At 70.6% G+C, this 55,586-nt stretch carries 51 protein-coding genes, 1 tRNA gene and 6 pseudogenes (1 of these 58 running past the window's edge); 31 read left to right on the top strand and 27 right to left on the bottom strand.

Going from position 1 to position 55,586, the window contains the following annotated elements:
- Positions 1-230 precede the first annotated feature (230 nt).
- Positions 231-1,250 (bottom strand): LacI family DNA-binding transcriptional regulator, encoded by a 1,020-nt coding sequence (locus tag J2Z33_RS00005; protein ID WP_209836602.1) that lies wholly within the window; start codon positions 1,248-1,250, stop codon positions 231-233.
- A 306-nt stretch (positions 1,251-1,556) separates the two neighbouring features.
- On the opposite strand from J2Z33_RS00005, the gene J2Z33_RS00010 reads away from it, so the two are divergent.
- The 7 genes from J2Z33_RS00010 to iolG all read left to right on the top strand — a co-directional run bounded on the left by J2Z33_RS00010 (position 1,557) and on the right by iolG (position 8,283).
- Positions 1,557-2,585 carry a sterol desaturase family protein gene (locus tag J2Z33_RS00010; protein ID WP_245218353.1) on the top strand — a complete coding sequence of 343 codons (1,029 nt, stop codon included), beginning with the start codon at positions 1,557-1,559 and terminating at the stop codon, positions 2,583-2,585.
- 171 nt (positions 2,586-2,756) lie between these two features.
- On the top strand, positions 2,757-3,740 hold the full coding sequence (locus tag J2Z33_RS00015) for a sugar ABC transporter substrate-binding protein (RefSeq protein ID WP_209836607.1): 984 nt from the start codon (positions 2,757-2,759) through the stop codon (positions 3,738-3,740).
- A 70-nt stretch (positions 3,741-3,810) separates the two neighbouring features.
- Positions 3,811-5,046 carry a Gfo/Idh/MocA family protein gene (locus J2Z33_RS00020; protein ID WP_342454093.1) on the top strand — a complete coding sequence of 412 codons (1,236 nt, stop codon included), beginning with the start codon at positions 3,811-3,813 and terminating at the stop codon, positions 5,044-5,046.
- 194 nt (positions 5,047-5,240) lie between these two features.
- Positions 5,241-5,576 (top strand): MocE family 2Fe-2S type ferredoxin, encoded by a 336-nt coding sequence (locus J2Z33_RS00025; protein ID WP_209836609.1) that lies wholly within the window; start codon positions 5,241-5,243, stop codon positions 5,574-5,576.
- A gap of 17 nt (positions 5,577-5,593) precedes the next feature.
- A complete protein-coding gene (locus tag J2Z33_RS00030; protein WP_209836611.1) occupies positions 5,594-6,418 on the top strand; it encodes a 3-methyl-2-oxobutanoate hydroxymethyltransferase in 825 nt (274 codons plus the stop codon).
- Between the two features lie 17 nt (positions 6,419-6,435).
- Positions 6,436-7,245: a TIM barrel protein gene (locus tag J2Z33_RS00035; protein ID WP_209836613.1), complete on the top strand. Its 810-nt coding sequence runs from the start codon at positions 6,436-6,438 to the stop codon at positions 7,243-7,245.
- A gap of 12 nt (positions 7,246-7,257) precedes the next feature.
- A complete protein-coding gene (gene iolG, locus J2Z33_RS00040) occupies positions 7,258-8,283 on the top strand; it encodes an inositol 2-dehydrogenase (RefSeq protein ID WP_209836615.1) in 1,026 nt (341 codons plus the stop codon).
- Positions 8,284-8,698: 415 nt separating this feature from the next.
- On the opposite strand, the gene J2Z33_RS18605 is transcribed toward iolG, so the two are convergent.
- Complete coding sequence (locus J2Z33_RS18605) at positions 8,699-8,971, bottom strand: integrase core domain-containing protein (protein ID WP_209837513.1); 273 nt, start codon at positions 8,969-8,971, stop codon at positions 8,699-8,701.
- Between J2Z33_RS18605 and J2Z33_RS00050 the strand changes: the two are divergent.
- Positions 8,931-9,453, top strand: a pseudogene (locus J2Z33_RS00050) (integrase core domain-containing protein); the annotation flags it as partial. The gene J2Z33_RS18605 and the pseudogene J2Z33_RS00050 sit on opposite strands and share 41 nt — an antisense overlap.
- A gap of 24 nt (positions 9,454-9,477) precedes the next feature.
- Here the strand turns inward: J2Z33_RS00050 and J2Z33_RS00055 are convergent.
- Positions 9,478-10,839, bottom strand: a pseudogene (locus tag J2Z33_RS00055) (IS30 family transposase).
- 50 nt (positions 10,840-10,889) lie between these two features.
- Positions 10,890-11,421, bottom strand: a pseudogene (locus J2Z33_RS18105) (IS3 family transposase); the annotation flags it as partial.
- Between the two features lie 113 nt (positions 11,422-11,534).
- Here J2Z33_RS18105 and J2Z33_RS00065 point away from each other — a divergent pair.
- From J2Z33_RS00065 to tnpC, 3 genes and pseudogenes are all read left to right on the top strand, one after another.
- Positions 11,535-11,882 (top strand): transposase, encoded by a 348-nt coding sequence (locus tag J2Z33_RS00065; protein ID WP_245218401.1) that lies wholly within the window; start codon positions 11,535-11,537, stop codon positions 11,880-11,882.
- A gap of 73 nt (positions 11,883-11,955) precedes the next feature.
- On the top strand, positions 11,956-12,309 hold the full coding sequence (gene tnpB / locus J2Z33_RS00070) for an IS66 family insertion sequence element accessory protein TnpB (protein WP_209836621.1): 354 nt from the start codon (positions 11,956-11,958) through the stop codon (positions 12,307-12,309).
- 51 nt (positions 12,310-12,360) lie between these two features.
- A pseudogene (tnpC, locus tag J2Z33_RS00075) lies at positions 12,361-13,943 on the top strand (IS66 family transposase).
- Positions 13,944-13,961: 18 nt separating this feature from the next.
- Here the strand turns inward: tnpC and J2Z33_RS00080 are convergent.
- A pseudogene (locus J2Z33_RS00080) lies at positions 13,962-14,274 on the bottom strand (transposase); the annotation flags it as partial.
- 187 nt (positions 14,275-14,461) lie between these two features.
- On the opposite strand from J2Z33_RS00080, the gene J2Z33_RS00085 reads away from it, so the two are divergent.
- Together J2Z33_RS00085 and J2Z33_RS00090 are read left to right on the top strand one after the other, a co-directional pair.
- On the top strand, positions 14,462-15,385 hold the full coding sequence (locus J2Z33_RS00085) for a LysR family transcriptional regulator (RefSeq protein ID WP_209836626.1): 924 nt from the start codon (positions 14,462-14,464) through the stop codon (positions 15,383-15,385).
- A 90-nt stretch (positions 15,386-15,475) separates the two neighbouring features.
- On the top strand, positions 15,476-17,356 hold the full coding sequence (locus J2Z33_RS00090; RefSeq protein WP_209836628.1) for a bifunctional sugar phosphate isomerase/epimerase/4-hydroxyphenylpyruvate dioxygenase family protein: 1,881 nt from the start codon (positions 15,476-15,478) through the stop codon (positions 17,354-17,356).
- Positions 17,357-17,358: 2 nt separating this feature from the next.
- Here J2Z33_RS00090 and J2Z33_RS00095 read toward each other — a convergent pair whose 3' ends face one another.
- A complete protein-coding gene (locus J2Z33_RS00095) occupies positions 17,359-18,255 on the bottom strand; it encodes a LysR substrate-binding domain-containing protein (protein WP_209836630.1) in 897 nt (298 codons plus the stop codon).
- 84 nt (positions 18,256-18,339) lie between these two features.
- On the opposite strand from J2Z33_RS00095, the gene pcaD reads away from it, so the two are divergent.
- From pcaD to J2Z33_RS00125, 6 genes are read left to right on the top strand one after another with little or no spacing between them, the layout of a single operon-like run.
- On the top strand, positions 18,340-19,113 hold the full coding sequence (pcaD, locus tag J2Z33_RS00100; RefSeq protein ID WP_209836632.1) for a 3-oxoadipate enol-lactonase: 774 nt from the start codon (positions 18,340-18,342) through the stop codon (positions 19,111-19,113).
- Positions 19,106-19,489, top strand: coding sequence for a 4-carboxymuconolactone decarboxylase (pcaC, locus tag J2Z33_RS00105; protein WP_209836634.1), 384 nt, complete (start codon positions 19,106-19,108; stop codon positions 19,487-19,489). The genes pcaD and pcaC overlap by 8 nt, the downstream gene beginning before the upstream one ends.
- Positions 19,486-20,208, top strand: a complete 723-nt coding sequence (pcaH, locus tag J2Z33_RS00110; protein ID WP_209836636.1) for a protocatechuate 3,4-dioxygenase subunit beta — start codon at positions 19,486-19,488, stop codon at positions 20,206-20,208. The genes pcaC and pcaH overlap by 4 nt, the downstream gene beginning before the upstream one ends.
- A 1-nt stretch (position 20,209) precedes the next feature.
- Positions 20,210-20,836: a protocatechuate 3,4-dioxygenase subunit alpha gene (gene pcaG, locus J2Z33_RS00115; protein ID WP_209836638.1), complete on the top strand. Its 627-nt coding sequence runs from the start codon at positions 20,210-20,212 to the stop codon at positions 20,834-20,836.
- 3 nt (positions 20,837-20,839) lie between these two features.
- Positions 20,840-21,679: a 3-oxoadipate:acetyl-CoA acetyltransferase gene (locus J2Z33_RS00120; RefSeq protein ID WP_209836640.1), complete on the top strand. Its 840-nt coding sequence runs from the start codon at positions 20,840-20,842 to the stop codon at positions 21,677-21,679.
- On the top strand, positions 21,679-23,001 hold the full coding sequence (locus tag J2Z33_RS00125; RefSeq protein ID WP_209836643.1) for a lyase family protein: 1,323 nt from the start codon (positions 21,679-21,681) through the stop codon (positions 22,999-23,001). Before J2Z33_RS00120 ends, J2Z33_RS00125 begins: the two co-directional genes overlap by 1 nt.
- Here the strand turns inward: J2Z33_RS00125 and J2Z33_RS00130 are convergent.
- Genes J2Z33_RS00130 through J2Z33_RS00165 form a run of 8 tightly spaced genes read right to left on the bottom strand, consistent with a single transcriptional unit; the run spans position 22,995 to position 29,204 of the window.
- Entirely contained in the window at positions 22,995-23,828 is an 834-nt protein-coding gene (locus J2Z33_RS00130) for a shikimate dehydrogenase family protein (RefSeq protein WP_209836645.1), read from the bottom strand. The two genes, J2Z33_RS00125 and J2Z33_RS00130, sit on opposite strands and share 7 nt — an antisense overlap.
- Before the next feature lie 35 nt (positions 23,829-23,863).
- Positions 23,864-24,613 (bottom strand): amino acid ABC transporter ATP-binding protein, encoded by a 750-nt coding sequence (locus tag J2Z33_RS00135; protein ID WP_280922861.1) that lies wholly within the window; start codon positions 24,611-24,613, stop codon positions 23,864-23,866.
- A gap of 12 nt (positions 24,614-24,625) precedes the next feature.
- Positions 24,626-25,660 (bottom strand): Gfo/Idh/MocA family protein, encoded by a 1,035-nt coding sequence (locus J2Z33_RS00140; RefSeq protein ID WP_342454094.1) that lies wholly within the window; start codon positions 25,658-25,660, stop codon positions 24,626-24,628.
- The gene (aroQ, locus tag J2Z33_RS00145) at positions 25,657-26,097 is read right to left on the bottom strand and encodes a type II 3-dehydroquinate dehydratase (protein WP_209836647.1); all 441 of its coding nucleotides are present in this window, start codon (positions 26,095-26,097) and stop codon (positions 25,657-25,659) included. The genes J2Z33_RS00140 and aroQ overlap by 4 nt, the downstream gene beginning before the upstream one ends.
- A gap of 54 nt (positions 26,098-26,151) precedes the next feature.
- Positions 26,152-26,979: a transporter substrate-binding domain-containing protein gene (locus J2Z33_RS00150; protein WP_209836649.1), complete on the bottom strand. Its 828-nt coding sequence runs from the start codon at positions 26,977-26,979 to the stop codon at positions 26,152-26,154.
- 27 nt (positions 26,980-27,006) lie between these two features.
- Positions 27,007-27,837 (bottom strand): transporter substrate-binding domain-containing protein, encoded by an 831-nt coding sequence (locus tag J2Z33_RS00155; RefSeq protein WP_209836651.1) that lies wholly within the window; start codon positions 27,835-27,837, stop codon positions 27,007-27,009.
- 30 nt (positions 27,838-27,867) lie between these two features.
- Positions 27,868-28,524: an amino acid ABC transporter permease gene (locus J2Z33_RS00160; RefSeq protein ID WP_209836653.1), complete on the bottom strand. Its 657-nt coding sequence runs from the start codon at positions 28,522-28,524 to the stop codon at positions 27,868-27,870.
- Positions 28,525-28,535: 11 nt separating this feature from the next.
- A complete protein-coding gene (locus J2Z33_RS00165; protein ID WP_342454095.1) occupies positions 28,536-29,204 on the bottom strand; it encodes an amino acid ABC transporter permease in 669 nt (222 codons plus the stop codon).
- Between the two features lie 998 nt (positions 29,205-30,202).
- Here J2Z33_RS00165 and J2Z33_RS00170 point away from each other — a divergent pair.
- Positions 30,203-30,742 (top strand): GNAT family N-acetyltransferase, encoded by a 540-nt coding sequence (locus J2Z33_RS00170; protein ID WP_209836655.1) that lies wholly within the window; start codon positions 30,203-30,205, stop codon positions 30,740-30,742.
- Positions 30,743-30,761: 19 nt separating this feature from the next.
- Here the strand turns inward: J2Z33_RS00170 and J2Z33_RS00175 are convergent, their stop codons facing one another.
- Positions 30,762-31,520 (bottom strand): SIR2 family NAD-dependent protein deacylase, encoded by a 759-nt coding sequence (locus tag J2Z33_RS00175; protein ID WP_209836657.1) that lies wholly within the window; start codon positions 31,518-31,520, stop codon positions 30,762-30,764.
- Positions 31,521-31,717: 197 nt separating this feature from the next.
- On the opposite strand from J2Z33_RS00175, the gene J2Z33_RS00180 reads away from it, so the two are divergent.
- Entirely contained in the window at positions 31,718-32,857 is a 1,140-nt protein-coding gene (locus tag J2Z33_RS00180) for an NAD(P)/FAD-dependent oxidoreductase (RefSeq protein ID WP_209836658.1), read from the top strand.
- 10 nt (positions 32,858-32,867) lie between these two features.
- On the opposite strand, the gene J2Z33_RS00185 is transcribed toward J2Z33_RS00180, so the two are convergent.
- On the bottom strand, positions 32,868-34,178 hold the full coding sequence (locus J2Z33_RS00185) for an MFS transporter (RefSeq protein ID WP_209836660.1): 1,311 nt from the start codon (positions 34,176-34,178) through the stop codon (positions 32,868-32,870).
- Positions 34,179-34,379: 201 nt separating this feature from the next.
- On the bottom strand, positions 34,380-34,859 hold the full coding sequence (locus J2Z33_RS00190) for a hypothetical protein (protein WP_209836662.1): 480 nt from the start codon (positions 34,857-34,859) through the stop codon (positions 34,380-34,382).
- A gap of 943 nt (positions 34,860-35,802) precedes the next feature.
- On the opposite strand from J2Z33_RS00190, the gene J2Z33_RS00195 reads away from it, so the two are divergent.
- Together J2Z33_RS00195 and J2Z33_RS00200 are read left to right on the top strand one after the other, a co-directional pair.
- Positions 35,803-36,018: a hypothetical protein gene (locus tag J2Z33_RS00195; protein ID WP_209836664.1), complete on the top strand. Its 216-nt coding sequence runs from the start codon at positions 35,803-35,805 to the stop codon at positions 36,016-36,018.
- A 90-nt stretch (positions 36,019-36,108) separates the two neighbouring features.
- Entirely contained in the window at positions 36,109-36,597 is a 489-nt protein-coding gene (locus J2Z33_RS00200; RefSeq protein ID WP_209836666.1) for a hypothetical protein, read from the top strand.
- A gap of 211 nt (positions 36,598-36,808) precedes the next feature.
- On the opposite strand, the gene J2Z33_RS00205 is transcribed toward J2Z33_RS00200, so the two are convergent.
- The 4 genes and pseudogenes from J2Z33_RS00205 to J2Z33_RS00215 all read right to left on the bottom strand — a co-directional run bounded on the left by J2Z33_RS00205 (position 36,809) and on the right by J2Z33_RS00215 (position 40,141).
- Positions 36,809-37,924: a site-specific integrase gene (locus J2Z33_RS00205; RefSeq protein ID WP_209836668.1), complete on the bottom strand. Its 1,116-nt coding sequence runs from the start codon at positions 37,922-37,924 to the stop codon at positions 36,809-36,811.
- Positions 37,925-38,829: 905 nt separating this feature from the next.
- A pseudogene (locus tag J2Z33_RS18795) lies at positions 38,830-39,039 on the bottom strand (DUF6538 domain-containing protein); the annotation flags it as partial.
- A 107-nt stretch (positions 39,040-39,146) separates the two neighbouring features.
- Positions 39,147-39,221, bottom strand: a tRNA-Asn gene (locus J2Z33_RS00210).
- A gap of 59 nt (positions 39,222-39,280) precedes the next feature.
- Positions 39,281-40,141, bottom strand: coding sequence for an MBL fold metallo-hydrolase (locus tag J2Z33_RS00215; RefSeq protein WP_209836670.1), 861 nt, complete (start codon positions 40,139-40,141; stop codon positions 39,281-39,283).
- 94 nt (positions 40,142-40,235) lie between these two features.
- On the opposite strand from J2Z33_RS00215, the gene J2Z33_RS00220 reads away from it, so the two are divergent.
- From J2Z33_RS00220 to J2Z33_RS00240, 5 genes are all read left to right on the top strand, one after another.
- Positions 40,236-41,552 (top strand): ATP-binding protein, encoded by a 1,317-nt coding sequence (locus tag J2Z33_RS00220; RefSeq protein ID WP_209836672.1) that lies wholly within the window; start codon positions 40,236-40,238, stop codon positions 41,550-41,552.
- Positions 41,553-41,714: 162 nt separating this feature from the next.
- The gene (gene recA / locus J2Z33_RS00225; RefSeq protein ID WP_209836674.1) at positions 41,715-42,794 is read left to right on the top strand and encodes a recombinase RecA; all 1,080 of its coding nucleotides are present in this window, start codon (positions 41,715-41,717) and stop codon (positions 42,792-42,794) included.
- A gap of 278 nt (positions 42,795-43,072) precedes the next feature.
- Positions 43,073-45,754, top strand: coding sequence for an alanine--tRNA ligase (gene alaS, locus J2Z33_RS00230; RefSeq protein ID WP_209836676.1), 2,682 nt, complete (start codon positions 43,073-43,075; stop codon positions 45,752-45,754).
- Positions 45,751-46,038 carry a DUF1330 domain-containing protein gene (locus J2Z33_RS00235; RefSeq protein WP_209836678.1) on the top strand — a complete coding sequence of 96 codons (288 nt, stop codon included), beginning with the start codon at positions 45,751-45,753 and terminating at the stop codon, positions 46,036-46,038. The genes alaS and J2Z33_RS00235 overlap by 4 nt, the downstream gene beginning before the upstream one ends.
- A 35-nt stretch (positions 46,039-46,073) precedes the next feature.
- Complete coding sequence (locus J2Z33_RS00240) at positions 46,074-46,838, top strand: endonuclease III domain-containing protein (RefSeq protein ID WP_209836680.1); 765 nt, start codon at positions 46,074-46,076, stop codon at positions 46,836-46,838.
- Between the two features lie 7 nt (positions 46,839-46,845).
- Here the strand turns inward: J2Z33_RS00240 and typA are convergent, their stop codons facing one another.
- The 6 genes from typA to J2Z33_RS00270 form a co-directional block, all read right to left on the bottom strand.
- The gene (gene typA, locus J2Z33_RS00245; RefSeq protein WP_209836682.1) at positions 46,846-48,663 is read right to left on the bottom strand and encodes a translational GTPase TypA; all 1,818 of its coding nucleotides are present in this window, start codon (positions 48,661-48,663) and stop codon (positions 46,846-46,848) included.
- Between the two features lie 107 nt (positions 48,664-48,770).
- Positions 48,771-49,742, bottom strand: coding sequence for a hypothetical protein (locus tag J2Z33_RS00250; protein ID WP_209836684.1), 972 nt, complete (start codon positions 49,740-49,742; stop codon positions 48,771-48,773).
- 168 nt (positions 49,743-49,910) lie between these two features.
- Positions 49,911-50,537 (bottom strand): YitT family protein, encoded by a 627-nt coding sequence (locus tag J2Z33_RS00255; RefSeq protein WP_245218355.1) that lies wholly within the window; start codon positions 50,535-50,537, stop codon positions 49,911-49,913.
- Positions 50,527-51,741 carry an NADP-dependent isocitrate dehydrogenase gene (locus J2Z33_RS00260; protein WP_209836686.1) on the bottom strand — a complete coding sequence of 405 codons (1,215 nt, stop codon included), beginning with the start codon at positions 51,739-51,741 and terminating at the stop codon, positions 50,527-50,529. The genes J2Z33_RS00255 and J2Z33_RS00260 overlap by 11 nt, the downstream gene beginning before the upstream one ends.
- 112 nt (positions 51,742-51,853) lie before the next feature.
- Positions 51,854-52,423 (bottom strand): HD domain-containing protein, encoded by a 570-nt coding sequence (locus tag J2Z33_RS00265; protein ID WP_209836688.1) that lies wholly within the window; start codon positions 52,421-52,423, stop codon positions 51,854-51,856.
- Positions 52,424-52,464: 41 nt separating this feature from the next.
- Positions 52,465-53,118: an alpha/beta hydrolase gene (locus tag J2Z33_RS00270; protein WP_209836690.1), complete on the bottom strand. Its 654-nt coding sequence runs from the start codon at positions 53,116-53,118 to the stop codon at positions 52,465-52,467.
- A 148-nt stretch (positions 53,119-53,266) separates the two neighbouring features.
- Here J2Z33_RS00270 and iscR point away from each other — a divergent pair, with 148 nt between their 5' ends.
- The 3 genes in view from iscR to sufB are tightly spaced (at most 60 nt apart) and all read left to right on the top strand, a layout consistent with a single transcriptional unit that may run on beyond the window.
- Positions 53,267-53,725, top strand: a complete 459-nt coding sequence (iscR, locus tag J2Z33_RS00275; protein ID WP_209836692.1) for a Fe-S cluster assembly transcriptional regulator IscR — start codon at positions 53,267-53,269, stop codon at positions 53,723-53,725.
- Entirely contained in the window at positions 53,722-54,768 is a 1,047-nt protein-coding gene (locus J2Z33_RS00280; protein ID WP_209836695.1) for a cysteine desulfurase family protein, read from the top strand. Before iscR ends, J2Z33_RS00280 begins: the two co-directional genes overlap by 4 nt.
- A gap of 60 nt (positions 54,769-54,828) precedes the next feature.
- Positions 54,829-55,586: the 5' portion of a Fe-S cluster assembly protein SufB gene (sufB, locus tag J2Z33_RS00285; RefSeq protein ID WP_209837450.1), read on the top strand. It continues 781 nt past the right edge of the window; the window shows 758 of its 1,539 coding nt (coding positions 1-758); it begins with the start codon at positions 54,829-54,831; the stop codon falls past the right edge of the window.

Genomic DNA, 55,586 nt, shown 5'->3' on the forward strand with positions numbered 1-55,586 from the left:
CCGCCAGTGGCGCTTCCAGAACGACCCCGATCACGACTGGATCGCAAAGCGCGACGCAGGGTGAGGACCGCCGGGCTCTCCCTGCGGGCCACCCGTCTCGCGCCGTTCAGGATCAGTCCTGTCCGCCGCAGCTGACCCGTCTGGAAGGCCATGCCGTCAGGCGCCGTGAAGCCTCGCCTTCATCGTCCGGCGTCCCCCACGCGTCCTCGTGCCTCGTTCTCGGTGCTCGCCTACAGGTTCTCGGCCGTTATGATGTCAAAGGGGATGAGGCGATCTGGCGGCCGCCGTGAAGGGTCCTCCATGCACTCCGAAAGGGCGCCGAGGCACTCCGATGCGAGCCGCTGGAGCGGGTGCGCGATCACGAGCGTGAGGGCCCCATCGATAAGGCCGTTCACCGTCGGCTCGATTCGGTCGTAGCCCACGACGACGATGTCCCGCCGGCTCGCCTCCTGGAGAGCCACGAGCACCCCGCTGATCCCGCCTCCCGAGACGAAAAGCCCCGCAAGGTCAGGCTCGCGGGCGAGGAGCTGTGCGGTCATTTCGCGGGCGACCACTTTATCCTCGAACGTGGGGATGGGCTCGAGCACGATGAAATCCGACGCATGCTCGCGCAGGTAGCTGCGAAAGCCCGACTCGTTCATCTCCTGGTTCCGGTAGCGCGGGCTGCCCACGAGGACGCCGATGCGGCCGGGCTTGCGGCAGATGTGGGCAAAAGCCCATCCCGCAGTGCGCCCCACCTTTCGATGGTCGAGCCCGACATAGGTCACACCCGAAGGCGCGGTGAGGGTGGAGATGAGCGCCACCGTCCGAACCCCTCGTTCGGCAAGTCTCTCCACGGCGTCGGTTACGCGTGGATGCTCGGCCGAGACCACTGCCAACGCCTCGACGCGCTGGCCCATCTCGGTCATGCGTGCGGCGACCGCCTCGGGTGAGAGGTCATCGAGATGCTCCACCTCAAGCGCCACGCCCGGATCGGCCGCCGCGGCGTCCCGCAGCGCCTGAGCGACCAGCCGATAGAAGGTGCGGTTCGACTGAAGGAGCAGCACGCCCAGACGCCGGACCGGACGACCCACGCCCAGGCGATCGCGCAGGACAGGCGTGGCGTAGAAGCCGATGGCCTCTGCGGCGGCCAGCACCTTCTCGGCGGTCGCCGGGCGCACCTTGGCGCGGCCGTTCAGCACCCGGTCGATGGTGGAGATGCTGACCCCGGCGGCCTCGGCCAAGTCGTCAATCGTGGCGCGGCGGACCATCCGGGCGCTCCCTGAAAGAACCCTTCAGGCCGGCTTTGGCCCTATGAAGGGAATGCAATAAAAGAAGGCCTTCTCAATCCTTCGTCTTCGCAGGCGCGCCTGTCAACGCTAACACAGGCAAAGACTGATGCCGGACAAAGACGCGGCCCGCGCACGAGAGATTGCCGATAGCATCGCATGGGGATGACGGCCTTGCGCCGTCGACAGAAGGAACGTTTGGCCATGTCACGGCCGAGACGTTCCCTTGGGCGCCACTGGCGACAACGACCCCCACGTGAACCGACCGGCGTTGAGGGAGGCTCGACCATGAACGATCTGGACTACGGCAAGCGCAACAAGCGGGGCGACTTCACCCCGCACGATCCCATCGCGCTGCCGCCGTTCTGGCGGGGCGCCTGGACCTTGCGCGACCTCGGGCGCTTCGTGTTGGATTATGTCTGGCCCTGGAACGCCTTCCACATGGCGACGGCGCTGGCATACTGGTACCTCGTCATCCCCGATGTCGCGACCATGCAGACCCTGTCCTGGGGCTGGGCGCTCTGGCTCTACGCGGTGAACGCGGCGGCGATCTTCGTCTTCTACGGGATCTTCGAGCTGCGCTTCTACGTGAAGCGCGCGCAGGAGACGCGGTTCAAGTACAATGGCAAGTTCCCGGCCGATCAGCCCTCGGACGTGTTCTGGTTCCAGAGCCAGAACATCGACAATTTCCTGCGCAGCTTCTTCATATCGATCCCGCTCTGGACGGCGGTGGAGGTGCTGTTCCTCTGGTGCTTCGCCAACGGCTACGTCCCGTGGCTGAGCTGGGCCGACCACCCCGTCTACCTCGCGCTCCTGGTGCTTGTTGCCCCCGCGATTCACGAGGTGCACTTTTTCTGCATCCACCGGCTGATCCACTGGGGCCCGCTCTACCGCTGGATCCATTCGGTCCACCACAACTCGGTGAACCCCTCGCCCTGGTCGTCGCTGTCGATGCACCCCGTGGAGGCGTTCCTCTACCACGCCGTCGCGCTCTGGCACCTCGTGATTCCCTCGAACCCGATCGTGGCTCTGTTCCAGCTCCACATGGCCGGTTTCGGGGCGGTGAACGGCCATCTGGGCTTCCACCGGCTCGAGATCACCGAGGACACGCTCCTCGATGGCCACGCCTACGCCCATTACCTCCACCACAAGCATTTCGAGGTGAACTACGGCGGCGACGGGCTCATCCCGCTCGATCAGTGGTTCGGCACTTGGCACGACGGCTCCAAGGAAGCCGAGGCCCGCATGGACGCCCGTTTCCAGCGCAAGGTCGAGCGGATGAACCGCAAGAAGAACACGCCGACCCCGGCCGAATAGGTCGGAAACGGGCCGAAGGGACGCGAGGAGGCACCCTCCGGCCCGGCGCGCCCCAGGGGAAGGGGACGCAAGGATCCGCCGGACGCGCCCTGCGGCGCGCCGGCCCAAGGAAGGCCCGCAAAGGGCTGCAAAGCGCCGTCGTACCGACGGCAACAGGGAGGAAGGACTGACATGACCACCAACAAGGGCCTTTGGGCCGCGCTTCTCGCCGGGGCGGCGCTCGTGGGGGCCACGGTTCCCGCCATCGCGCAGGACGGCGCGGACATCTTCGTCATCGGCGGCAAGTCCGACGACCCGTTCTGGTCCATCGTCAAGCGCGGCGCCGAGGATGCGGGCCAGGTCGTGACGGCGCAGGGTGGCACCGTCACCTGGCTCGGGCCACAGAACTACGACAACCTCGGCGCCGACGCGGCCGACCTCATCCGCACCGCCATCAGCCAGAACCCCGATGCCATCGTCGCCCCGAACTGGGTGCCAGAGGCGATGGACGAGGCCTTCAAGGCCGCGGTCGAGGCGGGCGTGCCGGTGATCGTCTACAACGCCGGCGGCATGGCGGCGTCCGACCGCCTGGGCGCCATGAACTACATCGGCAGCGACGACACCGAGGCCGGGCGCGCGGGCGGCGCCTACTTCGCCGAACACGGCGCCACGAACGTCGTCTGCGTCAACACCATCCCCGGTGCCGCGAGCCTCGAAGCCCGCTGTGCCGGCATCGCCGAGGGGATGGCCGCGAACGGCGGCGCGTCCACCCAGCTCCCCCTCCCCGCGAGCAGCTTCGGCAACCCCACCGCCGTCGCCCAGGCGATCAAGGCCGCGCTTCTTGAGGACACGACCATCGACGGCCTGATCACCATCAGCGCGGGCGACGCCGACAGCGCCGCCATCGCGGTCAGCCAGGCCGGCGTGGGCGAGACGGTCGCGCTCGGCACCTTCGACATGAACAAGGGCACGCTCGACCGCATCGCCGCGGGCGACCAGCTCTTCGCCATCGACCAGCAGCCCTACCTCCAGGGCTATCTCGCGGTGTCGCTCCTGAACGGCTACGTCAACTATGGCCTCGACGTGCCCACCGCGCCGATCCTGACCGGGCCCGGCATCGTGGACAGCACCAACATCGCGGCGACCCTTGCCGGCGTGGCGGCCGGCGCCCGCTGACAGGCCGACCGCCGGCCTCGGGTCTTCCCCGGGGCCGGCTTCTCCCTCTCGTCCAGCCCAGGATGCGTCCGTGACCTCTCAATCCTTCATGCCGTTCCCACCGCCATCCCGGCTCATGCGGCTGGGCTTCGTGGGCGGCGGCGCCGGTGCCTTCATCGGGACCATCCACGCCCAGGCCGCGCGCCTCTCGGGCCGGTGGGAGGTCGTGGCCGGCGCCCTGTCCTCCGACCCCGACCGGGCGCGGCAATCCGGCCGGGACTGGCTGCTGCCCCCTGACCGGACCTACGACGACTTCCGCGCCATGGCCCGCGCCGAAGCGGCGCACCCGCAGGGCATCGACGCCGTCGCCATCGTGACGCCCAACCACCTGCACGCGCCCGTGGCCGAGGCCTTCCTGGCCCAGGGCATCGACGTCATCTGCGACAAGCCCCTCGCGCCCAGCCTGGACGACGCGCTGCGGCTCGTGGAGGCGCAGCGGACCTCCGGCCTCGTCTTCGGCGTGACCTACGCCTACGCGGCCTATTCCATGGTCCGGCAGGCCCGCGCCATGATCCGCGCCGGCGAGCTGGGCGATCTGCGGCAGATCCACGTCGAATACTTCCAGGAGTTCGCGGCGACCCTCATCGCCGATGCCGGGGGCCGGCAGCCCTGGCGGGTCGATCCGGCCCGCTCGGGAGGCAGCTTCACCACCGGCGACATCGGGACCCATGCGGTCCACCTCGCGAGCTTCGTCACCGGTCGGCCAGCAACACGCGTGCGCGCCGACTTCCACGTCTCCGGCGAGCCGAAGGACCTGGAGGATACCGCCTTCTGCCAGATGCGCTTCGGATCCGTGCCGGGGACCCTGATGGTGAGCCAGGCCGCCGTGGGCAACCAGTGCGGGCTGCGGCTGCGGGTCTTCGGCACCAAGGCCGCCCTCGACTGGAACCAGGAGCGGGGCGACGAGCTGACCGTGACGCCTTTCGATGCCCCGGCGCAGCGCTACCAGTCCGGCTTTGCTGGCGGCCTGCACCCGGAGGCCCGCCGCCTCGCCCGGATGCCGCGCGGCTGCCCCGAGGGCATCCTCGAAGCCTGGGCCAACCTTTACACAGAGCTCGGCCTCGCGGTGGAGGCCCGCCGGACCGGCCGCGCGCTTCCCGACGGGATGCTCGCCTATCCGACCGTCCGGGACGCCGCCGCCGGCGTCGCCTTCGTCGCGGCGGCGGTGCGCTCCAACGGCTCGGGCCGCTGGGAGGACTGCGGGCTGCACGTCCCGGACCAGCCGGGCCAGGCTCCGGGGCCGAGCGCCGAGCCCGTGCCGGCCTGATGCAGGACGCGATCCCATCGCCTGCGGCCGACCGCGCCGGGTCTGGCCCACAGGTCGCCGGAGCTGTCAAGAGTGTTGCGCGAAGTGCCCCCCGAGCGTTCGTTGCCGACACCCGCCGTCAACCCTTTCCTGCGAATCTGTCCGCACGGGCCGAGAGAAGCCCGCGTGACACCAACCCGAAGGAGACCCGCCCCATGCCCGCCACCGCCGCCCTTGAAGCCCTGACCTGGGTGGACGCCTGCGCCACCGCCGACATCGACGAGGAGGACGTGATCCGCTGGGATCACGACGGCCGCACCTTCGCGATCTACCGCTCGCCCGAGGGCGACTTCTTCTGCACCGACGGGATGTGCACCCACGAGAACGTCCACCTCGCCGGTGGCCTCGTGATGGACCACGTCATCGAATGCCCCAAGCACAACGCGACCTTCGACTACCGCACCGGCCAGGCCAAGCGCGCGCCCGCCTGCGTGAACCTCCGCACCCACCCCGTCCGCGTCGAGGGCGGGCGGGTGCTGGTCGGCCTCTGACCTCCAAGGACCCCGTCATGACCCGCAAGCGCCCCACCGTCGCCGACCTCCGCGCCCTGAAGGCCCAAGGCCGCAAGCTGTCGATGCTCTACGTCACCACCCCCGAGGAGGCCGCCGCCGCCGATGCGGCCGGCATCGACCTGCTGTCCATCGAGGGCCGCTTCTTCTCGCCCGAGATGCGCGAGGCGGCGGGCGGCTGCTTCGTGCAGGTGGGCCTGCCCTACGGCCCCTTCGGGACGCTGGCCACCGCCGAGGACCACCTCCGCGCCGCCTTCCGCTTCGCGGCCATGGGCGGGGACTGCTTCTACTGCGCGGCCTCCCATGACATCCAGAAGGCGCTCTGCGACAACCACCTGCCCGTCGTCGGCCACGTGGGCCTGATCCCGTCGTGTGTCACCTGGACCGGCTACCGCGCCGTCGGCAAGACCGCCGCCGAGGCCCGCCACGTCTGGAACGAGGTCAAGCGGCTGGAGTCCATCGGCGCCTTCGGGGCCGAGCTGGAGGTCGTCCCTGACCGCGTCGCCGCCGTCCTCGCCCGGTCCACGCCGCTTCTCCTCCTCGGCATGGGCGCCGGCCCGCACGCCGACGCGCAGTATCTCTTCGCCGAGGACGTGCTGGGCCACACGGTGGGCCACAAGCCCCGCCATGCCAAGACCTACCGCGACTTCCGCGCCGACTACGACCGTCTCCAGCAGGAGCGCATCGCCGCGTTCCGCGAATTCATCGCCGACGTGGACTCTGGGGCCTACCCCGATCCCCGCCACGCCGTCCCCATCGACGACGCCGAGTTCGCCCGCTTCGTGGCGGGTCTCGACGCCGCCCCGGCGCTCGCCGCCGAATGACCCCCGGAGGAGCCCCCATGACCTTCCCCCTTGCCGCCTGCGCAGAGATGCTCTGGCGCGACCGCCCCATCGACTGGCGCGCGTCGCGCCTCCACGAGATGGGCTTCGGCGTCGGCCTCTGGAACTGGCCCGAGCACGACCTCGCCGCGCTCGAACGCACCGGCGCGACCTTCACCATCATGAACGGCTACCTGCGCGGCCGCCTCACCGACGACGAGGGCGCGGCCGAGCTGCTGGCGACCGCGCGCGAGACGGCGCAGGTCGGCAAGCGCCTGGGCGTCCAGCGCCTGAACCTCCACGGCACCGGGCTCGGCGAGGGCGGCCTGCCCGTCCGGCCCGTCGAGACCGTCACCGGGGCGATGTGGCTCAAGGCGCGCGACACGCTCTGCCGGGTCGTGGACCTCGCCGAGGCCGAGGGCGTGACCTTCACGCTGGAGAACCTGAACCTCCCCGTGGACCACCCCGGCGTGCCCTTCGCCCGCGCCGAGGATACGCTGGCGCTGGTGTCGTCCATCGACCACCCGCGCCTGCGCCTGAACCTGGATCTCTACCACGCCCAGATCGGCGAGGGGAACCTGATCGAGCTGTGCCGCACGTGCCTCCCCTGGATCGGCGAGATCCAGGTCGCGGACGTGCCGGGCCGCCAGGAGCCCGGCACCGGCGAGGTGAACTGGCCCGGCATCGCCCGCGCCCTCGTCGCCATGGGCTACACCGGCCCCGTGGGCCTCGAGTCCTGGGCCTCCGGCGACCCTCAGGCCGCCCTCGAATCCTTCCGCGCGGCCTTCACGGTCGCGGCCCCCCAACGCTCCGCCCAAGCGGCGGAATAAGGAGACACCACCATGATCCGCATCGCCGTCCTGGGCGTCGGCCGCATCGGCCGCATGCACGCCGAGAACATCGCCGCCCACCCCCGCGCCACCCTCGCCGGGGTCTATGACGTGATCGACGCCGCAGCAGCGGACGTGAGCGCCCGGCTCAGCGTCCCCGCCTTCGGCAGCGTCGAGGAGGTCCTCGCCTCCCCCGAGGTGGACGCCATCCTGATCGCCACCTCCACCCCCACCCACGCCGACCTGATCGAGAAGGCGGTCGCGGCCGGCAAGCCCATGCTCTGCGAGAAGCCCATCGACCTGAGCCTCGCCCGCGTGGACGCCTGCGCCCGCCGCATCGCCGGAACGGCCGTCCCGATCATGCTGGGCTTCGTGCGCCGCTTCGACCCCTCGCACCGCGCCGTCCGCGACGCCGTGCGGGCGGGCCGGATCGGCGACCTCCATCAGGTCGTCATCACCTCGCGCGACCCCGGCCTCGCCCCCGAGGGCTACCTCAAGGTCTCGGGCGGCATCTTCCGCGACATGACCATCCACGACTTCGACATGGCCCGCTTCGTGCTGGGCGAGGAGGTCGTGGCGGTGCAGGCCACCGGCTCCCGCCTCGTGGACCCCGCGATGATGGAGCGGCTGGGCGACTACGATACCGTCAGCATCACCCTGACCACGGCGAGCGGCAAGCAGGCGGTCATCACCAACTCCCGCCAGTCCGTCTATGGCTACGACCAGCGCGTCGAGGCGCTGGGCACACTCGGCATGGCGCAGTCCGAGAACATCCGTGCTCATCACATGGTGCTGTCCACGCAGGCGCAGACCGGCGAGGGCGCGCCCTTGCAGAACTTCTTCATCGACCGCTACCGCGAGGCCTTCGCCGCCGAGATCGGCGCCTTCGTCGACGCCGTGGAAACGGGCACGGCCCCCGAGGTCGGCTTCGAGGACGGGCGGCAGGCGCTGGTGCTGGCCGAGGCCGCGCTCCGGTCGGCCCAGGTCGGGCGGACGGTTCAGGTCAGCGAGGCCGCACGGCAATCCGAGCCGGCCTGAACGCGGCTGCCTTGAACTGTGAGAGCTCGAGATCCGAAGCGGGCATCATCATATTAAAGGGCTTCGGCCCGCCGACTCCTTCATAACGGACAGGAGCCTCGTCATTATGAAGGAGAGAACGGCGGACCGCGACTTGGATAGAGCAGATTGGCGAAGTGGGCGACACGGCATGAAAGCGACGGCCTATCTCTTACTCAGCCCAGGGGCAGGCTTGTTCGCCATCGTCCAAATCCTGCCCCCGCAACCAACCGAAACCGACCAGATCCCCCGCCCCAAGCGGGGGTGCCGTCGTCCGAAGCCGCAAACGCAACGCCGGACAAGCTCGCGTCGCCCCCTTAAGGGCTGGCCTGCCCGATCCCTAGCGTCACGCCAATGCGAAACGGATAATCCCAACGTCCCCCGTTTCACCGGACACTCAGGCGGTTGCGGTTTGGGCGGCGATGAACTTGCGAGGCGAGCGCATCGTCAGCCCGGAGTGCGGGTGGTGGGTGTTGGTGTCTTCGAACCAAGTGGGGAGCAATCCGAGACTGAACTGGCCCCCGTTTCGACCGGGCACCTGGGCATGACCATGGAGGCTCAGGGCAGCCCCAAGCACGTGCTTGTGTCTGACGCTGAGATCATCACCGATGGCGGCCGGCGCCGCCGCTGGTCGGCGGCCGAGAAGCTCCGCATGGGTGTATCGGATCATGCAGGCGCACAGCCTCCTGCTGGCCCGCCACTGCACCGAGCGGCCGGGCCTCGCCCACGACGGCAAGGTCATCGCTTGGCGGGCTGTGGCGAACGCGGGGATCGGCGGCTCGGAGGTGCGAAACATGATGCTGGAGGCCGTCGAGACGCGCTTCGGCGGCTGCCGGCCCCCCCCAACTCGTGGAGATGCTCAGCGACAACGGCTCGCCCTGCACCGCCAAGGACACCCGCATCCTCGCCCGCCAGCTCGGCCTCAAGCCCTGCTTCACGCCGGGGAAGAGCCCGCAAAGCAACGGCATCTCCGAGGCCGTTGTGCGCACCCTCAAGCGCGACCACGTCCAGGTGACCCCGCTCCCAGCGCAGAGGTCGTCCTCGGATTGCTCCCCGTCCTGGTTCGAAGACACCAACACCCACCACCCGCACTCCGGGCTGACGATGCGCTCGCCTCGCGAGCTCATCGCCGCCCAAACCGCAACCGCCTGAGTGTCCGGTGAAACGGGGGCCAGATCAGGTCGCGGCTAGCACCTCGTCCAGCGCTTCGGCGGGAGACTTCCATCCGAGAGGCCTCCGTGGCCTGCCATTGAGGGCCGCGGCGACGGCGTCGAGTTCGTCATGTCCATGCTGGCTGAGGTCCGTCCCTTTCGGGAAGTACTGGCGCAGGAGCCTGTTGGTGTTCTGGTTGGATCCGCGCTGCCATGGGCCTTGAGGATCGCAGAAGTCGACGCCGAGCCCAGTCTCGATGCGTAACTCGTCGTGCTTCGCCATCTCGGCTCCCTGGTTCCAGGTCAGCGAGCGGCGCATGTGCTGGGGTAAGGTGGTGATCGTTTGCGCGATTGCATCGCGGACCGCCTCGGCGCCATGGCCGGCGAGCGCGGGACCATTCTTGACCCGCGGCCCGTCCCCGTGGCCGAGCATCCGGGGCAGATGCAGCAGCAAGGTGGAGCACGTGGTGCGCTCGACGAGCGTGCCGATCGCCGAACTGCCGAGCCCGAGGATCAGGTCGCCTTCTCAGTGCCCCGGCACGGTCCGGTCGTGGGCCTCCGTCGGACGCTCGCTTATCATGATCTCAGGTGTCACAAACGACTTGCCACGGCCCTGGACACGCGCCCGCCCCGTGCGCACACAGGCCGTGAGCTCGCGCTTCAGCGGGTCTCGGCCTTGGACGTAGAGCGCCTGGCAGATGGCCTCGTGGCTGACACGCATGGTCTCGTCCTCGGGGAAGTCGAGCCGGAGCCGGCTCGCGATCTGCTCCGGGCTCCAAGCCTTCGCCCATCGTCGATCCTGCCGACGCCCGGCACGCCGACCCGTCCAAGCCACGCTCGCCGGCCGGATCCCATCACCGCCCGGCGCGGCGATCCGGCCGGCGAGCCGATCCTGCACATACTCGCGCAGCCTCACGTTCACCGCCAGCTTCGCCGCCTTTGGCCGACGGGCGGAACGGTCCGCGTGCCGCTGCGCCGTTGTTGCCCGGTACTCCAGACCGCCGCTCCGCGTGTCCGCATTGCGGCACAGCTCGCGGGAGATCGTGGAGGGCGCTCATCCTAGCCGGCGTGCGATCTCACGTGTGCCTTCACCTCCGACGTAGAGAAGCACCATCTCTTCGCGCTCGACGAACGATAGGTATCGCCCTGAAAGCGGCTTCGCCGACGGTGCGAGTTGCGATGGTGGCATGTCGCCAGCCTCCCGGAACCACTTGGCTCCCACAGGCGGCGACACTCCCGCATCCACAGCAGCGTCCTCGCTCGAGCGCCCCGCCAAAACCGCCGACCAGAACACCTGTCGGTGCTCGCGTCGCGCCACGGGAGGCCGGCCCGGTGATCGCATCGCCTCTCGTATCGATCGCGCCGACCGCCTCTTCCTCGTCGTCATCGCAACCTCCCACTTCAGGGGTGTTGAGACAACCGTTTGAGACCCCCCTAGCTCCCCTGATCTGAGTGATGAAGCAAGGCATCGGCCTTCCCTCTTCGCCAGATCGCCATCATTAGCGCGTCCATGACGAGCTGGGCGTCTCGCTCGGCCTTCATCGAACAGCCCGCGATCCGCCGCGGGAAAAGGTCCAACACCACCGCGACGTAGTGCCAGGTCTCAGCCGTCCAGATGTAGGTGAAGTCGGCCAGCCACTTCTGGTTGGGCCGCTCCGCTTGAAAGTCGCGTTCGAGAAGATTGTCGGCAATGACCGAGCGCGCGTCGTCGTCCTTCGGCATTCCTCGGCGCCTCGGCCTGGCTCGTAGTCCGTTCACCTTCATCAGCAGTTCTACGCCATGCAGGCCGCATGCGATGCTTTCGGCCAGGACATCGTGCCAGACCCGGCGCGCTCCTTGGTGCGGTCGCTCCTGTGGAAGCTCCGGCTGATAACCTCTGCTAGCCATTCGTCCGCGATTGCATTAACACTCGCGGGCCGGGCAGCCAAGCATGGAAGCCCGAGCGCGACACTGCCAACGCCTCACAGAGCTATGACACCGAGTCTGAGCTCAATGATCGTAAGCGCTTTGCCGCTCCCCTCCTACCGCTGAGGGTTGAGCCATGCAACTGATCCGTTGGTGGTCATGGCGATGAACGTCGATATGGACGGCTATTTGGATGGCTTTGCCGATCGCCTCGAGGTGATCGAGGGGCGGACCGGACGGCGGCGGTGGACGGAAGCGGAGAAGGCCCGGATCGTGGTCGAGAGCCTGATGCCGGGCGCCCGAGTGGCCGAGGTGGCGCGGCGGCACGGGACGACGCGATGGCATATCTACGACTGGCGCCGACCGCGGACCACGGGCTCGCTGGAGATGCTGCCGAGGCAGGACGGGTGGGCGGCACGTCCATTGCTCCGGTGGTGGTGGATCCGAAGGCCGTCGGACCCGCAATCCCCTACCAGGCGCCGCCGTCCTCCGGCACTGTCATCGAGACAATCGTCGACGATGTAACGATCCGCGCGGTGCCCGGGACTGACGAGGCGCATCTGGCGCGGGTGATCCGATCCGCACGGGCGGCGGCCCGATGATCGCGCCGCATGGGCAGCTTCGGGTCTGCGTGGCGATGCGGCCGATCGACCTCCGCAAGGGCATGGATGGGCTGGCGCTGGTGGTGCAGGAGCTCTTCGAGCTTGACCCGTTCAGCGGCGCAGCCTCCGTTTTCCGCTCCAAGCGCGGGGATCGGATCAAGGTGCTGATCTGGGACCGTACCGGGATGGTGCTCGTTCACAAGCGGCTTGAGGGCGGCAAGTTCGTCTGGCTCCAAGTGCGGGACGGGGTAATGCGGATGTCGTCGGCGCAGATCTCGGCGCTGTTCGAGGGGCTGGACTGGCGGCAGGTCCGGCCTGAGGCGGCGCGGCGACCACAGGCAGCCGGGTAGCTGCGGTGGAGTGACTCGGGGGCGTCGTTCGGCATGGCCTTCGGACTGGCCATGTGCTTGATCCAACATTTGAATGACGCTGCCCTGGCCGAAGAGAACGCCCGCCTGAACGCGCGCCTCGCCGAGACCGAGGCGACATTGGCGGAGGCGATCGAGGCTCGGCAGCGGCTGGAGAGTATCGTCGCCGAGCTGCGCCGCGAGCGCTTCGGGGCCAAGTCCGAGAAGCTCGATCCCGAGCAGTTCAACCTGCCACTCGAGGACGTCGAGATCGCGCAGGGCATCCTGGAGGCGGCACAGGAGAAGGCCCGCCGTGCCCTGAAGGACCGCGCTGTCGATGAGGAGCGTCCTGCCAACCGCAACCGTGGCCACCTGCCCAGGCATCTGCCGCGGATCGAACGGGTGATCGAGCCCGAGAGCACCCTCTGCTCCTGCGGCTGCGGCGAGATGACGAAGATCGGGGAAGATGTCTCCGAGCGGCTCGACATCGTGCCGGCGCAGTAGCGGGTGCTGGTGACCCGGCGTCCGCGCTACGCTTGCCGCCGCTGCTCCTCGGCGATGGCCCAGGCGCATGCCCCCGAGCACGTCGTGCCCGGAGGGCTGCCGACCGAGGCACTGATTGCGCAGATCATCGTGGCGAAGTTCGGGGACCATCTCCCCCTTTGCCGCCAGGCCGAGATATACACCCGGCAGGGCAATACCCTGGTCCGCGCCATGCTTGGCAACTGGGTTGGCCGCGCCTGCTTCCACCTCAAGCCCATCGTCGCGCACATGCGCGAGCATTCAAAGGCCGCAGATCGGATCTTCATGGACGAGACCCGCGCCCCAGTGCTGGACCCGGGGCGACGACGAACGAAGACCGGGTTCTTTTAGACCATCGTCGCGGACGACCGTGGACACGGCGCGGCCAGGCCGCCGGTCGTGATGTTCCACTACGCTCCCGGCCGGGGCGGGACCCACGCCGTGGCCTTCCTCGCCGGCTACCGTGGACGCATCCTGCAATGCGACGGCTATGGCGCCTATGATGCGCTGACCGGCATTGACCGGCCCGAGGGGCCTTGGGTGCTAGTGAACTGCTGGACCCATGTGCGCCGCCGCTTCGTGAAGCGGCTGGAGCACGACGGTTCGCCGATCGCCGAGGAGGCCCTCCGCCAGATCGCCGCGCTCTACGCCATTGAGGCCTCGGTCCGAGGTTTCGGCCCGGATGCCCGTCTCGCCGCGCGGCGCGAGTTCTCTGCGCCGATCGTCGCCGCCTTCCGTCCCTGGCTGGAGGCGCAGCTCTCGCGTCTTCCCAAAGCCTCGGCCCTGGCCGAGGACATCCGCTACACCCTCGGCCTCTGGCCGGGCCTCGGCCGGGTCACTGAGGACGGCCGGCTGGAGCTCGACACCAACCCGGTCGAGAATAAGATCCGGCCCATCGCGCTCACGCGCAAGAACGCCCTCTTCGCAGGCCACGAGGTCGGCGCCAAGAACTGGGCGATGTTCGCCACCCTTATCGCCAGCTGCAAGACGAGCGACGTGAACCGGTCGACCACATCACCGAGACGCTCCGCGCCCTCCTTGACGGCCATCCGAAAAGCCGGATCGAGGAGCTCATGTCGTGGCACCTCAGAAAGACGTCAAGCTGCCCCACATAGGGGGCGGGCGAGGCGCTTACGGTGCTTCGCGATGAAGGCGAGTCTCATGTCGACTCCCTCGCGAAGAACGCGGCCGCCTTTCTAGAATATCACGCTCCGCCTTGAGCCGGGCGACCTCTTTCTTCAGCGCTGAAACTCCAGCCTGCTCGAAGCGCATATGCCCCTGGCCAAGGGAGGCGTTCGCAGGCGCCTCCGCCAACTCCCGCATCCAGCGCCGGAGCGCGCTCTCACCAACATCCAGGTCACGGCAGGCCTGCGCAACCGATACACCGCGCTCCCTCACCAGCTTCACCGCTTCAAGCTTGAACTCGCGGCTGAACTTCCGCCTTATCGGCACTCTCCAGTTCCAAGGTCACGATCTCACCGTCGTGTCCGCGAAACCGGCAGCAGGCCATGGTGCCTTTTACGGTCAGAGCGGTTGTGAGCTTCGCCACCTTCCTTCGGCAGACGTCTGCGAGACCTGAGTGGAGGGCCTCTTCGGTCTCCCTTGCCCGCCCGCCTTGCGCTAGTCTGCCCTTATGCGCGAACTCACTCTCCGACAGGTCGAGGTTATCCGGGCGGTCATGATCGCCGGAACCATCCAAGGTGCCGCGACGCTGCTGGGGGTGTCGGCCCCCGGCATATCCCGCTTGATCAAGCACACCGAGGAGAGCCTGGGACTGCGGCTTTTCGAGCGCAAGGCCGGGCTCTTCGTCCCGGCGCGCGAGGCCGGGTCCATCTTCGAGATGGTGCATCAAGTCCATCGCCAGATGGAGAACCTGAACTTGGCGCTGGGTGCCTTGTCAAAGGGGGAGGACGTCACGCTGTCCTTCGCCTGTGCCCCGTCGATCGCCCAGTTCATCGCCGCGCGGGCCGTACGCAGCATCCGCGGCCGCTTTCCCGACCTGTTCATCGATCTCAACATCCTCAAGGTCGAGGAGGCCATGGACTACCTCCTGCTGGAGCGGGGCGAGTTCGTCATCATGTCCTCGGCGATCGACAACCCGGCGCTGTCGAACGAGCCCCTGGCCCGGGGCCGGATCGTCGCCATCGTGCCGGACGGGCACCCGCTCGCGCGGAAGGACGTCATCTCGGTCCATGACCTCGCGCGCGAGCCCTTCGTGGGGGTGGAGCCGGGCGATCCCTACGGCGCCGCGCTGGCCGCCCCCTTCCGGGAGGCCGACGTCGCGCCGCGCTACACCATGCGGGGCCGATTTGCGCAGACCGTGGTCAGCCTCGTCCGGCACGGGCTGGGTGTCGCTGTCATCGACGAGTTCTCGGTGGCCGAAATCTACATGCCGGGGATCACGCGACGACCGCTGAAGGAGGCGGCCTCGATCACGGCATGGGTCGTGACGCGCGAGGGCCGACCCTTGTCGAGCTTCGCGGACTACGCCGTGACCCGCTTCAAGAAGGAACTGATCGCGGCCACCTCCCGCGCCACATGGGATCCCACGACCTAACCTCGTGTTATGCCAATCGGCATATCCGTATTTGTCGTTAATTCGTTCCACGGTCAGATTGGTCCCGGCCTTCAGTTCGGGAGCGCGCCCATGAGGACGTCCATCGCCACCGTCTCCGTCTCGGGCGACTTCCGCGAGAAGCTGGAGGCCATCGCCGGGGCCGGGTTCGACGGCATCGAGATCTTCGAGCAGGATTTCCTGACTTTCGACGGCTCCCCCCGCGACGTGGGGCGCATGGTGCGCGACCATGGGCTCGAGATCACCCTGTTCCAGCCCTTCCGCGACTTCGAGACGCTGCCCGCTCCGCTGCGCGCTCGCGCCTTCGCCCGCGCCGAACGCAAGTTCGACTTGATGGGCGAACTCGGCACCGACCTCGTGCTCGTCTGCTCGACGGTCCACCCGGAGTCCCTGGGTGGCATCGACCGCGCCGCCGACGACTTCCGCGAACTGGGCGAAAGGGCAGCGGCGCGCGGGCTGCGCGTGGGATACGAGGCGCTGGCCTGGGGCCGACACGTCAACGACCACCGCGACGCCTGGGAGGTCGTGCGCCGCACCGACCATCCGGCCGTCGGCCTGATCCTCGACAGCTTTCACACACTGGGACGCGGCATCGACCCCGACACCATCCGGCGCATCCCCGGCGACCGGATCGCCTTCGTCCAACTCGCCGACGCGCCCGCGATCCCGATGGACCTGCTCTACTGGTCGCGTCACTTCCGCAACATGCCCGGCGAGGGCGACCTCGACGTGACGCGCTTCATGCGGGCGGTGATGGCCACGGGCTACGCCGGCCCCCTGTCGCTCGAAATCTTCAACGACCAGTTCCGCGCGGGCCTGCCCCGCCTCGTGGCGCAGGACGGACATCGAAGCCTCGTCCACCTCATGGACCGCGTGCGGCGCGAGGAACCGGGCCTCGCCATGGACCTTCCCGCCTTCCCGCCGCCCGCCCCGGTCGAAACGGTCGAGTTCCTCGAATTCGCCACCGCTCCCGGCGAGGCCGAGGGGATCGAGGCCCTCCTGGCCTCCCTGAGCTTCGAGAGGGCGGGCGCGCACCTGACCAAGCCCGTCACGCTCTGGCGACAGGGCGGCATCAACGTCCTCGTCAACACCGGCGTCGAGGGCTTCACCCGCAACGCCTTCGCCAGCCATGGCACGACCGTGAGCGAAGTGGGCCTCCTGGTGCCGGACGCCCATGCGGCCCTCGCTCGCGCCGAGGCGCTGGGCGCGACGCGCTTCGACGAGCGCCCGCCCGAGGGCCAGCTCGCCATTCCGGCGATCCGGGGCGTGGGCGGCAGCGTGATCCGCTTCCTCGACCGCGCGGGCGACCTGGGCCGGGTCTGGGAGACGGAGTTCCCTGACGCGGCTCCCGCCTCGGTCGGCGCGGGCCTCGTGGCGGTCGATCACCTCGGCCAGACCATGGCCTACGACGAGATGCTGAGCTGGGCGCTCTTCTACACGTCGATCCTCGATGGCCGGAAAGCTCCCATGGTGGACGTGGCCGACCCCGACGGCCTCGTGCGGAGCCAAGCCGTCCAGTCCGGCGGGCTGCGCGTCACGCTCAACGGGACGGACGCGCGGCGGACGCTGGCGGGGCGGTTCTTCAGCGACACCTTCGGATCGGCAGTCCAGCACATCGCGCTGGCCACGGACGACATCCTCGCCACGGCGCAAGCGCTGGCTGCGCGGGGGTTCCCGGTGCTGGAGATCGGCGGCAACTACTACGACGACGTGGAGGCGCGCTTCGGCCTCGATTCCGCGCTGACGGCACGGCTCCGGGCGGCGAACATCCTCTACGACGCCGACGGGCAGGGAGAGTTCTTCCAGTTCTACTCGGCGGCGCGGCCCGACGGCTTCTTCGTGGAGATCGTCGAGCGGCGGGGCGGATACTCGGGCTACGGCGCGCCCAACGCGCCCTTCCGCATCGCGGCCCAGAAGCGGGCGCTGCGGCCCGCCTCCATGCCGAGGGCCTGAGATCAGGCGGCTCGCGCCGCCTCGCGGGCGATCTCCACGAGGAGGGCCAGGGCCGCGCCTGCTTCGCCTTGCCGAAGCGTCAGGCCCACGGCCCCCGCCAGCCTTCGGGCGTCGGTCGGGATCGCCTGCAACCGCCCCGTCTCCAGTTCCTCGACCACCACCCCGCGCGAGATGAACCACACCGCGTCCGATCCCAGCAGGACGCCCCGCCCGACCGGATGCGAGACGGTCTCGACCGCCGCCCGGATCCCCGCGAGGCCCAGGCTCGCGAGGTAGTCGTCCACCGTGCGCCGGATCGCCGCGCCCTCGGGTGGCAGGACAAGCGGGACGCGCGCCAGGAGGTCGGCGGGCGGCAGGTGCGCCAGCGGATGCCCGGCCCGTGCGACCAGTTCCACCTGCTCCTCGTAGAGATGCTCGAAGGCGAGGCCCGCCATCTCGCGCGGCTCGGGCATCCGCCCGGCCAGAAGGTCGATCCGGCCGTCGCGCAGCAGGCCCACGAGGTGGCCCTGCGGCCCCGTGGCGATCGACAGAGTCGTGTCCGGCCGCATCTCACGGAACCGCAAAGCCACGCAGGGAAAGAAGCGCGTGGCCACCGTGGGCAGCACCCCCACGGACAGCTGCCCCTCGGCTTTCCCGCCCCGGAGCGCCGCCGCCCCCGCTTCCAGCGCCGCAACCCCCTCGGCGGCGTGGCGGCGGAACACCGCGCCCGCCTCGGTCAGCCGCAGGCTGCGCCCCTGCCGCAGGAACAGCGACTGGCCCAGCAGGTCCTCCAGCTCGGCCAGGGTCCGGGACAGGGCAGGCTGGGTGATGCCCTCGGCGCGGGCCACGGCCGATAGGCTCCCCTCTGCCGCGATGGCGAGGAACGCCCGCACATGGCGCAGCTTGATCGCCGGATGCATGACCGGGCGGTTATGGATCGCAGCCTCCTATGCATTTTGCGGGGCGGGACGGTTGTGGCAGATCATGGGTCCAGGGAGGAGCCCATGCAAGTTCTCGAACGCCCCTGGGGGCGGATGCACGTCCGCGTCGAAGGTGATGGGCCTCTCGTGCTCCTCGCCAATTCGCTGGGCACCGACCTGCGGCTCTGGGACGATCTCCTGCCGCTGCTTCCCCCCGGCTTGCGCGTCGCGCGCTTCGACAAGCGAGGGCACGGTCTGTCCGATCTGGGCGGAGCGGTCACGGTCGAGGACCTGGCCGACGACGCCGTTGCCCTGATCGAGTCGCAGGGCGGCCCGGCCGTGGTCATGGGCGTCTCCATCGGCGGCATGATCGCGCAGGCGCTGGCCCTGCGGCGGCCCGACCTCGTGCGCGCGCTCGTGCTGTCCAACACGGCGGCGCGGCTGGGCACGCCCGACTCCTGGGCCGCGCGCATCGCGCAGGTGGAGGGACAGGGTCTCGCCGCCATCTCTGACGGGATCATGGAGCGCTGGTTCGCGCCCGCGTTCCGCGCGACCCCGCAACTCGCGTCCTGGCGCAACATGCTCGCGCGCACCTCGCCCGACGGCTACGTCGCCTGCTGCCGCGCGCTGGCCCGCGCCGACCTGACCGCCGACGCGCCAGCCCTCTCGTGCCCAGTCCTGATGATCGCCGGCACTCAGGACGGCGCGAGCCCCCGCGAGGTCGTGGAGGCCACCGCCCGCCTCATCCCGAACGCGCGTCTCGCGGTGCTGGACGCGGGCCACCTGCCCATGGCCGAGACGCCCGAGGCCTTCGCCGCCGCCGTCTCCCCTTTCCTCAAGGAGCACGCCCATGCCTGACCTGCGCGACGCCGGCATGGCCACCCGCCGCCGCGTCCTGGGTGACGCCCACGTGGACCGCGCCGAAGCCGCCAAGACCCCCTTCGACTCGCCCTTCCAGGCGCTGATCGCCGACGCCGCCTGGGGCCACGTCTGGTCGCGCGGCACGATCCCCTTGCGCGAGCGGTCGATGCTGACCATCGCGCTCCTGGCGGGCCTCGGCAATGACCACGAACTCGCCATGCACATTCGCGCCACCCGCAACACCGGCGCGAGCGAGGCCGACGTGATGGAGGCTCTCCTTCACGTCGCCATCTACGCGGGCGTGCCCCGTGCCAACCACGCGATCCGAATAGCCAAGGACACGTTCGCCGCCATGGCGGAGGAGACTCGATGAAGCCCTTCGAATACATCCCTCGCGACCGCGGGGTTCACCCGCCGGCCTACACGCCCGGCTACAAGACCTCGGTCGCGCGCAGCCCGCGCCTGCCGCTCCTGTCCTTGCAGAACTCGCTGTCCGAGATCACGGGACCGACCTTCGGCCAAGGCGACCTCGGCCCGCTCGACAACGACCTGATCCGCAACTACGCCAAGACCGGCGACCCGGTGGGCGAACGGATCGTCGTCCACGGCCGCGTGCTTGACGAGAACGGGCGAGGGGTGCCTCACACGCTGGTGGAGGTCTGGCAGGCCAACGCCGGCGGGCGCTACCGTCACGTCAAGGACACCTACTTCGCCCCTATCGACCCCAACTTCGGCGGCTGCGGGCGGGTGCTCACGGACGAGCAGGGCTTCTACCACTTCCGCACCATCAAGCCCGGCGCCTACCCTTGGCGCAACGGCGTCAACGATTGGCGGCCCGCGCATATCCATGTCTCGGTCTTCGGGCAGGCCTTCGTGCAGCGCCTCATCACCCAGATGTATTTCGAGGGCGACCCGCTGATCCCCCGCTGCCCGATCGCCGCCACCATTCCCGACCCGAAGGCGCTGGAGCGGCTGATCGCGCCCCTCGACCTCAACGCCGCGATCCCGCTCGACTGCCTCGCCTACAAGTTCGACATCGTGCTGCGCGGCACGCGCTCCACGCTCTTCGAGAACCGGCTGGAAGGGAACTGAGATGCCCCAGACCCTCGACTACCTCAAGGAAAGCCCTTCCCAAACCGCCGGGCCTTACGTTCACATCGGACTCGCGCCGGGAGCGGCCGGCTTCTCGATCTTCGAGCGGGAGCTGGGTCAGGACATCGCCGGTCCCAATGCCGAGGGCGAGCGCATCCGCGTGGAGGGCGTCGTCACCGACGGCACGGGCGCGCCGGTCAAGGACGTGCTGCTGGAGGTCTGGCAGGCCGACGACGAGGGCCGCCATCCCCATCCCCGCGACCCCCGCCACGCCGAGGTGGCCGAGGGCTTCCGGGGCTGGGGCCGGATCATCCCGGACTTCGAGACCGGCCTGTGGTCTTTCGACACCGTCAAGCCCGGCCCGGTCATGGGCCGCCACGGCCGCCTCATGGCGCCGCACATCACCTTCTGGCTGGTGGCGCGGGGCATCAACATCGGCCTGAACACCCGGCTCTACTTCGGCGACGAGGAGGCCGCGAACGCCGCCGATCCCGTTCTTGGCCTGATCGAGCAGGTCCACCGCCGACGCACGCTGATCGCCACCCGCGAGGACCGGGAGGGGCGGGCCGTCTACCGCTTCGACATCCGCCTCCAGGGCGAGGGCGAAACGGTCTTCCTGGACATCTGAACCATGAGCGAGACTTCCACCCCCACGATCATCTGCGTCGCCATTACCGGCAGCCTGCCGCAAAAGTCCGACAATCCCGCTGTCCCGATCACCATCGACGAGCAGGTGGAGAGCACGCAGGCGGCCTTCGAGGCCGGCGCCACCATCGCCCACTGCCACGTGCGCGACGACGAGGGGAAGCCCACGTCCGACCCCGAGCGCTTCGCCCGCCTGAAGGAGGGCATCGAGCGGCACTGTCCGGGGATGATCGTGCAACTGTCCACCGGCGGTCGGAGCGGGGCAGGGCGCGAGCGGGGGGGCATGCTCTCCTTGCGCCCCGACATGGCGTCCCTTGCGGTGGGCTCGAACAACTTCCCCACCCGCGTCTACGAGAACCCGCCCGACCTCGTGGACTGGCTAGCCGCCGAGATGCTGGCCCACGGGGTCAAACCGGAGGTGGAGTGCTTCGACCTCAGCCACGTGTTCAAGGCCAAGGAGATGGCCGACAAGGGCCAGCTCGCGGGCACGCCTTACCTCCAGATCGTCATGGGGGTGCGGAACGCCATGCCGGCGGACAAGCCGGCCTTCGACTTCATGGCCGCCACCATCCAGCGCCTCTTCCCCGGCGCGCCCTGGTGCGCGGCGGGGATCGGGCCGGCACAGATCACGCTCAACGAGTGGAGCGTGGCGGCCGGAGGGCACGCCCGCACCGGGCTTGAGGACAACGTGCGCCTCGATCGCCACACGCTCGCCCCCTCCAACGCCGCCTTGGTGCGGCGGGTGGTGGAGATCTGCGAGCGCCACGAGCGGCCCGTCGCAAGCTGGCAGCAGGCACGCGCGATGCTGGGGCTGGGGCGGCCCTGATGCTTCCCGATGCGGGCAGCCCCCTCTACGCGCAACTCCTGGGCGACACGGCAACGGCGGCGTTCCTCTCCGACCGCGCCGAGATCCGGGCCATGATCGATGTCGAGGCAGCCTTGGCCGAGGCGCAGGGCGCGCTGGGCGTGATCCCGTCCGACGCCGGGTTCGCCCTGGCCCGCGCCTGCCGCGGCCTTTCGCTCGATCCGGGCAAACTCGCCGCGCGAACCGGCGTGGACGGCGTGCCGGTCCCCGCGCTCGTGGCCGCCCTGCGCGACGCGCTCGGGTCGCCCGAGCAGGCGGAGCATCTCCATTGGGGCGCGACCAGCCAGGACATCGTGGACACGGCCCTTGCCCTGCGCCTCCGGGGCCTCCTCGAACTCTGGGACGACCGGATCGGCGCGCTCCTCCGGGCGCTGGCCGACCTCGCCGACCGCCACGCCGACCTACCGATGGCCGCCCGCACCTACGGGCAATCCGCCGTGCCCACCAGCTTCGGCGCGGTTGCTGCCGCCTGGGGGCGGCCGCTCCTGCGCCACCGCGACCGGCTCGGGGCCGTGCGGGGCGACCTGCTGAAGGTGTCGCTGTCGGGTGCCGCGGGGACGCTCTCGGCCATGGGCGGCAAGGGTCCCGAGGTGAGGGCGGCATTGGCGGCCAGTCTGGGCCTCGCCGACCCGGGATGCTCCTGGCACGCCGAGCGCGACGGCGTCGCCGCCTTCGCCGCCTGGATGGCCGGCCTGCTGGGCAGCCTCGGCAAGATGGGCGAGGACCTCCTCCTCCTCGCGCAGTCGGATCTGGGCGAGGTCCGCATCGCCGGCGCGGGCGGCTCCTCGACCATGCCGCAGAAGCAGAATCCCGTCGGGCCCTCGGTGCTCGTGGCCTTGGCCCGCACGGGGATCGGCCTCGCCGCAATCCTCCAAGGCGCCGCTCTGCACCGCCAGCAGCGCGACGGGGCCGCCTGGTTCACCGAGTGGCTGACGTTCCCGCAGCTCTGCCTCCTCACCGGGCGGGCGCTGTCGCTATCGCTCGACCTCGCCGCGCACCTGTCTCCCGATCCCGCCGCCATGGCGGCCCATCTGGAGGCGCAGGCCGGCACCATCCATGCCGAGGCGCTCAGCTTCGCCCTCGCCGTGCGGATGCCTCGCCCCGAGGCGCAGGTCGCCATCAAGGATCTGTCGCGGGAGGCGTTGAGGACGGGCACGCCGCTGCCCGACCTGGTGCGCCAAGCCTATCCCGACCTGCCGATCCCCGCGACCGACCTAGGTCAGGCCCCAGGCGAGGCGCGGGGCTTCGCTCGTGCCGTCCGCGACAGGGCCGGCGGTCAGTAATCCAGCCGCGCCACCTCGCGCAGCTCGGCCGCGTCGGCCGTGCGGAAGCCGAAGAACTCCAAATAGGCCGGGATCATCTCGAAGAGCATGTCGCTGCCGACCTGGATGGCGCAGCCGCGCGCCTGGGCGGCGGCCAGGAAGGGGGTGATCTCCTGCTTCATCACCACCTCGCCCACGAAGGTCGCGGGCGCGATTCGCTCCACGTCCATCGGCAGCGGGTCGCCCGCCTGCATCCCCAGCGGCGTGGCGTTCACCACGATGTCCCAGCCCGCCGGGTCGTTCGAGCCGGTGGCGATCTCCAGATCGGGATAGTGCGTCCGCAGCCGCCCGGCCAATCCTTCCACCACCTCGGGGCGCGGATCGTGCAGCCCCAGCGCCCCCGCCCCCGCCCGCGCCAGCGACGCCGCGATGGCCGAGCCGACCCCCCCCGCGCCCACCACCAGCACCCGCGCGCCCGACACCGCGCGCCCTTTCCGCAAAACGCCGCGCACGAAGCCCTCGCCGTCGAACATGTCGCCCTGCAACCGCCCATCCGGCCCCAGTCGCACCGCGTTGCACGCCCCCGCGATCCGCGCCGTGGGCGACACCTCGTCGAGCAGCGCCACCGTCGTCACCTTGTGCGGCATGGTGACGAGGGCGCCGTGGATGTTCGACAGCCGGAACGCCAGCCGCAGGAAGTCCGGGTAGTCCTCGGCCCGGACCCCCATCGGCACCACCACCGCGTCGATGCCGTGCCTCTCGAAGTAGGGGTTGTAGATCATGGGCGCGCGGAAGGACTCGGTCGGATAGCCCAGATGCGCGATGAGCTTGGTGGTGCCCCGGATCATGGGAGCCTCCTTTGGATGCGGGGCCGGAGGGCCGGTCAGTGATGCGCCAGGATCTCGCCCAGGAAGGCGCGCGTCCGCTCGTGCTTGGGGGCCTTGAAGAAGGCCTCGGGCTCGCCCTCCTCGATGATGGCCCCATCGGACATGAAGATCACCCGGTCGGCGACCTGCCGCGCGAAGCCCATCTCGTGCGTCACGCAGATCATCGTCATCCCGTCCCGCGCCAGCCCCACCATGGTGTCGAGCACCTCCTTCACCATCTCGGGGTCGAGCGCCGAGGTCGGCTCGTCGAAGAGCATGGCCTTCGGCTCCATGCAGAGCGCGCGCGCGATGGCGACCCGCTGCTGCTGCCCGCCCGAGAGCTGCGCGGGATGCTTGTCGGCCTGGTTGCCGATGCGGACCCGCTCCAGATACTTGCGGGCGGTTGCCTCGGCCTCGGAGCGCGAGACCTTCCGCACCCGCATGGGGGCCAACATGCAGTTCTCCAGCACCGTCATGTGCGGGAACAGGTTGAACTGCTGGAACACCATCCCGACCTCGCGCCGCACCGCGTCCACGGTCTTGGGCGTGTTGTCCAGCGTGGTGCCGTCCACCTCGATCCGGCCCGAGCGGATCGTCTCCAGGTGGTTGATGCAGCGGATCAGCGTGGACTTGCCGGACCCCGACGGCCCGCAAAGCACGATCTTCTCGCCGCGCCGGACCGTCAGGTTCACGGCCTTCAGGGCATGGAACGCGCCATAGTATTTCTCGACGTTCTCCATGCGGATCAGGATGTCGTCTTGGGCCATGGGGGCTCCTCCTCAGATGACCACGCGTTGGCCGATGGCGGCGGACCGCTTCACGGCGTCGATGACGTGCAATGTCCGCAGCCCCTCGCGGCCCGACACCAGCGGCGACTCCTCGCCCCGGATCACGGCGGCGAAGTGGCGCACCTGCGCGGCGAGGGGGTCCTCGAGCCGCACGCCGGGGCGGGACAGGTCGAACGGCTCCCACCAGCTCCGCGCGCCGGGGTTGCGTCGCAGGTCCAGCGACGGCAGGGCCAGCGATCCCTCTGTGCCGCCGATCTGGTAGCAGTGCTCGCGCTCCTGCGGATAGGCCGGGTTCTCGCCGGCCGTCATCTCCCAGGACCAGGGCGCGACCGTCGCATCGCAGACCGACGCGGTGCCAAGCGCGCCGGAGGCGAACTCCAGCAGGATCGCCGCCGTCTCCTCGACCGCGAAGCCCCGGACGGCGTTCGACTCGATGGCCTGCACGGCGACGATGTCGCCCAGCAGGAACCGCAGGCAATCCACGTCATGGATCAGGTTGAGATAGACCGGCCCCGCGCCGGCCTCCCGACGCCAAGGCACGTCAAAGTAGTCGTCCGGCTTGCACAGCCAGAACATCGCGTTCGCCACAAGCGGCCGGCCGATGGCGCCCGCCTCGATCAGCGCCTTGGCCTTCCGCATCAGCGGATTGTGCCGCCGGTGATGCCCGGTCAGCAGCGGCACCCCCGCCGCCTCCGCCGCCTCCACGAGCCGCAGCCCCCCCGCGAGATCGTCGGCGAGCGGCTTCTCTATCAGCGCCGGAAGACCCGCCGCCACGCATTCCAGACCGTTCCGCACATGGACCTGGTTCGGGGTGGCGACGATTACGCCGTCGGGCCGATCCGCCACCAGCATCTCCGTCAGGGACGCGAACCACGCAACCCCATGCCGCGCCGCCGCCTCGCGACCCGCCTCCGAGGGGTCCACCACGGCGGACAGCACAGCCTCGGGAGAGGCCGCGACGTGCCCGGCGTGGCGGGCCCCGATCAGGCCCGCGCCCATCACCGCGAGGCGGACCCGACCGGTCACGCGCCGACCAGCGCCGCGATGCGCCGCAGCCCGAGCTGGTAGCCCTGCGTGCCCGCCCCGGCGATCACCGCATCGGCGCGCAGCGACACGTAGGAATGATGCCGGAAGGCCTCGCGCTTGTGGACCTGGGAGATATGCACCTCCACCACCGGTCCCTCGAAGGTGTTCAGCGCATCCAGCAGCGCCACCGAGGTATGCGTCAGCGCGGCCGGGTTGATGACGATCCCGCAGGCCGCCTCGCGTGCCTCGTGGACCCAGTCCACCAACTGCCCCTCGTGGTTGCTTTGCAGCAGCCGCACCTCCAGCCCCAGTTCGGCCCCCAAGGCGGCGCAGTCCCGCTCCACGTCGGCGAGCGTCTCCGCGCCGTAGATCTCGGGCTGGCGCTTGCCCAGCAGGTTCAGGTTGGGGCCGTTCAGGATGAAGACGAGGCGGGACATGGGCTCTCTCGGATTGGGACGGCCCGCCCCCGCCGGGGGACGGGCCGAGGCCGGTCACTGGGCGACGGTGAAGGGCACGCCCTCGACCTCGGTCGGGAACTCCGGCGGGGTCAGCCCCAGCCACTCCTGATAGATCGCCGCGTATTCGGGCGTCGTGATGAACTCCGCGAGGAAGGCGTTCAGCTCGGTGTTCCAGTCGGCCTCGCCCAGCCGGCTCCCCGCGCCGTTGTAAAGAGCGGTCAGCGGGATCTTGTTCTCGTAGGTGCCGGGCGCCTGCGGCTCCAGGCGCTGCACATAGAACTGGTTGCCGCCCACGGCGTCCACCTGCCCCGACAGCAGCGCCTGGATCGTCGCCGCGTCGTCGTCGAAGCGCAGGATCTCGGCGTCGGCGGGGGCCATCCCGGTCAGCGCCTTGTCCTGCTGCGAGGAGTTCGGAACGCCGATCCGCAGGCCCGACAGCTCCTCGGGGCTGGTGATCGTCGTCGCGATCGGGGCCACCACCGAAAGCTGGTTGGCGGCATAGGGGACCGAGTATTGCATCGCCTGCGCCCGCTCGGCGGTCATAGCCATCGTCGCGAACAGCACGTCCACCTGATCGGTCTCCAGCGCCGGAATACGGTTGGCGACCGCCAGCGGCACGAACTCGGCCTCCACGCCCAGGTAGGCGGCGAAGGCCTGGCCCATGGCAGCGTCCAAGCCCGACTGCACGCCCGAGGAATCGAGGAACCCCCAAGGCGGGTTGTCCCCCTGGATGCCGATGCGGATCGTGCCCTCGGCCTTGGCCTCCTCCACGGTGCGCGCCTCGGCGGCCTGCGTCGCGGCCAGGACGGCCAGCGCCGCCATCAGGCTCCGGCTGGCGCCGGTCAGTGTGAATGTGGTCATGTGTGGTCTCCTCCGGGTTGGTCGGTCTTATTGTTGAACGGTGAAGGGCACGCCTTCAACGGCGTCGGGATAGGCGGGCGGGTCCATTTCCAGCCAGCCGTTGTAGCTCGCCTTGTACTCCTCCGAGCCCAGATACGCCTCCAGGAAGGCGTTCAGCTCCGCGTTCCAGTCGGCCTCGCCCAGCCGCGTCGCCGCGCCTTGGTAAAGCTGGCCGATCTCGAACTTGTTCTCGAAGGCGCCCGGCGCGGCGGCCTCGACGCGCTGCATGTAGAACTGGTTCGCGCCGACCGCCTGCACCTGCCCCGACACCAGCGCCTGGATGTTGGCCGCGTCGTCATCGAAGCGCAGGATGTCGGTGCCCTCCGGGGCCTCGGCCGTCAGGATCGTGTCCATGGGGGCCGAGTTCGGCACCCCCACCGACAGGCCCGCAAGGTCGGCCACGTCGTCCATCTCCGTGCCCACGGGCCCGACGACATACAGGATGTTCGACGCATAGGGCCGCGAATACTGGATCGACTGCGCGCGCTCGGGCGTCATGCCGACCGAGGCGAAGAGCACGTCCACGACCCCGGTGGTCAGCGCCGGGATGCGGTTCGCCACCGCCATGGGCACGAACTCGACCTCGACGCCCAGGTGCTCGGCGAAGGCCCGGCCCATGTCGGCGTCGAAGCCGTCCTGGTTGCCGGTGGAATCGAGGAAGCCCCAGGGCTGGTTGTCGGCCTGGATGCCGATGCGGACGGTGCCCTCGGCCTTGGCCTCGTCCACCGACATCCCCTGCGCCAGCGCAGGGAGGGGCAGCAGGGCGAGCGCCGCCGGAAGGCCCCGCCGCAGCAGGCCGAACAGGATCGGACCGGACATGTTTCTCTCCTCCGAGTTGGTTCTTTTTGTTCAGCGGACGCCCAGCGCCAGCCGCCGTTCGATGCGCCCGCCCCAGAGCGACAGGGGCCAGCAGAGCGCGAAGTAGAGGGCCCCCACGATTCCGAACACGAGCAGGGGGCGGAAGACGCTGTTGGACACGATCTGCCCCGACCGGGTCAGCTCGATGAAGCCCACGATGGCGGCCAGCGACGTGCCCTTCAGCAGTTGCACCAGGAAGCCGATGGTCGCCGGCAGCGACAGCCGGAAGGCCTGCGGCAGCACGATGTCCCGCATCCGCGACCCGTAGTGCAGCCCCAGCGCATGGGCGGCCTCGGTCTGGCCTTTCGACACCGCCTGGATCGCGCCCCGCCAGATCTCCCCCAGGAAGGCCGAGGCATGGGCCGTCAGCGCGATGGCCACCGCCGCCCAGGGCGGGATCCGCAGCCCGAACAGCGCGAAGCCGTAGAAGAACACGAACAGTTGCAGCAGCAGCGGCGTCCCCTGGAACAAGGCGATCCAGCCGGTCGCCGTCCAGCGCAGCCAGCGCCGCTCCGCCGTCCGCGCCAGCGCCACGCCGAGGCCGAAGGGGATGCCGCCGCCAAAGCCGATGGCCGCCAGGATCAGCGTCCACATCAGCCCCTTGAGGATGAAGAGCAGCTCGTCCGGGCCGAGGGTCGGGGTTTCCATGGCCGGGCTCCTCAGCGGGTCGGGTAGGCGAAGGCGAGGCGCGCGACGCCCGCGAACAGCACCATCATCAGCCAGGCCACCATCAGGTAGATGCCGGTGATGAGGAAGTAGACCTCGAAGCTCTGGAACGTGTCGCCGTCGATCCGCCGCGCCACCGAGGTCAGCTCATAGGCCGCGATCGACGTGGCGATGGACGTGGTCAGCGTCAGCATCACGAACTGCGAGGCGAGGCTCGGGAACACGGCGCGCAGCGCGGGCTTGAGGATGATGAGCCGGAACACCTCGCCCGGATGCAGCCCCAGCGCGAGCCCCGCCTCGGTCTGCCCGCGCGGGATGCTCTCGACGCCGCCCCGGATGATCTCGATGGCGTAGGCCCCGCCGTTCAGTCCCAACGCCAGGATCGCCGTCACCGTCGGGTTCAGCCGGATGCCGGCCAGCGGCAGGGCGAAGAAGATGAAGAATATCTGCACGAGGAACGGCGTGTTGCGGATCAGCTCCACGAAGGCGATCACCACCGCCCGCCCGAAGGCGTTGCCCGACCGGCGCACCGCCACGCCCAGCACGCCGATGACCAGCGCCAGCGCCATGCCGCCCAGCGCGAGGCCAATGGTGCCCAATGTGCCCCAGACCAGTTCGGGCCAGCGCGCCAGGACGACGCCGAAATCCAGATCAACGCTCACCGACCCCTCCCTTGGCCCGTTTGCTTCCAGCGATCACCGCCGCATCGCGGCTCCCCGATCCACCGAACCGGCTCGGGGCCGCCGCTGCCCGCTTGGCACCCGCGCGATGGCGGCTTCGCCGTTCTCATCCGCTTCGATCCCAGATGCCCGCTCGTGGCAGTAACGTCAAAGATGATTACATGGAAAGCCGGAACATGATGTTAATAGAGACCGGCAGAGCCAGCACCGTCTCCTCTATGCCATCCGGAGGGGCGCAGGCGAACCCTCCCAGGAGCCCAGGCCCGCGCCGCGCTTGACCGAGGGGGCATGGCCCCCGCCGGACCGGGACCGCCGCCAGTACCTCGCCCGGCCGCCGATCCCAGGCAGCGCGACGGACCCATGACAAGAAAAAAAGGCGGCAACCCGGGAGGAGGGCGCCGCCTTGTCACGGTAGGGGCCGGCCCAGGGAGGAGAAGAGGGCGGCCGTTCCGATCCAGTGAGCGACAAGGCCGGGAGGAGGATGGCCCGTCGCGTTACAGGCATCAAGTTAGCGCTAATGCTGCATCTGCACAATCAACGAGGCGGAAGACCAGCCATGTGCACCGGGCATGGCTTGCGTCGGCTCCCCGGACCGGCCGGTCGCGCGACCCGGTTCGCCGCGTCCCGCGCCGGCATCCCCGTCTTCCGTCCTCGGGCGCGGGGATTCCGGACGCCGGTCCCGCCGACACGAAAGGCGGCCCTGTCCAGGCTTGCGGCGTCGCGGATCGGCTTCCGCGCCGCCGTGACGGTTGGTCGGCTCCGCCCGAACACGACCCGCGCGCGGGCCGGACGGCTCCCGCCCCTCGGCCCGCCGATGCGGGGCAGGGCGGACGCGCCGCCCGACTTCGGAACAGGCCCGGCGCAAGCCCGCAGCTATCCGCCAGAGGCATTGCTGCATTGCAGAAATATGGTTTGTGGCGCCACAATCCGAACGTATCTGTGCGTCAGAGCTTAGACAGCAACTCGATACGGAACAGGCCATGCCCGGCACCTTGATCTCCGCGCCTCTCTCCGCGCCGAGGCACCATCTGGAGGAGTCCGAGGACATCGACCTCCTCCGCTCCCACCTGAAGGTGCACTACCGGAGCCTGGGCCCGCGCTCGCGCCGCCTGCGCTTCATGGGCGACCCCTCCGTCGAGGCGCTCGACCGGCTCGCCGACCGCGCCGACCCCGAGCTCGTGCTGGAACTCGTGGAGGAGGGGGCCGTCCGCGCCATGCTCGAGGCCCATGCCTCCGCGCCCGGCCATGTCGAGGTCGCCATCTCCGTCGAGGACCGCTACCAGGGCAAGGGCCTCGGCCGCGCGCTGTTCGAGGAAGGGCTGGTGATCCTCGCCGCGCGCGGCTTCCGCACCGCCGACCTCGTCTGCCTGCGCGAGAACACCGCCCTCCTTCATCTGGTGAGCCGGGCCGGCGCGCGGATGCGGATGGAGGACGGCGAGGTCCAGATCGCCATCGAGCTCGACCACGTGCTCGACCATGTCCGCCTCTCGGCCGCCCCCGCGCCGGCCGCCGGGGCCTAGCGACGCGAACCCGCGGCGATCAGAGGCCCGAGCCCGACCACGCCGCCATCCAGGCCGTCACGATCTCGTCGAGCTCGCCCGTCGCCTTCGCGGCCGGCCTGTAGAGCACGCGGTCGAACTGCCTCGGATGGACCATGCCCGGCACGAAATGCTCGGGCTCGACCGGCTCCAGGTTGTTGAGCACCTTGTGGCACCGCAGCCGCTCGGCCATCGCCCCGATGGGGACCACCGCGCCATCGGTGCCGATCACCACCAGCACGTCGTCCGGCCCCAGCGCGCCGAAGGCCTCGGACATGGGTCCATAGAGCGGTGCCGGCTCGTTGAAGAAGACCACGTTCGGCTTGACCCGCTCCCCCGACCCGCAATCGGGGCAGCGGTCCCGCGCCGGGTCCCAGGCGGTCGCGCCGATGTCCCAGACCGACCCGCAGTCCAGGCACCGCATCTCGGTCAGGACCCCATGGACGTGCAGCACCTCCATCGCCCCCGCCCGCTCCAGCAGGTCGTCGATGTTCTGCGTGATAAGCGTCGTGCGGAACCGCCGCTGCCAGTCGGCGAGCAGGCGGTGCATCGGGTTGGGCGCCACGCCGGCCAGGGCCACCCGCCGGGCGTTGTAGAAGCGGTGGACCAGCTCCCGGTTGCGCTCCCAGGTCTCGAAGTTGCAGACCTCGTCGATGGAATGCTCCTCCCAGAGCCCCCGCGCGCCCCGGAAGGTGGCGATCCCGCTATCGGCCGAAAGGCCGGCCCCGGAAAAGACGACCAGGTGCCGTTCGTGACTCATCGCGCAACCCTGCTGTGACCCTTCCCGGACCCTTCTAGACCCTGGCGGGGCGATGGTCACGCCGTCGCACGGGCGTCCGGGTCGCGCTTGCGTCCGGGCGCGGGCCAAGGCGCCCGCGGCGCCGAACGCGCTTGCGCGGCGCGCGGCCGGTATGCTCCTTGTCGGGCGAGGACGACTTCCGGCCCCGCAGGTGGAACATGGACGACTTGGACGCCTTGATCGTCGGCGGCGGCGCTGTGGGCATCGCCTGCGCGCTGGCGCTCGCCCGGCGGGGCCGGTCCGTGCTGATCGCCGAATCCGAGCCCCTCTTCGGCAGCATGACCAGCAGCCGCAACAGCGAGGTCATCCACGCCGGCCTCTACTACCCGCCGGGCTCTCTCAAGGCGCGGCTCTGCGTCCGGGGGCGCGACCTCCTTTACGCCTTCTGCGCCGACCGGGGGGTGCCGCACCGGCAACTGGGCAAGATCGTCTTCGCCCACGACGAGGGGGAGCGCCCCGCGCTCGAACGGATCGCCCGGCGGGCGGCCGACTCCGGCGCGGGCGATCTGGCGTGGCTCGACCGCCGCGACATCGCCCGGCTGGAGCCCGCGCTCCCCGCCGTGGCCGCCCTCCTCTCCCCCCGGACGGGGATCCTCGATTCGCACGCCTACATGACCGCCATGTTGGGCGAGGTCGAGGCGCGGGGCGGCCAGATCGTCTGCGGCGCCCGCGTCGCGGCCCTGCGGCGCTCCGGCGACGCCTGGTCCGTCTTCATCGAGGGCGAGGCGGAGCCGGTCCTCTCGGCCCGCCAGGTCGTCAACGCGGCGGGCCTCGGCGCGCAGGAGCTGGCCGCCCGGACCGAGGGCTTCGACCCGTCCGCGATCCCCGCCCGCCTCCTCGTGCCCGGCTGCTACTTCGGCTATTCGGGGCCCGTGCCCTTCCGCCACCTGATCTACCCGGTCCCCGTCCCCGGCGGCCTGGGCACCCACCTCACGCTCGACCTCGCCGGCCGGGCCAAGTTCGGCCCCAACGTCCGCCCGCCCATCGAGGCCGAGGACTACGTCGTGGACCCCGCCCAGCACGACCAGTTCGCCGCCGCCGCGCGGCGCATCTGGCCCGGCCTGGACGCCGACCTCCTCGTCCCGGCCTATGCCGGCCTGCGCCCCAAGGTCGCCGTGCCCCCCGGCCAGGAGCCCGACTTCGTGATCTCCGACGCCGCGCGGCACGGCTGCCCCGGCCTCGTGGCGCTGTTCGGCATCGAGTCCCCCGGCCTCACCGCCTCCCTTGCCATCGGCGAGGAGGTGGCCGAGCGGCTGGAGCTGGGCCCCGGCGCCACGACCCTCGACACCGCGGCCTGAGGCCCGGCCCTCAGGACAGCGACCGCCCCCGCGTCTCCACGTCGATCAGGGACACCACGCCGGCGCCGGCCAGCAGCAGCGCCGCGAACAGCGCGACCGCCCCCGTGAAGCTCTGCGCGACCAGCACCGCCAGCGCCGAGGGCGCGAGCAGCCCGCCGAAGCGCGCCATCGCGCTTGCCGCGCCCATGCCCGTCGCGCGGGCCTGCGTGGGGAACAGCTCTGGCGTGAAGGCGTAAAGCGCCCCCCAGGTGCCCAGCAGCGCGAAGCTCATCACCAGGATCGACGCGCCGATCAGCCAGGCGTTCCCCGCCACGACGAACAGGAGGCAGGCCGCCGCGCTCGCCAGCAGGAAGCCCACCAGGGTCGGCTTGCGGCCCCAGGCCTCCACCCCATAGGCCGCGAGCGCGTAGCCCGGCACCTGCGCCAGCGCCACCACCACGAGGAACCCGTAGCCCCGGACGAAGCCGAAGCCCTCCCCGGCCAGGCGCGCGGGCATCCAGGTGAAGATCCCGTAATACGAGATCGACACGAGGAACCAGGCGACCAGCATCGGCAGGGTGCGGCGGCGCAGCCCCGGCGACAGCAGGCGGGCCGGCGCCCCGCCGGCGGGCGCGGCCAGCCGGACGTCCCCCGCCAGCGGCGCGGCCCCGTTCGCGGCCAGCACCCGGTCCAGCACGGCCCGCGCCTCGGCCTCGCGCCCCCGGCGGAGCAGGTACATCGGCGATTCGGGAACCCACAGCCGCAGCCACAGGCCGATCAGCGCCGGCGTCGCCGTCACCGCGAAGATCCAGCGCCAGGCGTCCTCCACCCCCGCGAGGCTCGCCCCCCAGGCGGCAAGGGCGACGACGATGGTGCCCACGGCCCAGAACCCTTCCAGCATCACCAGCCAGCGCCCCCGGTGCCGCGCCGGCAGGAACTCCGCCATCATGGCGTAATCCACCGGAAGCGTGCCCCCCACGGCCACGCCCGTCAGGAACCGCAGCACGAGGAGGATGCCGAAGCTCGGCGCGAAGACCGAGAGCAGCCCGAACACCGCGTCGCAGGCCACCGTGACCAGCAGGACGCGCCGCCGCCCGATGCGGTCGGCCAGCCGGCCAAAGCCGCTCGCTCCCAGCAGCATCCCCAGGAAGAACAGCGTCCCGGTCTGGAGCGCCTGCGGCACCGTCAGCCCGAAGGTCGCGGCGATCGAGGCGGCGGTGAAGCCGACCGCCAGCACCTGCATCGCGTCCGCCGCCCAGACGAAGCCGAACACGCCCAGGAGGCGGCGCTGGAACCGCCCCGCGCCGGCCCGGTCCAGGGCGTCCTCGATCGTCAGGTCCATGCGTCGGCGTCCTTGCTCGTCCTCGGGGTTCAGTCCCCGATCAGGACCGGAACCCGCCCCCTCCCGCAAGCCGTTCCCGCCCCGGTCCGGTTTTCCCCACCGCAAGCCCGCCCGACCGTCGCGATTCCGCCACGGCCTTGGGGCTGGGCGGGGTGCCAGAGACGGAGCGACGGCCGGGAACGACCCAAGGGAAAGGCAGTCTCATATCCCGCGGCCCGTCGTGGCCTCGATCCCGACGCGCCCGTCCGGCCGCAGGGTCTGCCGGCGCGGGCGCGCTTCGCGCAGGTCCTGCGCGACCTCGAGCGCCTGCGCGCCCACTGGGGCGGCGAGGTCCCCGAGAGGCTGCGGAACACCTGGCTCCATCTCCACGCCACGGCGCTCACGCACACGGCCGAGCCGGCCGAGATCGCGGGGCGCGTCGAGGTCATGGCGGCGCAGGCCACCCCCGGCCTGCCGTCGCGGGAGGTGCGTGCCCTCGTCGCGAGCGCTCTCAGGAGGGCCGAGCAGGCCCGCTCGCCCATTCCTGACCAAGATAGCCGCTGCCACTACTCCGGCGCGTGGGTGGCCGAGCTCCTGGGCGTCACCGACGAGATGGCCCGCAGCCTCGGGTGCGAGCAGGTCTTCTCCCCGGCCGAGCGCGCGGCGCAAGGCCGCCGGCGAGACGGCGAGCCGCGCCGGCAAGGGCGTGGTCCGGCGCGAGGCCTACCTCGACGCGCATGACCTCTCGCGCATGAAGCCTTGGGCCGTGGAAGGGGTCTCCCGGGCCACCTGGTACCGGCGGCAGAAAGGGACGGGGCCGAGCGACCCCGCCCCGACCGGAGCGGAGATGGCCGCCCCGAGCCCGTGAGACGGGTGCGTGTCCGCACCAGGGGGGCGCAGCCGCGCCGAAGGCCAAGGCTGGGATCGAAAGATCCCAGCCACCAGCCCCTTCCACCCCCCCCCCCCCGCGCGCAGCCCACCGCCGAGACCCCCAAAACGACGCGCGACGCCCCCGGACCCGAGGGGACCATATCGCCGGTCGCGGGGAGCCGTTCAAAAAGCGGAGTTTCCATGCCGCCCCGCCGCGTCCGCCTCCGGCCCGGCCCCACCCGGTGAGGTCCGGGCCGGAGGCGGACGGGCAGGGCTTCTCCGGAAGATCGATAGCTCGAAGGCGTCGGCGATCCTCGACCGACCTTGCCTGCTGGCCCCGACAAGACCGGTCGCAACGCAGGTTGCCCGACCGACGAACCACCGAAGCCTGCGCTCCCCCCAGATCTGAACCGACGCGCGCCGTCTGCCCCGACGTGATCGGTCGGACGAAGCGCCTGGCCGGTTCGAAGGATTTGGGCTGCAAGGGCGGACCCAGATGCCGCCCTGTCTTGACGCCGCTCATCGGGAGCGGCCCTTCGGAGACCTATCGCATGCTCGACACCCCCACCATGCCGCGTCCGACGCCCCGGACGCCTCTACGACCAGCCCGCTCGCGCTCGCGACCGGCTTCTTCCGCCAACACGGGGAGGCGCTCGCCCAGGCAGCGGAGCTGCTCGGTGGCCGCCCCTGGTGGGGCCGTTGGTGCCGCCTCGCGGGCGACTTGGGGCGAGGCCGCCTCTCGCCCGGCCAGATCCGTCGCGAGCTGAGGGCGTTCTTGGGCGTCCTCCGGCTCGAAGCGGTCGGGGATCCCGATCGCGAGGAGTCGAGCTGCTTCGCCCTGCTCGACCCCCACTCGCCCGAGGTCCACGATCTCTGCCGGCTCACCGACGCCCTGGAGCGGCTCCTCGCCGACATCGACGCGGCGATAGCCCGGGCCAGGGACGGACAGGCCGCGCCGGGCGACGAGTCGAGTTTGGGGCTGGCCTCCTAGCCATCCCGCGCTGCCGGTCCGCCGGCAGTCTTGACGCCGGTCTCCACAGCCCGCCGCACCGGCCGGGCGCCGTTCGTCCCTGGAGAGAGCATGACCGCTCAGCCCATCCTCGCCGCCGACATCCCGTCCCCCCTCGTCCCTGCGGGCAGCCGCCAGTCGTGGCAAGAGGCACCCGCCCGCGAACCGTCCGGCCACGCGATGACCCTTCCTCCGACGCATGCCTCGGACTGCTCGTGCCAGGCCTGCAGGCAGGCGCGGGCTCTGGCCAGCCTCGACGACTGGCTGGAGGAGGAGGGCCCGCAGCTCGAGCGGATCCTGCGCCTCCTCGGCCGGCCCGGCGCCCTCATGGACCTCGCGGCGCTCCAGGCCCTCCATGTCGAGCCGGACGAGGACGCAGAAGGACTGGCCGAGGCGGTCCTTCGCCTGGAGCGGCTGCTCGAGGAGCTTGCCCGGACACCCGTGCGGGCCGACCCCGCCGGACCGATTCCGCTCCAGGATCGCGCCTTCGTCCGAACCCCCGACGCCGCCGTGCGCTGGACCAGCGCGCGCACGCAGGAGACCTTGGCCGCAATCCGGTAGGCGCTCGCCTGATCACGGCCTCGACGTCTGGATGCGCCTTCGATGGCGCTCCTTGGGGGTGCGGCCGACAAGATCATCGTCGTGTCGCCCCTCCATCGAAGCGGCCCGGTCTCGGTCGGGCCGTTTCGTTCCGGCATCGGACCGTGATGAGCGCGCGAGCGAACCCAGGCCGGCCGCGCACGCAGGTCGGTCGATCCGGGCCGGACGCCGCTCACCCCACGAGCCGGAGACCCAGCTCCCCGGCCCGTGCCCGGGCGGCAGAGGGCTTCGTGTCCGCGAAGGGCGAGCGGATCCTGGAGATGTCGACCTTCACCGTGCCGATGCCGACCTGGAGCGCTTCGACCGAGAGGCCCTGGGCGTAGGACGTCTCGCCTTCGTCGAGCGGGGCATGGCCCATGAGGCGCCGCCGGATGGCATCGCTGCAATGGCTGTTCATGAGGTCGGCGTGGAAGGTCGTGCGGAAGGCGTGGAAGTCGAGGCCCAGCCAGTAGACGTCGTTCGCCTTGCGGTAGTAGCCGAACGCCTTGGTGAACAACTCCGTGAAGGTGCCCTTGGTCGCGCCGCGCCCGAGGTTCGGGAACAGGCGGCGCTGTCCCTGGCGCTTGCACAGCTCAACGAGGTGCATGAGGCCCAGCTCGACCAGGTTGGGATGGAGCGGGAGGAAGCGCTCGCTCGACTCGGACTTCACGTGGTTGCCGTCGAGGTTGCGGACCCGCATGTAGGGAATGCCGCGGTCCGTCCCGAAGTCGTCGGGCCCGAGCTGGAGGATCTCCTCCATGTGGCCGCCCTGGTGGCGGGCGATCAGGGGGGCCCAGAACAGGGGATCGCCGGGCTCCTCGGTATGCCCCTGGAACACCGGCGTGCGATACAGGTCGAGGAGGCGGTCGTCCCAGACGGTGCGGGCGCGGGACTCCTCGTTCTGGCGCAGCTTCTTCTCGTCGCCGTCGCTCCAGGTGCAGACGGAGAACGGGTTGGAGTGGATGAGGCCCAGGGTCAGCAGCATCCGCCCGACCGCGTTCGGGAGGCGGGCATGCTTGAGATAGTTGTCGGTCCGGAACCGCCTGACCTTCGCGTCGAGGCGCGCCGCCTCGAGGTCGGCCCTGGTCGGGTTGCCCTTGCGCCGGAGAGCCGCGACCGCGCGGTCGCCCTCGGCCGCCTCGATGGCGTCCGCGCGCTCGATCAGCTCCCGATGGCCGTTCTCCGTCGACCACTTCGGACCCCGGCCATGGTCGCGCGGGATGCGCCAGAGCAGGTCCAGGCCGTCCTGGATCTCCTCGTCCAGATCCGCACGCCGACCTCGACCTTGTTGCCGCTCGACCGGACCCACTTCGGCCCGGTCGTGGGCACGATCTTCTGCTTGACGTGGAACAGGTCGTCGGCGAAGCCCTTGGCCTTCAGCTCGTGGTAGATCCGGAACCCCTCCCTGACGGACGGGCCTTCCGCCCGGAGGGCCGCGGCCTGCGTCTCCGGGCTCAGGTGCTTGAGGTAGAACCGGAACACCTCGTCCTGCCCGGGCGTGCGGCCAGGGCGCGCGACCGGCGGCGTGGCGGGCCGTCCAACGTCGTCGGACCCCGCACCCACCGGAGACAGGTCGGTGGAGCCCGGGAACCTCGGACCGGCCACGAGGACCGGCGCCGCAGGCACGGCACCGACGCCGGCCATGGCGGGCGGCGGCGCGGCGGCAACGCCCGGGCCGGCCGCGACCGCGCCCGGGACGATGGCGGCCGACGGCTGGGCGGACGCGAAGGGCAGGGGCTCGACCGGGGCGGCGACGGGGGCGACCGGAGCCATCCCGCGCGTCGCCGGGACCCGGTCGGCCTCGGTCTCCTCCAGGCCCGCCATCGCGGCCCGGAAGGCCGGGGAGGGCTCCGCGTAGTGACCCTGATCGCGCCGGGCGCGCTCCGCGCTCACGTCGAGCAGGACGCGCGTCGCCTCGACGGCGAGCGCCCGCCAGTCCTCGGCCTCCTCGTCGAGCGCCACGCCGAGAAGACGGGCGACATGCCGCAGCGGCGCGCGGGCCACCTCGCGGTCGCGCAGGAGGAGCGCGCGGCGGAGCGTCTCCTGCGTGGCCGTCTCGCGGGCGAGGTCGCAGGCGGCCGCCTCGGGCGAACGCGTGGGCGCGAGCGCGCGCGTGCGCTCGAACGCCTCGATCTCGAAGCGCGCAAGCGTCATCAGCATCCTCCGTGCTTCTTCGGTCGAAAGACCCATCACCGTCTCCGCCAGCGCGGCGAAGACCTGGTCGCTCATCCGGGACAGGCGGCGGGCCAGCATCTTCGCGTCGCGGGGGACATCCGTCCGGAGCGACAGGACCAGCGAAGAATCGTCGATAGGGTCCAGGCCCGCCGCCACAGCGGTGCGCGGCGGCTGCGGCCAGCGCCGGCGCCAGACGAAGACCGTGCCCCTCCGCTCGAGATGGCGTTGGCCGGTCGGTGACGAGGGCATCCCAAGGCTCCGTGTGCACCACGTTGTGCATCACGAAGTGCCCATAGGAGGGGATCTCCGACTCCGAAGAGCGAAACCCCCACCAGATCAACAGCTTGGGAGAAAGGTGGCTCCGGCGGTAGGGATCGAACCTACGACCAAGCGATTAACAGTCGCTTGCTCTACCGCTGAGCTACGCCGGACCACGGGGCGCTCTCTAGCAACCGATTCCGGCGGCGTCCAGAGGGCAGGGGCCGCATTTTCACCCGACCTTGCGGAAGACGTCATCCTCCGACGACCCTGGCGCCTCGGCCAGCCCGCGCCGCGCGAGGTGCAGCAGATGCGCCAGCACCGTGCGCCGCGCCGCCACGGCGAGCGGGCCGGACAGGCCGGGATAAAGCCGCCCCGCCACCGCCGCCGCGTCCCTCGGGCCGGCGTCCAGAGCCGCCAGCACCTCGGCCTCCCGCGCGCGGCGGTGCGCCAGCAGCTCGCGCAGCCGGGCCAGCCCCTCGGGCACCGGCGCGCCATGCCCGGGCAGCAGGACGCGCGGCCCCAGCGCGATCAGCCGACCGAGCGACTCCAGGTAATCCCCCATGTCCCCCTCGGGCGGCGAGACCAGCGTCGTCGCGAATCCCATGGCGTGGTCGCCGCTGAACAGCCGCGCGCCGTCGTCGAGGCAGATGTGGTTGCCCATGTGCCCCGGCGCGTGCCGCGCCACCAGCCGCCAGCCCGGGCCCTCGACGGCCTCCCCGTCCCGCAGCGCCCGGTCCGGCCGGAAGCCCAGGTCCACGCCCAGCCCGCCCTCGGGCGACGCGCCGTCCCGCAGCCCCGCCCGCGAGTCCCCGAAGGCCAGCACCGGCGCGCCCGTCGCGCGGGCCAGCGCCGGGGCCAGCGCCGAATGGTCCAGATGCGCGTGCGTGACCACGATCGCCGCGACCCTCCGCCCGCCGAGAGCGCCCAGCACCGCCGCCAGATGCTCCGGCGCCGCCGGCCCCGGATCGATCACGCAGGCCCCGTCGTCGCCCAGGACGTAGGTGTTCGTTCCCCCGGCCGTGAACGGCGACGGATTGGGCGCCAGCACCCGCAGGAGGTCCGGCCCGATCCGCGCCACCCTGTCCGCCATGCCGCCCTCCCTCGCGCCCCATGCCAACCTAGCCCCGCCCGGCCCGGGGCCGCCACCGCTTTCCCCCGGGCCCCGCCCGCCCTAGACTGCGGCCATGATCCGCCAATGGCTCCACGACCGGATGCCCCGGTCCCTGATCGCGCGCGTCGCGCTGATCCTGGTCCTGCCGGTCGTCACCCTCCAGCTCGTCGTCTCCATCGCCTTCGTCCAGCGCTACTACGAGGACGTGACGCGCCAGATGACGCACGCCCTCCTCCTCGAGCTGCGCTTCCTGGGCGAGGCCGTCGCCGCCGCGCCCGACCGGCCGACCGCGCTGGCCTACGCCACCTCCATCGCCGCCCCCCTGGAGCTCGATGTCGCGCTGCCCGCCCCCGCGCCCCTGGCCGAGATCCTCCCCCGCTGGGACCTCGCCGGCCGCGCCATGGCCGAGACGCTGCACGAGGGCCTGCCCGACCTGCGCGCCGTGGACCTGTCCGAGCCCCGCCGCGTCGCCATCCAGATGGCCACGCCGCAGGGCGACCTCCGGGTGGGCTTCTCGCGCCGCCGCGTCGCGGCCACCAACCCGCACCAGCTCCTGGTGCTGACGGGCGTGCTGGGCGCGCTGACCACGGCGGTCTCCTACCTCGTCCTGCGCAACCAGGTCCGCCCCATCCAGCGCCTCGCCCGCGCCGCCACCGCCTACGGGCGCGGCCGGATCCTGCCCTTCCGCCCCTCGGGCGCGCTGGAGGTCCGCGCCGCCGGCACCGCCTTCCTCGACATGCGCGCCCGGATCGAGAGGCAGAGCCAGGCCCGCACCGCCATGCTGGCCGGCATCAGCCACGACCTCCGCACGCCGCTCACCCGCCTCCGCCTCGGCCTCACGCTCCTCGACGACCCCGAGGCCGAGGATCTCGTGCGCGACGTGGACGACATGGCCCGGATGATCGACGCCTTCCTGGACTTCGCCCGGGGCGACGCCGGCGACGCGCCCGAGGCCGCGCGCCTGCCCCCCCTCGTCCGCGAGGTGGTGGAGGATTTCCGCCGCACCGGCCACGCCGTCGCGCTGGCCCCCCTGGAGGGCGCGGACCCCGGCCCGGTCCCCCTCCGTCCCCTGGCGATCCGCCGCGCGCTGGAGAACCTGATCGGCAACGCGCTGGCCCACGGCACCCGCGCCCGCGTCGGCCTCGCCTTCGGCGACCGCTCGATCCGCCTGACGGTCGAGGACGACGGCCCCGGCATCCCGCCCGACCGGCGCGAGGAGGCCCTGCGCCCCTTCGCCCGGCTCGACGCCGCGCGCAACCAGGACCGGCCCGGCGTGGGCCTGGGCCTCGCCATCGTCGCCGACATCGCCCGCACCCATGGCGGCACCCTCCGCCTGGGCGAGAGCGCGGACCTGGGCGGCCTGCGCGCCGACCTCGTGATCGCCCGCTGACCCTCCCGTAAACCCCTTGTTAACCATCCCTGACCTACCCTCGCCCGGGTGGTTAAGACTTGATTTGTTCACGTTTCGGTCCTAGATACGGTTACCGGAACAAGACGGGAACAAAAGGCCTGATTGCCGCCATGGGGCGGCTGTGCGACAAGGGTTCAGGACATGGCAGTGGCAGACCTCCTCACGATGACCGACAAGAAGACGGCCGACAAGCAGAAGGCCCTGGAGAGCGCCCTCCAGCAGATCGAACGCCAGTTCGGCAAGGGCTCGATCATGAAGCTCGGCGGGCAGAACCAGATGCCCGAGATCGAGGCGTGCTCGACGGGCTCGCTCGGGCTCGACATCGCGCTCGGCATCGGGGGCCTGCCCAAAGGGCGGATCATCGAGATCTACGGGCCCGAATCCTCGGGCAAGACGACGCTGACCCTTCACGTCGTGGCCGAGATGCAGAAGCTCGGCGGCGTCTGCGCCTTCGTGGACGCGGAACACGCGCTCGACCCGCAATACGCCAAGAAGCTGGGCGTGAACCTCGACGAACTCCTCATCTCCCAGCCCGACACCGGCGAGCAGGGGCTCGAGATCGTCGATACCCTGGTCCGCTCCGGCGCGGTCTCCCTGGTGGTGGTCGACTCCGTCGCCGCCCTCACGCCCAAGTCCGAACTTGAAGGCGACATGGGCGACAGCTCGGTGGGCGTCCACGCCCGCCTGATGTCCCAGGCCATGCGGAAGCTGACCGGCTCGATCAGCCGCTCGAACTGCATGGTGATCTTCATCAACCAGATCCGCATGAAGATCGGCGTCATGTTCGGCTCGCCCGAAACCACCACAGGCGGCAACGCGCTCAAGTTCTACGCCTCCGTCCGCATGGACATCCGCCGCATCGGCGCGATCAAGGACCGCGACGAGGTCGTGGGCAACTCGACCCGCGTCAAGGTCGTCAAGAACAAGGTCGCCCCGCCCTTCAAGGAGGTCGAATTCGACATCATGTATGGCGAGGGCATCTCCAAGACGGGGGAGATCCTGGACCTCGGCGTCAAGGCCGGCGTGGTGGAGAAGTCCGGCTCGTGGTTCTCCTACGGCGACGAGCGCATTGGCCAGGGCCGCGAGAACGCCAAGACCTTCCTCAAGGAGCACCCCGAGGTGGCGACCTCCATCGAGGACAAGATCCGCGCCGCCCACGGCCTCGACTTCACCGCGTCGAGCGAGGGCCACGACGAGGACGGCGACCTCGTGGAGATGTGACCTCCCCGGCGGGGAGGACGGAATCGGGGGCGGGGCCGCAAGGCTCCGCCCCTTTCCGTTCCCCGCCCCACGACCTCGCCCAGCCGATTCGCCGCTCTCGGGCACATGATTAACGCCCGTTAATCCCCAACCCCTTGCGGACCTTCGATCTTCCCGCACCCCACGCAACGCCCGTTGCTGTCGGACCCCGTTAACGCCCCCGTGGCACACTCCTCGCGAACACTGGACCCGGACTCGCGCCGGGGCTATTCCACGCCAACCTGTTGAGGGACCATGCCATGACCAGCCTCGCCGACATCCGCTCCACGTTCCTCGACTTCTACGCCCGCAACGGCCACGAGGTCGTGGCCTCCTCGCCGCTCGTGCCCCGGAACGACCCGACGCTGATGTTCGCGAACTCGGGCATGGTGCAGTTCAAGAACGTCTTCACCGGGCTCGAACAGCGCCCCTACCGCCGCGCCACCACCGCGCAGAAATGCGTGCGCGCCGGCGGCAAGCACAACGACCTGGACAACGTCGGCTACACCGCCCGCCACCACACCTTCTTCGAGATGCTGGGCAACTTCTCCTTCGGCGACTACTTCAAGGAGTCCGCGATCCCCTTCGCCTGGGAACTCCTGACCAAGGACTTCGGCATCGACGGCGACCGCTTGCTCGTCACCGTCTACCACACCGACGACCAGGCCGCCGACATCTGGAAGAAGGTGGCGGGCCTGACCGACGACCGCATCATCCGCATCCCCACCAACGACAACTTCTGGATGATGGGCCCCACCGGTCCCTGTGGCCCCTGCACGGAAATCTTCTACGACCACGGCCCGTCCGTCTGGGGCGGCCCGCCGGGCAGCGCCGACCAGGACGGCGACCGCTTCATCGAGATCTGGAACCTCGTGTTCATGCAGTTCGAGCAGTTCGAGGACGGCGCGCGCCAGGACCTGCCGCGCCCCTCCATCGACACCGGCATGGGGCTCGAACGCATCGGCGCGCTCCTCCAGGGCAAGCACGACAACTACGACACCGACCTGATGCGCGCCCTGATCGAGGCGTCGGCCCACGCGACCAGCAGCGATCCCGACGGCCCCGGCAAGATCCACCACCGGGTGATCGCCGATCACCTGCGCTCCACGTCCTTCCTGATCGCCGACGGCGTGATGCCGTCGAACGAGGGCCGGGGCTACGTCCTGCGCCGCATCATGCGCCGCGCCATGCGCCACGCCGCCATGCTCGGCGCGCGCGACCCGATCATGCACCGCCTCGTCCCCGCCCTCGTGCAGCAGATGGGCGCCGCCTACCCGGAACTCGCGCGCGGCCAGGCCCTCATCGCCGACACGCTCAAGCGCGAGGAGACCCGCTTCCGCGAGACGCTCGACCGCGGCCTCCGCCTCCTCGACGACGAGCTGGCCCGCCTCCCCGACGGCGCGGACCTCCCCGGCGAGGCCGCGTTCCGCCTCTACGGCACCTTCGGCTTCCCGCTCGACCTCACGCAGGACGCCCTGCGCGAGAAGGGCCGGGCCGTGGACGTGGCCGGCTTCGACGCCGCCATGGCCGAGGAGAAGGCCCGCGCCCGCGCCTCCTGGGCCGGCTCCGGCGAGGCCAAGGACGCCGCCGTGTGGTTCGGCATCGCCGAACAGGTCGGCGCGAGCGAGTTCCTGGGCTACGACACCGAGCGCGCCGAGGGCCAGATCCTCGCGCTCGTCGTCGATGGCCAATCCGTCGATCAGGTCGCGGAAGGGCAGGGCGCCTGGGTCGTCGTCAACCAGACTCCCTTCTACGCGGAATCGGGCGGGCAGGTGGCCGACACCGGCTGGCTCCGCAAGCTCGCCGACCACGACGTGACCGCCGCCGTCTCCGACGTCCAGAAGTTCGCCGACGGCCGCATCACCGCCCACCGCGCCACGCCCGAGAAGGGCGGCCTGAGCGTGGGCGACGCCGTGGCCCTCGACGTGGACCACGCCCGCCGCACCGCCATCCGCGCCAACCACTCCGCCACGCACCTCCTCAACGAGGCGCTGCGCGAGGCCTTGGGCGATCACGTGGCCCAGCGCGGCAGCCTCAACGCCCCCGACCGCCTCCGCTTCGACTTCAGCCACGGCCAGGGCCTCGCGCCCGAGGAGCTGGCCCGCGTCGAGCGCGAGGTGAACGAGCTCATCCGCCAGAACGGCGCGGTCGAGACGCGCCTGATGACCCCCGACGACGCCCGCGCCTTGGGTGCGCAGGCCCTCTTCGGCGAGAAGTATGGCGACGAGGTCCGCGTGGTCTCCATGGGCACCCGCGAGGGCTCGGCCAAGGGCGTGGACGGCCGCACCTACTCCATCGAGCTCTGCGGCGGCACCCACGTCGAACGCCTCGGCCAGATCGGCGCCTTCGTGCTCCTGTCCGACAGCGCCTCCTCCGCCGGCGTCCGCCGCATCGAGGCGCTGACCGGCCAGCCCGCGCTCGACCACCTGCGCGCCCGCGACCGGGCGCTGCAGGAGGTGGCGGGTCTCCTCAAGGCCCCACTCCCCGAGGTCGCCGCCCGCGTCAAGACGCTCCTCGACGAACGTCGCACCCTCCAGAACGAGGTCGCCCAGCTCCGCCGCGAGCGCGCCCTCGGCGGCCCGGCCCAGCAGGCGACTCCCGCCCGCGAGATCGGCGGCGTCCCCTTCCGGGCGCAGGTGCTGAACGGCGTCTCCGGCAAGGACCTCCCCGGCCTCATCGACGGCATGAAGGCCGAGATGGGCTCGGGCGCGGTCCTCCTCATCGCCGAGGACAACGGCAAGGCGGCCGTCGCGGCGGGCGTCACCCCCGACCTGTCCGCCCGCCTCTCCGCCGTGGACATCCTCCGTGCCGCCGTGGCGGAACTCGGCGGCAAGGGCGGCGGTGGCCGTCCCGACCTCGCGCAGGGCGGGGCCGCCAGCGCCAGCAACGCCGAGGCCGCCATCAAGGCCGCCGAAGCGGTGATCGAAGGAGTCCTCGCATGACCGCCCTCTGGATCGCCCATGTCGAGGTGACCGACCCCGACGCCTACGGTCGCTACGCCCAGGGCGCGACCGCCGCCATCGCCGCCCATGGCGGGGTCTTCCTCGCGCGCGGCGGCCGCCACGTCCAGCTCGAAGGCCGCGACCGCGCCCGCAACGTCGTCGCCCGCTTCCCGAGCGTCGAGGCCGCCGTCGCCTGCTACGAGTCGGCCGACTACCAAGCCGCCCTGGCCCACGCGAAGGGCGCGGCGATCCGCGACCTCGTGGTGGTCGAGGAGGTCGGCTGAGGGAACCGGAGCGGGGCCATGACGATTCTCCCGCCATGGCCTACGATGCGTCCCCCGCCGCGAACCTCAAGGACAAGGCGCTCGAGGCGCACCGCCGCCTCTGCCGGGCCTACGGCTGCCCGATCGCCTATTTCCACGACCACGACCCGCTGAGCGAGCTCGTCTCCGCCCTCTTGTCTCACCGCACCCGGAACCGTGACAGCCACCGGGCTTTCGAGGCGCTGAAGCAGGCCTATCCGACGTGGGAGGATCTCCGCGACGCGCCCACGGCCGAGGTCCAGTCGCTCATCCCCATGGTCACTTGGCCCGAGCAGAAGGCCCCCCGGATCCAGGCCGTCCTGCGCGCGGTGACCGAGCGGGCCGGGCAACTCGACCTGCGCTTCCTGGGCGACCTTCCCGTGCCCGAGGCCCGCGCCTGGCTCGAATCGCTTCCGGGCGTCGGTCCCAAGACCAGCGCGGCCGTCCTCAGCTTCAGCGACCTGCGCGGCGCGGCGCTGCCCGTGGACAGCCATCACCACCGCGTGGCCCAACGGCTCGGCCTGATCCCGCCCCGGATGGACGTGGGTCCGTCGCACGAGGCCCTCGCCGCGCTGATGCCCCCCGACTGGGACGCCCAGGCCGTCTACGACCACCACGAGGTGCTGATGATCCACGGCCAGCGCGTGTGTCACTGGCGTGACCCGGCCTGCAACGCCTGCGTGCTGCTCGACATCTGCCCGACCGGGCAGGCGCGGATGGAGGCGGAGCCGGGGTCCGTGCGCTTCGGCGCGGTGATCCCCGGCAAGAACGCGTTGCGTTAGGGCCGCCTCAGCCCGCCCGCGACTGCCGCTTGCGCTCGTGCGGGTCCAGGTGGCGCTTCCGCAGCCGGATCGCGCTCGGCGTGACCTCGACCAGCTCGTCGTCGTCGATATAGGCGATGGCCTGCTCCAGCGACATCAGCACCGGCGGCGTCAGCCGCACCGCCTCGTCCGTGCCCGACGCGCGCACGTTGGTCAGCTTCTTGCCCTTGAGCGGATTCACCTCAAGGTCGTTGTCGCGCGAGTGCTCGCCGATGATCATGCCCTCGTACACGGGGTCCTGCGGCACGACGAACATCTTGCCGCGCTCCTCCAGGTTCCAGAGCGCGTAGGCCACGGCGACGCCATTCTCCATGGAGATCAGCACGCCCTGCCGCCGGCCCTGGATCTCGCCCTTGTGGGGGGTCCAGCCGTGGAAGATGCGGTTCAGCACGCCCGACCCGCGCGTGTCGGTCAGGAACTCGCCCTGATAGCCGATGAGGCCCCGCGACGGCACGTGCGCGATGATCCGGGTCTTGCCCGCGCCGGCAGGGCGCATCTCCACGAGGTCGCCCTTGCGCGGCCCCGTCAGCTTCTCGACCACGGCGCCGGTGTATTCGTCGTCCACGTCGATGGTGACTTCCTCGACCGGCTCCATCCGCACGCCGTTCTCCTCCTTGAAGAGGACGCGGGGACGCGAGATCGACAGCTCGAAGCCCTCGCGGCGCATGTTCTCGATCAGGACGCCCATCTGCAGCTCGCCGCGCCCGGCGACCTCGAAGGCATCGCCCGACGGCGTGTCGCTCACCTTGATGGCGACGTTCAGCTCGGCTTCCTTCATCAGCCGCTCGCGGATGACGCGGCTCTGCACCTTCTTGCCGTCGCGGCCCGCCAGCGGCGAATCGTTGATGCCGAAGGTGACCGAGATGGTCGGCGGGTCGATGGGCTGGGCGGGCAGGGGGATGTCGATGCTGGGATCGCAGAGCGTGTCGGCCACGGTGGCCTTGCTCATGCCCGCGATGGTCACGATGTCCCCGGCCTCGGCCACGTCGATGGGCTGCTGGTTCAGCCCCCGAAAGGCCAGCACCTTGGAGACGCGGAACTGCTCCAGCCGCTCGCCGGTGCGCGACAGCGCCTTGACCGTGTCGCCGGCCTTGACGGTGCCCGACTCCACGCGTCCCGTCAGGATGCGCCCGATGAAGGGGTCCGCCGACAGCGTGGTGGCCAGCATCCGGAACGGCTGGTTCGTGGCGGCGACCTGACGGGGGCGCTCCACGTGCCGCACGATCAGGTCGAACAGCGCGTCGAGGTTCTCGCGCGGGCCGTCCAGCTCCAGGTCCGCCCAGCCCGAACGGCCGCTCGCGTAGATGTGCGGGAAGTCGAGCTGCTCGTCGTTGGCGCCCAGCGCCGCGAACAGGTCGAAGCACTGGTCGAGCGCCCGGTCCGGGTCGGCCTCGGGCTTGTCCACCTTGTTCAGCACGACGATGGGCTTCAGCCCCAGCGCCAGCGCCTTGGAGGTCACGAACTTCGTCTGCGGCATGGGCCCCTCGGCCGCGTCCACCAGCAGGCAGACCCCGTCCACCATGCTCAGGATGCGTTCCACCTCGCCGCCGAAGTCGGCGTGGCCGGGCGTGTCCACGATGTTGACGCGGACGCCCTTCCATTCGACGCTCGTGCACTTGGCGAGGATGGTGATGCCCCGCTCGCGCTCAATGTCGTTGGAGTCCATGGCCCGCTCGGCCACCGCCTGGTTGTCGCGGAAGGCGCCGGACTGCTTGAGGAGCTGGTCCACCAGGGTCGTCTTGCCGTGGTCGACGTGCGCGATGATCGCGATGTTGCGGATGTCCATGGAACTCTCTTTTCGGGGATGCGGGGGCGATACAATGCGGTCGCAGAAAAGGCTAGGGGGCGGCCTGGGTGGGCCGCCCCCTTTCCCGTGCGTCATATAGGCACGGATCAGTAGCTGCGGAAGAGGTAGAGCATCCGTCCCTCATCGCGATGCCGGCCGCCGATCCCCGCGCCATACATCGCCGCGCCCAGCGCGATGGCAAAGCCCGCCGCGATCAGGAACCCGGTCAGCACCGCCGCCCGCCGCGCCGCGTCCGCCGCGTCGCGCGCCGCCTGCGCCGCCTGATCGACCCGCTCCTGCGCCTCGGTCCGAAGCTGCGTCACCTGCTCCACCGCCTGATCGATGCGCCCGTTGATCTCCGGCTCGGTCAGCGTCGAGTTCGCGGCGATCTCCTCGACGAGGAGCTGCCGGTTCGCGTCCGACAGTTCGCCCGTCCGCGCCACGTCGAAGATCACGTCGCGCGCCACCGGGGCGATGTCGCTGGCGGCGTCCGGCGCGATGGCCTCGCCCGTCCCGCGCAGCAGCCGGTTGTTGATCGCCGCGATCGGGTCGAAGCCCGACAGGTCGAGCCCGCCCTCGTCGGTCGCCGCGTCCCCGGCCGCCGAGGCCACGCCGCCAACCGCGCTCGCCGCCCCCTGCGCGACCGAGCCCACCGCGCTCGCCGCGCCCTGCGCCACGTTGCCGACCGCGTTGGCGGCGCTGCCGATGACGTTCCCGGCGATCCAGGCGCCGATCAGCACGCCCAGGCCCCAGACGACCATCCCGTGGATGGAGTCCCGCGCGCTCACCTCGTCGGGCGTCGCGCCCTCGTGCCGCCGCCGCATCCGCCCGGCGACATAGCCCCCCGTCCCGTAGGAGACGAGGATCGTGACCAGCGCCCAAAGGCCGGTCAGGATCAGCGACAGCCGCCCGCTGCCCTCGCCCTCCTGCGGCGACACGGCCGACAGCCCCAGCGCCGCGCCGAACCCGGCGAAGACGACGCCGATGGCCGTCGCCACGACCGCCCCCGCGAGGATGGCGGGCCAATCGACGTAATGCCCCTGCGTCCCGCTGGGGCCCGGCGTGATGATCGTGGCCATGGTCAGCGCAGCCCCAACAGCGAGAGGACGGCGAGGACGACGACGACCAGGCCGATAAGGTAGATGATCCCGTGCATGTGTGGCCTTTCCCTTGGCATTCCGCGCGGACCAGGGGGCCTCGCGCTTCCGTGAAGCGCCAACGGAACGGAGCGGGCTTGGTTCCCCGCTTCACCAGGCCATGTAGCGGTCGCGCCGGTGATTGATCGCGATGACGAGGTTCACGACGCCCGCGCCCAGCGCGCTCAGCACCACCACCCGCAGGTCGAGCACCAGGAGCGCCACCCCGAACAGCGCCGCATCGAAGCCCAGTTGCGTCCAGCCCGCCCGGAACCCCGTCCGGTCCTGCACCAGCAGCGCGACGATCCCGACGCCGCCCAGCGACGCCCCGTGCCGGAACAGCGCCAGCAGCCCCGCGCCCGAGCAGAGCCCGAACAGCAGCGCCCCGAACACCGGGTTCAGGTGCGCGAATTCCAGCCACCCCGGCAGCAGGAACGTCAGCCCCGACATCAGCGCCACCGCGACGAAGGTCTTGACCGTGAAGGCCCCGCCCATGCGCCGCCAGCCCAGCCAGTAGAAGGGCAGGTTGACGGCGAAGAACACCGCCCCGAACGGCCAGCCCGTCAGGTAGGACAGCAGCACCGCCAGCCCCGCCGTCTGCCCGGTGATGAGCCCCAGATGCGTCAGGATCGCCACCCCGAACGCCGCCATCACCGTCCCGAACGCGAGCCCCTGCGCGTCGTCCAGAAGGGTGTGGGGCGCGACCACCGCCGCGCCCCGCGCCGCCTCAGCCGGCAAGGGCCTTGCCCAGGTAGTCGTCCACCTTCTCCAGGTAGCCCATCGTCGTCAGCCACTTCTGGTCCGGTCCGACCAGCAGCGCGAGATCCTTGGTCATCCAGCCGTCCTCGACGGTCTGCACCGTGACCCGCTCCAGCGTCTCGGCAAAGCGTTGCAGCGGCGCGTTGCCGTCCAGCTTGGCGCGGTGCTTCAGCCCGCCTGTCCAGGCGTAGATCGACGCGACCGAGTTGGTCGAGGTCTGCTCGCCCCGCTGATGCTGGCGGAAGTGCCGCGTGACCGTCCCGTGCGCCGCCTCGGCCTCCACGGTGTTCCCGTCCGGCGTCATCAGCACCGAGGTCATCAGCCCCAGCGAGCCGAAGCCCTGCGCCACCGTGTCCGACTGCACGTCGCCGTCGTAGTTCTTGGTCGCCCAGACATAGCCGCCCGACCACTTCAGCGCCGAGGCCACCATGTCGTCGATCAGCCGGTGCTCGTAGGTGATGCCCTTGGCCTTGAACCTGTCCGCGAACTCGGCCTCGAAGACCTCCTGGAACAGGTCCTTGAAGCGCCCGTCATAGGCCTTGAGGATGGTGTTCTTGGTGGACAGGTAGACCGGCCAGCCGAGGTTGAGCCCGTAGTTGAACGACGCCCGCGCGAAGTCGATGATCGACGCGTCGAGGTTGTACATCGCCATGGTCACGCCCGCGCCCGGCGCCTTGAACACCTCGCGCTCGATCACCTCGCCGTCCGCGCCGGTGAAGGTGAGCTTCAGCGTCCCCGCGCCGGGGAAGCGGAAGTCCGTCGCCCGGTATTGGTCGCCAAAGGCGTGGCGGCCCACGACGATGGGCTTGGTCCAGCCGGGAACCAGGCGGGGCACGTTCCGGCAGATGATCGGCTGGCGGAAGATCACGCCGCCCAGGATGTTGCGGATGGTCCCGTTGGGGGACTTCCACATCTGCTTGAGGTTGAACTCCTCGACCCGCTGCTCGTCGGGGGTGATGGTCGCGCACTTGACGGCGACGCCGACCTCCTTGGTCTTGTTGGCGGCGTCGATGGTGATCTGGTCGTTGGTCCGGTCCCGCTCCTCGATGCCGAGGTCGTAATACAGCAGGTCGATGTCGAGATAGGGCAGGATCAGCTTCTGCTTGATGAAGTCCCAGATGATCCGGGTCATCTCGTCCCCGTCCATCTCGACGACGGGATTCTCGACTTTGATCTTGGTCATGGGCGTGCCTTCGGCCAGATGTGGGCTCGGAGGCGTCCTAGCCTATCCGGGCCGAGGGGGGAAGGCGGTATGCCGTGGTATGCGGGAACCGCCGCAACCGGGCCGCCCCGCCTCAGGACGCGCTCCGGAAGTAGCCCCGCGTCCGCTCCCGCACCCACTCCCACAGCCCCGGAGCCCCCCGCGCCACCTTGACGCCGACGCGGGCTTCCAGCTGCTCCGCCGTGACGCCGTACGTCACCCACGTCCCCCCGCCGCTCGCGAGGTTCTGCATCACCGGCTGCACCCGGTCGAGGCTCTTGGCGAACACCGCGTCCGGCGTCTGAGCCGCCTCGAACTCCTCCCAGAGCGCGCGGAACTCCGCGCCCTGCGGGTCGGGCAGCAGCCCGAAGATGCGCTCCGCCGCCGCCCGCTCGGCGGCCAGCACCTCCGCCGACCCATGCGCCGCGCCCTCCGACGAATGGATCGGCACGTCGCCCACGTCGATCTCCACGAGGTCGTGCAGGATCAGCATCCGCACCACGCGGTCGATGCTCACCCCCGGCCCGGCCTCCCCGGCCAGAACCATCGCATAGAGCGCGAGATGCCACGAATGCTCGCCCGAGTTCTCCCGGCGCGAGCCGTCCGCCAGCGTCGTCGCCCGCAGCACCGACTTCAGCCGGTCGGCCTCCACCAGAAAGGCCATCTGCGCCGCGAGGCGATCCCCGGGGTTCAGCGCCCCGCCGCTCAGCGCGTCGTCTCCGTCAGCCGGCGCTTCACGTAGGCCTTCACCGTGTCGATCATCCGGTCCATGTGCGGGTCCTCGAAGAAGTGCCCCGCGCCCTCCACCACGTCGTGCGTGATGGTGATGCCCTTCTGGTCGTGCAGCTTGTTGACCAGCGCCACCGTGTCGGCGGGCGGCGCCACCCGGTCGGCCGAGCCGTTGATGATGAGGCCCGAGGACGGGCAGGGGGCCAGGAAGCTGAAGTCGTACATGTTCGCCGGCGGCGACACCGAGATGAACCCGGTGATCTCCGGCCTGCGCATGAGGAGCTGCATCCCGATCCAGGCCCCGAAGCTGAACCCCGCCACCCAGCAGTGCTTGGCGTTGGTGTTCATCGCCTGGAGGTAGTCCAGCGCCGCCGCCGCGTCCGACAGCTCGCCGATGCCCTGGTCGTATTCCCCCTGGCTGCGGCCCACGCCCCGGAAGTTGAACCGCAGCACCGTGAAGCCGATCTGGTGGAAGGCGTAGTGCAGGTTGTAGACCACGCGGTTGTTCATCGTGCCCCCGAACTGCGGGTGCGGGTGCAGGATGATGGCGATCGGCGCGTCGCGGTCCTTCTGCGGATGGTAGCGGCCTTCGAGCCGGCCGTCCGGGCCGGGGAAGATGACTTCGGGCATTCGCGTCCCTTGATTGCGACCGCGAGAGCTTTCTTGACGAAAACCCTCGGTGACCTTAGAACAGTTCTAAACCAGCGCCCCGCGGGGCCTGGCACACGGCACGCAGTTAAGACCGCGCCCCGCGCGCGTCAACGGAGTAGGGCGGTCGATGAAGCTTTCCACCAAGGGACGTTACGCCGTCGTGGCGCTCGCCGACATCGCCCTCCAGCCCCAGGGCGCGCTCGTCAACCTGGGCGAGATCGCCAAGCGCCAGGACATCTCGCTCCCCTATCTCGAACAGCTCTTCGTCAAGCTGCGGCGCGAGGGGCTGGTCGATTCGGTGCGCGGCCCCGGCGGCGGCTACCGCCTCGGCCGCCCGGCGAGCGAGATCCGCGTGGCCGAGATCCTGGCCGCCGTGGACGAGACGGTGAGCGCGCTCCACAAGGGGGCGGCCGCCCAGGGCGGGGCCTCGGGCACCCGCGCCCAGTCCCTCACCAACCGCCTGTGGGAGGGGCTCTCGGCCCATGTCTACGTCTTCCTCCATCAGACGCGCCTCTCGGACGTGGTGAGGAACCAGCTCGCGCCCTGCCCGGCGGTCCCGTCCCTGTTCGAGCTCGTGGACGAGTGACCCCCCGCACCTACCTCGACCACAACGCCACGACCCCGCTCCGCCCCGAGGCGCGGGCGGCGATGCTCGCGGCGATGGACCTCGTGGGCAACCCGTCCTCCGTCCACGCCGAGGGCCGGGCCGCGAAGGCCCTGATCGAGCGGTCGCGCGAGACGCTGGCCGAGGCGCTGGGCGCGACGCGATCGGACATCGTGTTCACCTCCGGCGCCACCGAGGCGGCGGCCCTCGCGCTCGCGGGCCGCGACCTCCACGCCGCCGAGGTCGAGCACGAGGCCGTCCTCGCCTGGGCCACGCCCGACCTCCCCACCGACCCCGACGGCCGCGTGACGGCCGCCGACCCCGCCACCGCGACGCTCCAGCTCGCCAATTCCGAGACCGGCGTCCTTCAGGACCTCCCCCCCGGCCTCGCCGTCAGCGACATCACGCAAGGCCTGGGCCGCGTCCCCTACGCCCATGACTGGTCGGGCGCCGGCATGGCGATCCTGTCGGCCCACAAGTTCGGCGGCCCCAAGGGCGCGGGCGCGCTGGTCCTGCCGCGCGGCCACCACCTCGACGCCCGCCTCAAGGGCGGCGGGCAGGAGATGGGCCGCCGCGCCGGGACCGAGAACGTCGTCGCCGTCGCCGGCCTCGCCGCCGCCGCCCGCGCCGCCCTGCGGGACCTCGCCGACGGCGTGTGGGAAAGGGTCGCCCAGCTTAGAGATATTCTAGAAGCGGCGCTTGAGGCCGAGGACCCCGATACCATATTGGTGGGGCGCCGGTCGCGGCGCCTGCCCAACACCAGCCTGATCCTCACGCCGGGCTGGAAGGGCGAGACGCAGGTGATGGCGATGGACCTCCGGGGCTTCGCCGTCTCGGCCGGATCGGCCTGCTCCTCCGGCAAGGTCCGGACGAGCCGGGTCATCCGCGCCATGGGATTCGACGACGGGCTTTCGGGATGCGCCCTGCGCGTCTCGCTGGGGCCCGACACCACGGAAGAGGAGGTGCTGCGCTTCGCCGACGCCTTCCTCCCCGCACGACGCAAGCAACGCAGCCGGGCCGCCTGAGTCCGGGACGAGAGAGGAAGACGAATGGCCGCCTTGGACAACCGGACCGAAGCTCCCGTCATGGAGATCCGCCCCGACGCCCTCCAGGCGCGCGAGGCCGCGCTCGACGTGCGCGAGGGGGTGGACGAGGCGACCGTCGCCGCCGTCGCCTCGCTCGGCGCCTACAAGTATGGCTTCGAGACCGACATCGAGACGGAATACGCCCCCAAGGGCGTCAACGAGGACATCGTGCGCCTCATCTCCGACAAGAACGGCGAGCCCGCGTGGATGACCGACTGGCGCCTTTCGGCCTTCGCCCGCTGGCAGGAGATGCAGGAGCCCCGCCACTGGCCGCTCCTCGACCTCCCCGAGATCGACTTCCAGGACCAGTATTACTTCGCCCGTCCGAAGAGCATGGCCGTCAAGCCCAAGTCGCTCGACGACGTGGACCCCAAGCTGCTGGAGACCTACAAGAAGCTCGGCATCCCGCTCAAGGAGCAGGAGATCCTCGCCGGCGTCGAACGGCCCGAGGGCGAGCAGCGCAAGGTCGCCGTCGATGCGGTGTTCGACTCCGTCTCCGTTGGCACCACCTTCCAGGCCGAGCTCAGACGCGCCGGCGTCATCTTCTGCTCGATCAGCGAGGCGATCCGCGAGCATCCCGAGCTTGTCCGCAAGTATCTGGGCAGCGTCGTCCCGCCCTCCGACAACTTCTACGCCACGCTCAACAGCGCCGTCTTCTCCGACGGCTCCTTCGTCTACATCCCGCCGGGCGTCCGCTGCCCGATGGAGCTCAGCACCTACTTCCGCATCAACGCCGAGAACACCGGCCAGTTCGAGCG

The organism is Rubellimicrobium aerolatum (assembly GCF_017872975.1).
GTDB lineage: Bacteria > Pseudomonadota > Alphaproteobacteria > Rhodobacterales > Rhodobacteraceae > Rubellimicrobium > Rubellimicrobium aerolatum.

Bases quoted from the DNA above. Each gene is read 5' to 3' on its own strand.
- J2Z33_RS00005 (WP_209836602.1), bottom strand. From the start codon at position 1,250: ATGGTCCGCCGCGCCACGATTGACGACTTGGCCGAGGCCGCCGGGGTC.
- J2Z33_RS00010 (WP_245218353.1), top strand. From the start codon at position 1,557: ATGAACGATCTGGACTACGGCAAGCGCAACAAGCGGGGCGACTTCACC.
- J2Z33_RS00015 (WP_209836607.1), top strand. From the start codon at position 2,757: ATGACCACCAACAAGGGCCTTTGGGCCGCGCTTCTCGCCGGGGCGGCG.
- J2Z33_RS00025 (WP_209836609.1), top strand. From the start codon at position 5,241: ATGCCCGCCACCGCCGCCCTTGAAGCCCTGACCTGGGTGGACGCCTGC.
- J2Z33_RS00030 (WP_209836611.1), top strand. From the start codon at position 5,594: ATGACCCGCAAGCGCCCCACCGTCGCCGACCTCCGCGCCCTGAAGGCC.
- J2Z33_RS00035 (WP_209836613.1), top strand. From the start codon at position 6,436: ATGACCTTCCCCCTTGCCGCCTGCGCAGAGATGCTCTGGCGCGACCGC.
- iolG (WP_209836615.1), top strand. From the start codon at position 7,258: ATGATCCGCATCGCCGTCCTGGGCGTCGGCCGCATCGGCCGCATGCAC.
- J2Z33_RS18605 (WP_209837513.1), bottom strand. From the start codon at position 8,971: ATGATCCGATACACCCATGCGGAGCTTCTCGGCCGCCGACCAGCGGCG.
- J2Z33_RS00065 (WP_245218401.1), top strand. From the start codon at position 11,535: ATGGACGGCTATTTGGATGGCTTTGCCGATCGCCTCGAGGTGATCGAG.
- tnpB (WP_209836621.1), top strand. From the start codon at position 11,956: ATGATCGCGCCGCATGGGCAGCTTCGGGTCTGCGTGGCGATGCGGCCG.
- J2Z33_RS00085 (WP_209836626.1), top strand. From the start codon at position 14,462: ATGCGCGAACTCACTCTCCGACAGGTCGAGGTTATCCGGGCGGTCATG.
- J2Z33_RS00090 (WP_209836628.1), top strand. From the start codon at position 15,476: ATGAGGACGTCCATCGCCACCGTCTCCGTCTCGGGCGACTTCCGCGAG.
- J2Z33_RS00095 (WP_209836630.1), bottom strand. From the start codon at position 18,255: ATGCATCCGGCGATCAAGCTGCGCCATGTGCGGGCGTTCCTCGCCATC.
- pcaD (WP_209836632.1), top strand. From the start codon at position 18,340: ATGCAAGTTCTCGAACGCCCCTGGGGGCGGATGCACGTCCGCGTCGAA.
- pcaC (WP_209836634.1), top strand. From the start codon at position 19,106: ATGCCTGACCTGCGCGACGCCGGCATGGCCACCCGCCGCCGCGTCCTG.
- pcaH (WP_209836636.1), top strand. From the start codon at position 19,486: ATGAAGCCCTTCGAATACATCCCTCGCGACCGCGGGGTTCACCCGCCG.
- pcaG (WP_209836638.1), top strand. From the start codon at position 20,210: ATGCCCCAGACCCTCGACTACCTCAAGGAAAGCCCTTCCCAAACCGCC.
- J2Z33_RS00120 (WP_209836640.1), top strand. From the start codon at position 20,840: ATGAGCGAGACTTCCACCCCCACGATCATCTGCGTCGCCATTACCGGC.
- J2Z33_RS00125 (WP_209836643.1), top strand. From the start codon at position 21,679: ATGCTTCCCGATGCGGGCAGCCCCCTCTACGCGCAACTCCTGGGCGAC.
- J2Z33_RS00130 (WP_209836645.1), bottom strand. From the start codon at position 23,828: ATGATCCGGGGCACCACCAAGCTCATCGCGCATCTGGGCTATCCGACC.
- J2Z33_RS00135 (WP_280922861.1), bottom strand. From the start codon at position 24,613: ATGGCCCAAGACGACATCCTGATCCGCATGGAGAACGTCGAGAAATAC.
- aroQ (WP_209836647.1), bottom strand. From the start codon at position 26,097: ATGTCCCGCCTCGTCTTCATCCTGAACGGCCCCAACCTGAACCTGCTG.
- J2Z33_RS00150 (WP_209836649.1), bottom strand. From the start codon at position 26,979: ATGACCACATTCACACTGACCGGCGCCAGCCGGAGCCTGATGGCGGCG.
- J2Z33_RS00155 (WP_209836651.1), bottom strand. From the start codon at position 27,837: ATGTCCGGTCCGATCCTGTTCGGCCTGCTGCGGCGGGGCCTTCCGGCG.
- J2Z33_RS00160 (WP_209836653.1), bottom strand. From the start codon at position 28,524: ATGGAAACCCCGACCCTCGGCCCGGACGAGCTGCTCTTCATCCTCAAG.
- J2Z33_RS00170 (WP_209836655.1), top strand. From the start codon at position 30,203: ATGCCCGGCACCTTGATCTCCGCGCCTCTCTCCGCGCCGAGGCACCAT.
- J2Z33_RS00175 (WP_209836657.1), bottom strand. From the start codon at position 31,520: ATGAGTCACGAACGGCACCTGGTCGTCTTTTCCGGGGCCGGCCTTTCG.
- J2Z33_RS00180 (WP_209836658.1), top strand. From the start codon at position 31,718: ATGGACGACTTGGACGCCTTGATCGTCGGCGGCGGCGCTGTGGGCATC.
- J2Z33_RS00185 (WP_209836660.1), bottom strand. From the start codon at position 34,178: ATGGACCTGACGATCGAGGACGCCCTGGACCGGGCCGGCGCGGGGCGG.
- J2Z33_RS00200 (WP_209836666.1), top strand. From the start codon at position 36,109: ATGACCGCTCAGCCCATCCTCGCCGCCGACATCCCGTCCCCCCTCGTC.
- J2Z33_RS00215 (WP_209836670.1), bottom strand. From the start codon at position 40,141: ATGGCGGACAGGGTGGCGCGGATCGGGCCGGACCTCCTGCGGGTGCTG.
- J2Z33_RS00220 (WP_209836672.1), top strand. From the start codon at position 40,236: ATGATCCGCCAATGGCTCCACGACCGGATGCCCCGGTCCCTGATCGCG.
- recA (WP_209836674.1), top strand. From the start codon at position 41,715: ATGGCAGTGGCAGACCTCCTCACGATGACCGACAAGAAGACGGCCGAC.
- alaS (WP_209836676.1), top strand. From the start codon at position 43,073: ATGACCAGCCTCGCCGACATCCGCTCCACGTTCCTCGACTTCTACGCC.
- J2Z33_RS00235 (WP_209836678.1), top strand. From the start codon at position 45,751: ATGACCGCCCTCTGGATCGCCCATGTCGAGGTGACCGACCCCGACGCC.
- J2Z33_RS00240 (WP_209836680.1), top strand. From the start codon at position 46,074: ATGGCCTACGATGCGTCCCCCGCCGCGAACCTCAAGGACAAGGCGCTC.
- typA (WP_209836682.1), bottom strand. From the start codon at position 48,663: ATGGACATCCGCAACATCGCGATCATCGCGCACGTCGACCACGGCAAG.
- J2Z33_RS00250 (WP_209836684.1), bottom strand. From the start codon at position 49,742: ATGGCCACGATCATCACGCCGGGCCCCAGCGGGACGCAGGGGCATTAC.
- J2Z33_RS00260 (WP_209836686.1), bottom strand. From the start codon at position 51,741: ATGACCAAGATCAAAGTCGAGAATCCCGTCGTCGAGATGGACGGGGAC.
- J2Z33_RS00265 (WP_209836688.1), bottom strand. From the start codon at position 52,423: ATGGCCTTTCTGGTGGAGGCCGACCGGCTGAAGTCGGTGCTGCGGGCG.
- J2Z33_RS00270 (WP_209836690.1), bottom strand. From the start codon at position 53,118: ATGCCCGAAGTCATCTTCCCCGGCCCGGACGGCCGGCTCGAAGGCCGC.
- iscR (WP_209836692.1), top strand. From the start codon at position 53,267: ATGAAGCTTTCCACCAAGGGACGTTACGCCGTCGTGGCGCTCGCCGAC.